Source organism: Bradyrhizobium nitroreducens, from assembly GCF_002776695.1.
In the GTDB taxonomy this organism is placed as follows: Bacteria; Pseudomonadota; Alphaproteobacteria; order Rhizobiales; family Xanthobacteraceae; genus Bradyrhizobium; species Bradyrhizobium nitroreducens.
Genome location: NZ_LFJC01000003.1, coordinates 3447181 through 3503525, shown reverse-complemented (window position 1 = coordinate 3503525; position 56345 = coordinate 3447181). Strand labels below are relative to the sequence as shown.

The following is a 56345-nucleotide window of genomic DNA, read 5'->3' as shown; positions in this document are numbered from 1 at the left end:
GTGGAGTGACGAAACGGTGCGGCTGGCCGCGACATCATGATTTCAGAAGATCATCTGAGGCGCGTCGCGGCCTGGTCGCGCGAGCTCACGCAAGCGGAGATCGAGGTCGCGCGCGCCGGCATCACGGAGCGGTCCTACGGCACCGGCGAGACCGTGTTCATGCGCGGCGACATCTTTGCCTATTGGGCCGGGATGGTGGGAGGCCTTGCCCGCATGGGCGGGGTCTCGCGGGACGGCAAGGAGACGAGTCTGGCCGGGCTGACGGCGGGGGCCTGGTTCGGCGAGGGCAGCGTGCTCAAGAACGAGCCGCGGCGCTATGACGTGGTCGCGCTGCGCGACAGCCGCGTCGCATTGATGGAACGCAGCGCCTTCATGTGGCTGTTCGAGAACAGCGTCGGCTTCAACCGCTTTCTGGTGCGCCAGCTCAACGAGCGACTTGGCCAGTTCATCGGTATGCTCGAGGTCAACCGCACGCTGGATGCCACCGCGCGCCTCGCCCGCAGCATCGCCTCGCTGTTCAACCCGATCCTCTATCCGGAATCGACCGCGCATCTGGAGATCACCCAGGAGGAGATCGGCGCGCTCTCCGGCATGTCCCGCCAGAACGCCAACCGCGCGCTGAACCGGCTGGAGAAGGAGGGATTGCTGCGGCTGGAGTACGGCGGCGTCACCATCCTCGATATCGAGCGGCTGCGCGGGTATGGGGATTAAAAGGTCAAGTCACCGCGCATTGGCGGGGGCATGGACCGGCCAGAGGTCGGCCCGCCAGCGGATCGCGATCGCCAGCATCGCGACGATGCCCGAGGCGGCATAGAGCGAGCCGGTCGCGGAATAGCCGATGACGTCGATCAGGCTGCCGGCGGCGAGCAATCCGAGCGGCAGGCCGTAGATCACCATCATGCGCACGCCCATGACGCGGCCGCGCAGATGCGCACTCGCGGTCCGCATCAGGATCACGGCCGCCGAGATCATCGACATGCTCTGCGCGATACCGGCGAGAACGAGACAGGACATCGCCACCGGCATGGTCCTGACCTCGACGAAGATCAGCAGCATGGCGTACCAGGCCAGCGTCGCGCCGATCAGAAGCCGTGCGATGCGCAGCCCGCCGACGAGGCTCAGCGTGATGGAGCCGATCAGCGAGCCGACGGCGAAGCTCGCCGAGAGATAGCCGAGGCCGGTCTGATCGGTCTGGAAGATCTCCCGCGCGATGTAAGGCAGAAGTCCGCCGGTGAAGGGAAATGCGGTGAGGTTGGCCAGGAACGCGACGCACAGCGCCGCGCGCATTCCCGGGCCGTTCCAGGCGTAGACGATGCCCTCCTTGAGGTCGCCGAACAGCCGGGAAACGGCGTGGCTGTTCGCGGGAAGATCGCTCGTGGTGACGGTTCTTTTCGGCCGGGTCAGGCAGAGCATGAGAAGCGCGGCCGTGAAGTAGAGGCAGGCGATCGCCACATAGACGAAGCCGATGCCGAGGACGGCGAACAGCCCGGCGCCGGTCAACGCTCCGGCGATGCGCGCGCTGTCCTGGGTCGTGCGCGCAACGCTGATGGCGCCCACCAGCTGTTCGGCCGGCATGATCTCGGCGAGCAGCGCGCCACGCACGCCGAGATCCGAGGGGCGGATCAGGCCCATGATCGCGACGATGATCATGACGCTCAGCGGCGACAGATGACCGCTCAGCGCCAGAACCATGATGGTCGACGACAGCACCGTATAGGCAAGTCGCATCACGACCAGGAGATCGCGGTGGCCAATCCGGTCGCCGATCATGCCGAACACCGGCGCGACCAATGTCCCGACGAACTGGAGCGAGGCAAGCACGGTCAGCAGCAGCACCGAGCCGGTCTCGACCATGATGTACCAGCCGAGCACCAGCGTCTCGACCTCGAACGCCCAGGAGGTGAGCAGATCGGAAGGCCATTGAAAGCGATAGTTGCGGATGCGGAACGGCGCGAGCGCAGAAGGTCGTAAGGCTGTGCTCAAGGCGCGATGGCTCGTGTCACGGCGATTCCCTGCCCCGTGTGGTTTCTTTTCATTTCCGGCAACCTAGGGCCGAGGACGCGCGTGTCAATCAGAACCGCTGCATGCCGCTCCCGCGCTCAGCTCCTATCTGGTCGTTGCCGGCTTCCGCTCTGCCAGAGCCGTGGCCATCGCCGAGATCAGCGGACGCATGAAATAGGCGTCATCCGCCGGCGATACGTCCGTGCGCAGGCCGTGCGCGGCGAGCTCGCCGGAGACCGCCGGGCCGACCGACGCAATCAGCGTCCGTTCGAGGCCGGCACGCAGCTTGGCCTCGCTGCCATGCGCTTTCGCGGCCTCGATCAGGCGGCGGACCTGGCCGAGATTGGTCAGCGCGAGGGCATCGATCCGGCCCGCAGCCATGTCGTCGATGGCGGCGACGATATTGGCATCCGCGGCCGCGGGGTCGTAGACATAAGGCAGCACGCTATCGACCGCGGCGCCTTGCGCGGCGAGTGCGCCGGTCAGCGCGCTGTGGTCCTTGTCCGGATAAAGCTGGAGGCCGAGGCGCCGTCCCTTCAGATCGAGCTTGCCCAGCATCTCGATCACGCCCTCGGTGGTCGGCTTCTCGGTCATCTGCTGCGCGTCCAGACCGATCTCGCGCAGCGCCTTGCCGGGCTTCGGGCCGCGGGTGAATTTCCGCGTCTTGGCGAGCGCTGCGACGAGGGCGGCATCGAGCCCGCGGGCGCGGGCAAGCTTCATGATCCGCCGCAGGCCCTCGCCGGTCATCAGCACGAGATCGTCGAGGGGCTCGTCAACGGCGCGGCGGATCCAGGCCTCGACCGGAGTGGGGTCGGGCGCATCCTGGATGGTGAACATCGGGCATTGCACGACCTCGGCACCTTGCTCGGCCAGAAGTTTGGAAAACTGCGCTTCCTCGCGTGTTTCCAGGATGAGGATGCGGGTGCCGTTCAAGCGGTCGGCCATGGGGATGCTCCGGTATAAATCGCAATCGTCCGTTCATCCTGACTCTTGGCCCGGGATTGGCGCAAGGGTCGCGTCGGTGCTAGAGCAGGTGCAAATCGCGGATCGTTCCGCTGCACAAGCTTCATCAAGAGCCAAGTCTGTTCATCAACATGCCCGATCATCAATATGTCCTGACCTTGTCCTGTCCGGATCGGCCCGGCATCGTCTCGGCGGTGTCGACGTTCCTCGCCCACAACGGACAGAACATTCTCGACGCCCAGCAGTTCGACGACATCGAGACCAAGAAATTCTTCATGCGGGTGGTGTTCACCGCGGCCGACCTTGCCGTGGAACTGTCGGCGCTGCAGACCGGCTTTGCGGCGATCGCCGAGCGTTTCGGCATGGAATGGCAGATGCGCGACCGCGCCGCGCACCGCAAGGTGATGCTGCTGGTGTCGAAGTCCGACCACTGCCTGGTCGACATCCTCTATCGCTGGCGCACCGGCGAATTGCCGATGACGCTGACTGGCATCGTCTCCAACCATCCGCGCGAGGTCTATGCCGGGCTCGATTTTGGCGACATCCCGTTCCACCATCTGCCGGTCACCAGGGAGACCAAGCGCGAGCAGGAGGCGCAGATCATGGACCTCGTCGGCAAGACGAAGACCGATCTCGTCGTGCTCGCCCGCTACATGCAGATTCTCTCGGATGATCTGTCGGCCAAGCTCTCGGGCCGCTGCATCAACATCCACCACTCGTTCCTGCCCGGTTTCAAGGGCGCGAAACCCTATCACCAGGCGCATGAGCGCGGCGTCAAGCTGATCGGCGCGACCGCGCATTATGTCACGCGCGACCTCGACGAAGGTCCGATCATCGACCAGGACGTCGAGCGCATCAGCCATCGCGACACGCCTGAGGATCTCGTCCGCAAGGGCCGCGACATCGAGCGTCGCGTGCTCGCCCGCGCGATCCGCTACCATCTCGACGACCGCGTCATTCTCAACGGCCGCAAGACCGTGGTGTTCGTGGATTAGCGAATAGGGAGTGGTGAAGTGGCGAATGGAGGCGGGAGAGCTTCCTCATTCGCTACTCCCTAGTCGCCATTTGCCTCCTACCGCACCGCGCCAGCCGACGTCGTTCCCGTCGCCCCCTTCTGCGCCTGCTCTTCCTTCTCGCGATCCGCCGCCGGCAGCAGCCGCTTGCGTTCGCGTTCCTTCATGTAGGCGTCGTATTGCGGCGTGCCCGGCCGCGGCGGGGCGTCGGCCGGCAGGCCGCCGGCCCACTGCGGGATGGAGTCGCCCATGCCGGCGGAGAGTTTTTCGTTGACCGTGCCGCAGCCTGCAAGGTTGGAAGCCAGCAGGGCGACGACGGCAGCGATCGAAAGCGAACGGAAACGCATGGGCATCTTCTAGATCGGACCCGATCGGGCGCGGGTGAGGTGCGCCCGGGATGGGCGCCAACGGCGGACTCTAATCCTCAATATGTAAAATTGGCCTATTCGAGGGTGGATTATCCTGTATACATTACGGTACCATAGTAGGGTACGTCAGCGCTTGAGCGACGTTGTTTTGTTGATACTGTATACATTACGTATTCAGTGGGCGGAGAATCGGCGGGCGCCGCGGTGCTGCTGACGGCGAAGCGTCCTGGAATGTTCAGATCCTGGAATGTTCAGATTCTGCAAATGAGAGGCGGAATTATCCATCCACGCCGCCGAGGGACTTCCTAAAGTGGCGCAGCGGAAAACCCCGCGGACTGGCCGCGCAGGGATTTTCGTTGACAAGACCAGTTTATTTGTACGATCGTACAAATATGTTCTTGCCGTTGTCGAGGTGGCCCGTGCGGCTTGCGCCGAATGGTCGCCCAACGTCCGATTGACAACGGGGTTGCAGAGGACGCCATGTGGCCGTGCGGCATGGCTTGTCCGTAGGTTAGAGCGCGGCAAGGACCGGGTACTCGGTCCGGCGCACAACAGGTCAGGAATGAAGGGGAGGGACATCTGATGTTCGAACACAAGATTATTTCGCGCGCCGCGGCAGCGGCCGCCATCGCGAGCCTCGCGGCTATCGCGCCCGCCAAGGCCGAGGACAGCGTCAAGGTCGGCCTGATCCTGCCGATGACCGGTGGCCAGGCCTCGACCGGCAAGCAGATCGAGAACGCGATCAAGCTCTACATGCAGCAGAAGGGCGACACTGTCGCCGGCAAGAAGATCGAGATCATCCTCAAGGACGACGCGGCAATCCCGGACAAGACCAAGACCGCTGCGCAGGAGCTGATCGTCAACGACAAGGTCAACTTCATCGCTGGCTTCGGCGTGACGCCGGCGGCACTCGCGGCCGCCCCGCTCGCAACGCAGGCCAAGATTCCGGAGGTCGTGATGGCGGCCGGCACCTCCATCATCACAGAGCGCTCGCCCTATATCGTGCGCACCAGCTTCACGCTGGCGCAGTCCTCGACCATCATCGGCGACTGGGCGGCCAAGAACGGCATCAAGAAGGTGGCGACCCTGACCTCCGACTATGCGCCGGGCAATGACGCGCTGAACTTCTTCAAGCAGACCTTCACCGCGGGCGGCGGCGAGGTGGTCGAAGAGGTCAAGACGCCGCTCGCCAATCCCGACTTCGCGCCGTTCCTGCAGCGCATGAAGGACGCCAAGCCGGACGCGATCTTCGTGTTCGTGCCGGCGGGCCAGGGCGGCAACTTCATGAAGCAATATGCCGAGCGCGGCCTCGACAAGGCCGGCATCAAGGTGATTGGGCCGGGCGACGTCACCGACGACGACCTGCTCAACAATATGGGCGATGCCGTGCTCGGCACGGTCACCGCGCATCTCTACTCGGCGGCGCATCCCTCGCAGATGAACAAGGACTTCGTCGCCGCCTACAAGAAGGCCTTCGGCAACCGTCCGGGCTTCATGGCGGTGAGCGGCTATGACGGCATCCACCTGATCTACGAGGCGCTGAAGAAGACCAACGGCGACACCAACGGCGACAAGCTGATCGAGGCGATGAAGGGCCAGAAGTGGGAGAGCCCGCGCGGTCCGATCTCGATCGATCCCGAGACCCGTGACATCGTGCAGAACATCTACATCCGCAAGGTCGAGAAGGTCGACGGCGAGCTCTACAATGTCGAGTTCGCCACCTTCGAAGCCGTCAAGGATCTCGGCAAGACCAAGAAGTGACGCGCGAAAGCGCGTCATCCCGGGGCTCTCGCGGCTTACCCCTCCCGCTTTCGGGAGAGGTCGGCGCAAAGCGCCGGGTGAGGGCTCTCTCCTCTGGAGGAGCCTTCGTTGTTGAGGCACCCTCTCCCCAACCCTCCCCCGCAAGCGGGGGAGGGAACGCAGAATGGCCCGTGGCTGCACTTGTGATGATTTCTAACGCCCGATGACCGCAATTCTCACCAACCTGTTCGATGGCGTTGCCTACGGCATGCTGCTGTTCGTGCTCGCCTGCGGGCTCGCGGTCACGCTCGGATTGATGAACTTCGTAAATCTCGCTCATGGCGCCTTCGCCATGGCCGGCGGCTATGTCTGCATGGTGCTGGTCAACCGGATGGGCTGGCCGTTCTTCGCAGCGCTGCCGCTCGCTTTCGTCTCGTCAGCGGCGATCGGCATCGCGCTCGAGCGCACGCTCTACCGCCACCTCTATGCGCGCAGCCATCTCGACCAGGTGCTGTTCACCATCGGCCTGACCTTCATGTCGGTCGCAGCCGTGGACTACATCCAGGGCTCCTCGCGGGTCTTCATCAACCTGCCGGCCGCGCTTCAGGGGCAGTTCGACCTGTTCGGCGTCGGCATCGGCCGCTACCGCCTGATGATCATCGTGATTTGCGGCCTGCTGACCGTCGGCCTGCAGATGGTGCTGGCCAAGACCCGTTTCGGCAGCCGCCTGCGCGCTGCGGTCGACGATCCCAGGGCCGCGAGCGGCCTCGGCATCAACGTGCCGCAGGTGTTCGCCTTCACCTTTGCCTTCGGTTGCGGGCTCGCCGGCCTCGGCGGCGCGCTCAGCGCCGAAATCCTCGGCCTCGATCCCTACTTCCCGCTGAAATTCATGATCTACTTCCTGATCGTGGTTACCGTCGGCGGCTCCTCCTCGATCACCGGGCCGTTCCTGGCCTCGCTCCTGCTCGGCATCGGCGACGTCGCCGGCAAATATTACGTGCCGAAGATGGGCCCGTTCGTGATCTACACCATGATGATCGTGATCCTGATCTGGCGCCCGAACGGCCTGTTCGGCCGCACGGCCGCGCGTTGAGTTCGCCGATGAACGCTGCTTCCGACGTCGGTTATTCCGCCCAGCGCCATGCGCGCTGGCACTATGGCGAAGTCGCCTTCTGGCTGGTCGTGCTGGCCTGCGGCTTCGCGTTTCCCTCGCGTTATCTGATCATGACCGACATCCTGCGGCTGGCGCTGTTTGCGATGTCGCTCGATCTGATCCTCGGCTATGCCGGCATCGTCTCGCTCGGCCATGCCGCCTTCTTCGGCGTCGGCGCCTATGCGGCGGGACTGCTCGCGCTTCATGGTATCGTCAACGAGCCTGTGCTGGCGCTGATCGCCGCAGGCCTTGCCGCGATGGTGCTCGGCTTTGCCACCAGCTTCCTGGTGATCCGAGGCGTCGACCTGACGCGCCTGATGGTGACCCTCGGCATCGCGCTGCTGCTGGAAGCGCTGGCCGAACGCTTCTCCAACATCACCGGCGGCACCGACGGCCTGCAGGGCATCGAGATGCAGCCGATCCTCGGCCAGATCCCGTTCGACATGTTCGGCAAGGCCGGCTTCTTCTACTCGCTTGCCGTGCTGTTCCTCCTCTTCCTGTTCGCTCGCCGCGTCGTACATTCGCCGTTCGGCCTGTCGCTGCGCGCCATCAAGAACAATCCGCTGCGCGCCGCCGCCATTGGCATTCCCGTCAACCGCCGTCTGATCGCGATCTATACGCTGGCAGCGTTTTATGCCGGCATTGCCGGCGCGCTGTTCACCCAGACCACCGCGATCGCCTCGCTCGACGTCTTCGCCTTCGAGCGCTCTGCCGACCTCATGCTGGTCCTCGTCATCGGCGGCACCGGCTATCTCTATGGCGGCCTGATCGGCGCGGTGATCTTCCGCATGCTCCAGGAATTGTTCTCCACCATCACTCCGCAATACTGGCAGTTCTGGATCGGCCTCGTGCTGGTCGTGATCGTGCTGGTCGGCCGCCAGCGCCTGCATCGCTGGGTGCTCTATGTGCCGAACCTGATCATCAAGCAGGTCGCGGGCCGTAAAGCGGTCGTCGCCGTGCCGGAGAGCGATTCATGACCATCGCGCTCGAAACCCAAAATCTCGAAAAGCAGTTTGGTGGCCTGCGCGTCACCCGCGATCTCTCGCTGAGGGTCGAGCAGGGCGCCCGCCACGCGCTGATCGGCCCGAACGGCGCCGGCAAGACCACGGTCATCAACCAGCTTACCGGCGTGCTGAAGCCGAATTCGGGCCGCATCCTGCTCGAAGGGCAGGACATCACCGATCTGCCTGTGCACAAGCGCGTGCTGCGGGGCCTGTCGCGCACCTTCCAGATCAACCAGCTCTATCCCGACCTGACCCCGCTCGAAACCATCGGTCTTGCCGTCTCCGAGCGCCTCGGCCATGGCGGCGACTGGTGGCGGCGGATGGGGACGCGCGGCAACGTCAATGGCGAGATCGCCGAGCTGCTGACGCGTTTCCATCTGCTCGACGTCATGAACGAGCAGACCGTGACGCTGCCCTACGGCAAGCAGCGCCTGCTCGAGATCGCGGTCGCGATCGCCGCCAAGCCGCGCGTGCTGCTGCTCGACGAGCCTGCCGCCGGTGTGCCCGAGAGCGAGCGCCATGACATTCTCGCCGTGGTCGGCGCGCTGCCGCGCGACGTCACGGTGCTCTTGATCGAGCACGACATGGACCTCGTCTTTTCCTTTGCCGACCGCATCTCGGTGCTGGTCTCCGGCGCGCTGCTGACCGAGGGTCCGCCCGAGCAGGTCGCGCGTGATCCGCAGGTCAAGGCGGTCTATCTCGGCGAGGAGGCGGTCAATGTCTGACCTGCTCGCGATCGAATCCCTGCGCGCCGGCTATGGCGAGGCCGTGGTGTTGCCGAAGATGAGCTTGCGGCTCGCCGAGGGGCAGGTGCTGGCGCTGCTCGGCCGTAACGGCACCGGCAAGACCACGCTGATCAACTCCATCGTCGGCGTCACTCGCCGCTTCTCCGGCACCGTCGCGCTCGCCGGCACGGATGTCACTTCGCTCCGGCCCGACCAGCGGGCGCGCGCCGGCATCGGCTGGGTGCCGCAGGAGCGCAATATCTTCCGCTCGCTCACCGTCGAGGAGAACATGACCGCAGTGGCCCAGCCGGGCCCCTGGACGGTCGAGAAGGTCTACGAGATGTTCCCGCGGCTGAAGGAGCGACGCAGCAACTTCGGCAACCAGCTCTCCGGCGGCGAGCAGCAGATGCTGGCGATCGGCCGCGCACTGACCCTGAACCCGAAAGTGCTGCTGCTGGACGAGCCGACCGAGGGCCTTGCCCCCATCATCGTCGAGGAGCTCTTGAAGGCGATCGGCGCCATCACCCGCGCGGGCGGCATCTGCTCGATCATCGTCGAGCAGAATGCGCAAAAGATTCTGGGGCTCGCCGACCGCGTTGTGATATTGGAGCGCGGAACGATCGTCCACGACGCCCCGAGCGCCGCACTGAAGGCCGACCCATCGCTTCTGGAACGCCATCTCGGCGTCGCCGGGGCGGCGGCCCACTAGACCAAATTTTCAGGGAGTAAGACATGCAGCGAACCAAAGCCCCCTTCCGCGCCGACGAGGTCGGCAGCCTTCTGCGCCCGGCCAAGATCAAGGAGGCCCGCACCAAGCTCGAGAAGGGCGAGATCTCGGCCGACGATCTGCGCAAGATCGAGGACATGGAGATCGAGAAAGTCGTGCACAAGCAGGCCTCGATCGGCCTGAAGCTCGCGACCGACGGCGAATTCCGCCGCTCCTGGTGGCACTTCGACTTCCTGGCCAAGCTCACCGGCTGCGAGCTGTTCCATCCTGATGCCGGCATCCAGTTCGCCGGCGTGCAAACCCGTCACGACGCTGTGCGGGTGATCGACAAGCTCGACTTCCCCGCCGACCACCCGATGCTCGACCATTTCCGCTTCCTGAAGAAGTACGCCGACCAGGCTCACGTCACCGCCAAGATGACGATCCCTTCGCCGGCGGTGCTGCACTTCCGCGGCGGTCGCAAGTCGATCTCCAAGGATGTCTATCCCGATCTCGACGCGTTCTACGAGGACCTCGGCAAGACCTATCGCAAGGCGGTGAAGGCGTTCTACGACGCCGGCTGCCGCTATCTCCAGTTCGACGACACCGTGTGGGCCTATCTCTGCTCGCAGGACGAATTGCAGAAGGCGCGCGAGCGCGGCGACAATCCGGACGGCCTCCAGCAAATTTATGCGCGCATCATCAACTACGCGCTGGCCGAGAAGCCTGCCGACATGGTGGTGACGACCCATGTCTGCCGCGGCAATTTCCGCTCGACCTGGATCTCCTCGGGCGGCTACGAGCCCGTGGCCGAGACCATGCTCGCCGGCACCAATTACGACGGTTACTTCCTCGAATACGACTCTGACCGCGCCGGCGGTTTCGAGCCCCTGCGTTTCCTGCCCAAGGGCAACAAGGTCGTCGTGGTCGGCGTCATCACCTCGAAGTTCGGCGAGCTCGAGAAGAAGGACGACATCAAGCGCCGTCTGGAAGAAGCCTCCAAGTTCGCGCCGCTGGAGCAGCTCGCGCTCTCCCCGCAATGCGGCTTTGCCTCGACGGAAGAGGGCAACATCCTCTCCGAGGAAGAACAATGGGCCAAGCTCAGCCTTGCGGTCGAAATCGCGAAGGAAGTGTGGGGCAACTGATTTACCGCGCGGCTGCTGTCATTCCCCGCGAAGGCGGGGAATCCAGTACGCCGCAGCCTCTCCGTATCACGTCGGCGTCTCTGGAATACCGGATCGCCCGGTCAAGCCGGGCGATGACTGCTACGGGTTTTGCGGATAGCGGTGCTCATACACAAACCCGCCCTCACTTCTCCGCCAGATAGACCTCGCCCAGCAGCGACGAGTTCGACCACGGCACCTGCTTGTTCCGGGTGCTCGACACCACTTCCGCCCGCACTCGGGTCAGCATCTGCTGCACTTCCAGCCCGGGTGTCCCGAGGTGGCGCGACAGCGCGGCGGAGAATGGCGAATTGGCGCCTTCACCGTCGAGCGCGACCTGGCCCGGTGCGGTGGCGAACGCGATCAATGTGCCGGCGCCCAGCGTTGCGCCCGTGCCGAGGCTTGTCGGCGCCGCGAGGCCCGAGGCGCCCTCGATGGCACGGCTGCTGCCGGCGGATGCGACCTGCTGCGCCATCGGATTGTTGCGGCAGGCATCGAAGATCAGAATGTTGGTGCGGACCTGGTCGTCGAGGCCGGCCATGATCGTGTCCATGTCGATCATCGCTTCCGTCATGCCCGCGCCCGGCTTGAGCGCGACGTCGACGGGAATGAGGTAGTTGCGGCCGTCGACCTGCACGCCGTGGCCGGCATAATAGACCACCGCGACCTGGGCACGGGCCGCCTCGCGCAGGAAGTCGCGCGTCATCTTCTGCATCGCGGCGCGGTCGAGATCGACGCCCTCGGACACGGTGAAGCCGATGTCGCGCAGGCTCTTGGCAACGGCGCGCGCGTCGTTGGCCGGGTTGGGCAGGGGCTTCACATGCACGTAGGCGCCGTTGCCGATGATCAGCGCCATCCGTGCGCCGCGAGCGGCCGGACCGGGCGAGGGCGCCGGTGCCGCGTCGGTCCGCTGCGGAGCAGGCGTGGTCGTCGGCTGCGTTGCGGGTGAGGGCGCATCGCGCGGGATCGGCGCGGCGGCGTCGGTCACCAGCGACAGCCGAACCTTTGCGGTGGCCTGGTTGGCCTTGCTGCCGGCGTCGGACGCCACAATCGCCAGCGTCGCATTGTAGTCTTCGCGCGCGCGGCCGTAATCGCCCTTCGCTTCATAGGCCAGCGCGCGATGGGTGTAGCCGGAGATCAGCACGCTGTTCGGCGGCGTCATGATGTTGACGGGCGGCTTCTCCTTCGCCAGCCGGATCGCCTCGCTGCCGTCGGCGATGGCGCGATCGAGATCGCCCTTGGCGCGCCAGATCGCGGTGCGGTTGATCAAGGGCTGCGGCAGTGTCGGATCGAGCCGGATCGCCTGGTTGATGTCGGCGAGCGCACCGTCGAGATCGCCGAGCGCCTGTTTCGAGATACCGCGGTTCTGGAACGAGAATGCCGATTTCGGATCGGCCTTGATCGCCAAGTCGTAGTCGGCGATGGCCTTGGCATAGTCGTGCTTGCCGCGCCATGCGTTGGCCCGATTGTGGAAGATGGTGCCGCTGGGCGGTCCGAGCTTCAGCGCGTCGTCGAAATCGCTGATCGCGATCTCGTAGTCGCCCTTGTCGTAATAGGCCGATCCTCTGAGATTGTAGGCGGCCTGGCTCGGCTGCAGCCGGATCGCCTCGGTGGCGTCCGTAATGACTTTCGAATAGTCGCCCTTCTTGTTCCAGCCCACCGCGCGCCAGAAATGGATCGTCGCGAGCTGCTCGCCGCGAAACACCTTCAACGCGATGATCTTGTTGCAGGCATCGATCATCTTGTCGGCCGGTGTCGTGTCGGTGGTGCAGAGCGGCCCAAGCTGATTGCGCGCCTGGGCGGCCGCGGGCGCGGACCACAGGGTTGCGGCGAGCAGGCTGAGCGCGACGAGCAGGCGGCGCATGGCGGTGACCCCATCAGAACAGTGAAGCGCGTGTTTGTTGCCCGGCGGGGCGCAGGGGTTCATCAGGGCGCATGGCACAAGCGGCGGGGCACGCAGCCTTAATCGCTATTCCCTGAGTGGGCAGATTTTGCTACGAGGTGGGTCCCAACTCTCCTGCCCACCGCGTCCCACCCATGAAGAACGACGAAATCCTGAGCCAGATCACGGAGTTCTGCCGCAAGGCGGACATGGCGGAATCGACGTTCGGCCGGCGTGCGGTGAACGATGGGAAGCTGGTGCACCGCCTGCGCGAGGGCAAGCGCATCACCATCGACACGCTGGAGCGGATCCAGGCCTATATGGCGGCCTCGATGGCTGGCGGCGTGCCGCCGCCGCGCGGACTTCAGGTGCCGCCCGAGAAGCGCGATCCGCGCGGCAATTTCCGCTTCTTCGAGAACCGCCAGAAGTACCTGCTGTTCGTCCACACCTGCAGCGAAAAGCGGGTGGTTGCGGATCGGGTGGCGCTGGAGCTCGCCTCGATCCATCCGCGCCCACCGGCCCTGCGCCTGTTCGACGCCGGCGTTGGCGACGGCACGGTGCTGGCGCGGGTGCTGCGCGCGACACATCAGCGCTACCCGCATATGCCATTCTATGTGGCTGGCAAGGAGCTCAGCCTCGAGGACCTGCGCCTGACGCTGGAGAAGGTACCGGACCGCATTTTCGAGCATCCGGCGTCGGTGTTCGTCTTCACCAACATGTTCTACTCCGAGGCGCCCTGGCTGACGCCGGCATCGCCCGCGGCGGCGGCTGCGACGGTCTGGCACGAGGTCCCGCTGCGGGGCGCCTCGTCGGGCGAGTTCGAGCAGCAGATCGCCGAGCTCCGGCCATTCCTGGAGCAGAACTGGCGTGCCGCGATCAGCCCGCGCACCGCCATGCCGCTGTATGAGCGGCCCGTGGTTCTGGTGCTGTATCGCGAGGACCACAGGTTCCTGCTCGATTCGACCATTCCGCGCCCGGGCCAGACCGAGGCCAATTTCGACCTCGTCATCGCGTCCCAGCCCTACCGCGCCCTGTCCTCGGTCAACTTCCGCGCCAAGCGGATCATCGCACCTCTGGCAAAAGCGCTCCGGCCGGGAGGGCGGCTGATCGGAATCCACTCCCATGGCCAGGATCCGGGTATGGAAATGATCCAGGCGATCTGGCCCGGAGAAAATCCTTTCGCAGTGAGCCGTCATGAGCTATTGCGCGCCGTTAAGTATGAACTCGGATCGTTGGGCCGCGACTTAAATTTTAATGCTTATGCGGATAACCGCTCGATCTTCAGGTATGATATGGAAGCGCTGCCCAACGAGGTAACCGGGACGATCGGAACCTCGACGGCCTTTGCAGCGTGGAATGCGGCGGTGTATGTCGCTCAGATTGAGGACGACCGGTTGACAGAAATGACTCAAAACGGCCGCACTCTGGATGCCGCCAGGGACGTGCTGCGGAAGTACAATGGGCTCTGGTTTCTCGACGAATCCTACGTCATCTCGCGCCGGCGTGATTGACTTCATTCACAGGTAAATATCGCAAACGCCCGCCGGCTTAGCGGCGGAACAAGGGGTTACTGATGCGCGCGTCCTATCTCTTCACCAGCGAGTCCGTGTCCGAGGGTCATCCGGACAAGGTGTGCGACCGGATTTCCGACGAGATCGTCGATCTGTTCTACCGCGAAGGGCCGAAGGCCGGCATCGACCCCTGGCAGATCCGCGCCGCCTGCGAGACGCTCGCGACCACCAACAAGGTGGTGATTGCCGGCGAGACCCGCGGTCCGAAGTCGGTGACCAACGAGCAGATCGAAGGCGTCGTCCGCGGCGCGATCAAGGACATCGGCTACGAGCAGGAAGGCTTCCACTGGAAGACCTGCGACATCGAGATCCTCCTGCATCCGCAGTCGGCCGACATCGCCCAGGGCGTCGACGCGCTGCAGCCGGGCGAGGTCAAGGAAGAGGGCGCTGGCGACCAGGGCATCATGTTCGGTTACGCCACCAACGAGACGCCCGATCTGATGCCGGCGCCGATCTTCTACGCCCACAAGATCCTGCGCCTGATCTCCGAAGCCCGCCACTCCGGCAAGGAGAAGGTGCTCGGTCCGGACTCCAAGAGCCAGGTCACCGTCCAGTACGAGAACGGCAAGCCGGTCGGCGTGCGCGAGATCGTGGTGTCGCACCAGCATCTGGTCGAGGACATCTCGTCCAAGCAGATCCGCGACATCGTCGAGCCCTATGTGCGCGAGGCGCTGCCGAAGGACTGGATCACGCCGAAGACGATCTGGCACATCAACCCGACCGGCAAGTTCTTCATCGGCGGTCCAGACGGCGATTCCGGCCTGACCGGCCGCAAGATCATCGTCGACACCTATGGTGGCGCGGCTCCGCATGGCGGCGGCGCGTTCTCCGGCAAGGATCCGACCAAGGTCGACCGCTCCGCGGCCTATGCCGCGCGCTACGTCGCCAAGAACATCGTTGCCGCCGGTCTTGCCGACCGTTGCACGCTGCAGCTCGCCTACGCCATCGGCGTGGCGCGTCCGCTGTCGATCTACATCGACACCCACGGCACCGGTAAGGTTCCGGAGGAGCAGCTCGAGAAGGCGGCGGCGGAGGCGATGGATCTGACGCCCCGCGGCATCCGCACCCATCTCGATCTCAACCGTCCGATCTACGCGCGCACCTCGGCCTACGGCCATTTCGGCCGCACGCCCGACAACGAGGGCGGCTTCTCCTGGGAGAAGACCGACCTCGTCGAGCAGCTCAAGCGCGCGCTCTGAGTCACTTGCGTCATTCCGGGGGGCCGCAACAGCGGCGTCCCCGGAATCTCGAACTGCTGGGTTCCGGGTTCGCTCGTTTCACGCGCGGATCCGGAACGACGAGCCAAACAAACAGGAACCTCCCATGAACGCGAAGCCCGGCTTCACCGATTACATCGTCAAGGACATTTCGCTCGCCGACTTCGGCCGCAAGGAGCTCTCGCTCGCCGAGACCGAGATGCCCGGCCTGATGGCCACCCGCGAGGAGTACGGCCCCAAGCAGCCGCTCAAGGGCGCGCGCATCGCCGGCTCGCTGCACATGACGATCCAGACCGGCGTGCTGATCGAGACGCTGGCCGCGCTCGGCGCCGACATTCGCTGGGTCTCCTGCAACATCTATTCGACCCAGGATCACGCTGCCGCCGCGATCGCGGCCGCCGGCATTCCCGTCTTCGCCGTCAAGGGTGAGAGCCTGACCGAATATTGGGACTACACCGCCAAGCTGTTCGACTGGCACGGCGGCGGTTACCCGAACATGATCCTCGACGACGGCGGCGACGCCACGATGTACGTTCATCTCGGTCTGCGCGCCGAGAAGGGTGACACCGCCTTCCTCGACAAGCCCGGCTCTGAAGAAGAGGAAGTCTTCTTCGCACTGCTGAAGAAGCAGCTCAAGGAGAAGCCGAAGGGCTACTTCGCCGCGATCGCCGAGAGCATCAAGGGCGTTTCGGAAGAGACCACTACGGGCGTGCATCGTCTCTACGACATGCAGAAGGCCGGCACGCTGCTGTGGCCCGCCATCAACGTCAACGACAGCGTCACCAAGTCGAAGTTCGACAACCTCTATGGCTGCCGTGAATCGCTGGTCGACGGCATCCGTCGCGGCACCGACGTGATGATGTCGGGCAAGGTCGCGATGGTCGCCGGCTTCGGCGACGTCGGCAAGGGTTCGGCCGCCTCGCTGCGCCAGGCCGGCTGCCGCGTCATGGTGTCGGAAGTCGATCCGATCTGCGCGCTGCAGGCCGCGATGGAAGGCTACGAGGTCGTGACCATGGAAGACGCGGCGCCCCGTGCCGACATCTTCGTCACCGCGACCGGCAACAAGGACATCATCACCATCGAGCACATGCGCGCGATGAAGGATCGCGCCATCGTCTGCAACATCGGTCACTTCGACAACGAGATCCAGATCGCGGGTCTGCGTAACCTGAAGTGGACCAACATCAAGCCGCAGGTCGACGAGATCGAATTCCCCGACAAGCACCGCATCATCCTGCTGTCGGAGGGGCGCTTGGTGAACCTCGGCAACGCGATGGGTCATCCGTCCTTCGTGATGTCGGCGTCCTTCACCAACCAGACGCTGGCGCAGATCGAGCTGTTCGCCAACAACAAGGACGGCAAGTACAAGAAGGAAGTCTACGTGCTGCCGAAGTCGCTGGACGAGAAGGTGGCCCGCCTCCACCTCGCCAAGATCGGCGTCAAGCTCACCGAGCTGCGCAAGGACCAGGCCGACTATATCGGCGTGAAGCAGGAAGGCCCGTACAAGTCGGATCATTACCGGTACTGAGCGACGCAGTTGCGACACAAAGGCCCCGGAGCGATCCGGGGCTTTTTTTTTGGGGGCTCGCCTGTGGTACGCTTTCAGGTAGAGCCAAAACGAGCCTGCGACTTCCAGAGCGGGCGGCCGCTTTTTCCTACGTTCATTGTCACAATGCATATGGAGGAAATGCGATGTCCAGCGAAGCCAATGTTCAGCTGTTGAAGGAAGCCTATCGCGAGTGGAGCGATAGCAAGGGCCAAAACGTGGACTACTGGTTCGACAACGTCATCGGCCCGCAGATCAAGTTCGACTCGATCCCTCAGGGGGACGCAGCGGTGCCGTTTGCGAGGAGTTATGACGATCGCACCGCACTGCGCGGCTATTTCAACGGTCTGCTGGCTGACTGGAGCATGCAGTACTACACGATGAGCGAATTCGTCGCGCAGGGCGACACCGTGATCGCGCGCGGCGAATGTGCGTGGACCAACAAGAAGACCAACAAGGTCGCGAAGACACCGAAGATCGACTACTGGCGCTTCGAGGACGGCAAGGCGGTCGAATTCCACGAGTATTTCGACACCGCCAAGGTCTACGGCGCCACCGTTCCATGATGGTTGCAATTCGGCGCGGCGCTGCCCATGCTGCGGCGAGGGAGAACGCCATGACCGAAGCCAAAGAACATTTCGACGTCCTTATCGTCGGTGCCGGCCTGTCCGGCATCGGCGCGGGCTATCATTTGCAGACGAGGTGTCCGACCAAGAGGTACGTCATCCTGGAGGGGCGCGACTGCATCGGCGGCACCTGGGACCTGTTCCGCTATCCCGGCATCCGCTCCGACAGCGACATGTTCACGCTCGGCTATTCCTTCAAGCCGTGGACCGATCCGAAGGCGATCGCGGACGGGCCGCAGATTCTGAACTACGTGCGCGAGACCGCGGCCGAGAACGGCATCGAGAAGCACATCCGCTTCCGCCATCGCGTTAAACGCGCCTCGTGGTCGACGCCGGACGCGCGCTGGACCATCGAGGCCGAGCGCATCACGGGCGAGGGCGCGAGCGAGCTGGTGCGTTTCACCTGCAACTTCCTGTTCATGTGCTCGGGCTATTACAAATACGAGGGGGGCTACACGCCGGAGTTCAAGGGCGTTGCGGATTATGCCGGCCGCATCGTGCATCCGCAGAAATGGACCGAGGACATCGACTATGCGGGCAAGCGCGTGGTCGTGATCGGCTCAGGCGCCACCGCGGTGACGCTGGTGCCGGAGCTCGCCAAGAAGGCAGCGCAGGTCACCATGCTGCAGCGCTCGCCGACCTACGTGGTGTCGCGTCCGGCGCAGGACCCAGTCGCCAACAAGATCCGCCGCAATCTGCCGACGCGGCTTGCCTATCATGTGATCCGCTGGCGCAACGTGATGTGGGGGATGTTCTTCTTCCAGCTCAGCCGGCGCAAGCCTGCGAAAGTGAAGGACCTCATCCTCAAGGGCGTGCGGATGGCGCTCGGTCCCGACTACGACGTCGCGACCCATTTCACGCCGCGCTACAATCCCTGGGATCAGCGGCTCTGCCTGGTGCCCGACGGTGATTTGTTCAAGGCGATCCGCGAGCAGCGCGCCAGCGTCGTCACCAGCGAGATCGACACGTTCACGCATGACGGTATCCGCCTGAAGGACGGCCGCGAGCTTGCCGCCGACATCATCGTGACGGCGACCGGGCTGGTGCTTCAGGTCGTCGGCGGTCTCGACGTCAGCGTCGACGGCCGCGCGGTCGATTTCGCGAGCACGCTGACCTACAAGGGCATGATGTATGCCGACGTGCCGAACATGGCCTCGGCCTTCGGCTACACCAACGCGTCCTGGACGCTGAAATGCGATCTCACCTGCGAATATGTCTGCCGGCTCATCAACTACATGGACCGGCACAATTTCCGTCAGTGCATGCCGCACAATGACGACCCCGAGATCACGGCGCAGCCATCGTTGGACTTCACCTCGGGCTATGTGCAGCGCTCGGTGGCCAAGATGCCGAAGCAGGGCTCGAAGCAGCCGTGGCGGCTGTACCAGAACTACGCGCTCGACATCGTCTCCTTGCGCTTCGGCCGGATCGACGACGGCGTGATGCGCTATTCCTGAATTACGCCGCCGTCCGCGGTTACGCCTTGCGCGTGGTCAGCGCGAGGCCAAGGTCGATCGCCAGCGCAAGGACGACCGCGCCGCCACCAAGGCCGAACAGGACCAGATAGTCGCCGCCGGTCTGCGCATAGATCCAGGAGAAGCCATAGGCGGCAGCGGCCTGGAACAGCGCGAAGCTGGTGGTGGCGTGGCTCCAGGTCGCGCGCTGCTGTTCGGTCGAATGAGGCACGAGCTCATGGATGCGTCCAAGCACCAGCGGCACGATGCCCGGCGTGAAGCCGCCGGCCACGACGCTCGACATGATCAGCGAGACAGGCGCGGTGCTGACGGTTGGCAGCAGCACGGCGGCCGCCTCGATCAGGAACGCCGCGCGCAGGGCCGGGCCGAACCCTGTGCGATCGCCGAGATGGCCGGTGACGAGCGGGCCGACGATCGCACCGAGGCCGTACAGCACCCAATAGTTCGATCCCGCGCCAATGCCTTGGCCGAGGCCGCGCGCCACGAAATCGACGATGAAGACCATGTGCGGCACCAGCGCCACGGCGTTGAGGCCGTACTGGATCAGCAGCGCGCGGGCGGCCGGTGAAGCTTGATGACGCTTTGCCTGATGTGAAGGTGCTGTATCGGACTTCGCTTCGGCAGGCCAGTTCCACCAGCTCGCAAGCGTCAGCAGGGCTGAGAGCACGCCGAGCCCATACCAGCTCTGCTGCAAGCCCTGTTGCAGCAGTAGCGGTACCAGCGTGCCCGATGCCGCGACGCCGAGGCCGACGCCAGCAAAGATGATGCCGCCGACGATGCCGCGTCTGGCGGCTGACGTGTGCGGCAGAATCACGGAGGCTGTCAGCACCATGATGATGCCGCCGGTGAATCCAGACAGAAAGCGCCAGGCGAAGAACCAGGTGAATGACACCGGGGCTGAGCTTGCGAAGAAGGAAAGGGTGGCGAGCAGCATCATGGCCCGCAGCGCGCGGACCGCGCCGATCCGGGTGGCCGCAGCGCGCGCCGCGAGCGCGCCGGCGAGATAGCCGGCGAGGTTCGCCGCGCCGAGAAAGACGACGTCGGAGGCGCTGAACCATCTTGCCGCGATCAGAGCCGGGATCAGCGGCGTGTAGGAGAAGCGGGCGAGGCCGAGCCCTACCAGTGACGCGGACAGGCCCGCCATCGCACATCGCCAGCCTTGCTTCGGAGAAGCCTGGTGCGACGTCGACCCCGGCCGCGGGTGCGGCCGGGTTTCAACGCGTTGCTTCGTGTCTGTCTTGGTCATGTCATCCTCCTGCGCGCGAGCGCGCGCGGACGCTTTCAATGGCCGGCGCTCTGGCCGCCATCGACATGCAGGATCTCGCCGGTGACGAAGGAGGCGCCCTCGAGATAGAGCACGGCATCGACGATGTCGGACATCTCGCCCATGCGGCCCAGCGGATGCATCGCGCCGTACTGCGCGTGCGTCGCGACGGCGTGCATCGGCGACTTGATGATGCCGGGCGCCACGGCATTCACCCGGATGCCTCGCCTGGCGTATTCGATCGCGAGCGACCTGGTCGCGGCGTTCAGCCCGCCCTTGCTCAGCGAAGCCAGCACCGAGGGTACGTTCGAATTGGCCTGGTCGACCAGCGTGGTCGTGATCTGGACGACGTGGCCGGACCCCTGCTTCTCCATCTCGGCAATCGCGAGCTGCGTGACGTTGAAGAAGCCGGCGACGTTGGTGCCCATCACGGCGGCATAGTCTTCTGCCGTATACTGCGTGAAGGGCTTGGCGACGAAGATGCCGGCATTGTTGACCAGCGTGTCAACGCGGCCGAAGCGGGCGACGGCCTGCGCGACCACGCGCTCGGCGGTGGCCCGGTCGGCGATGTCGCCGGGAACGGCGAGGACGTCGTCGTCGCCCGATGGCTTGACAGACCGCGCCGTGGCGACCACGCGATAATTGCGATCGCGAAAACCCTGGACCAGGGCAGCGCCGATGCCCTGCGATGCACCGGTGATGATGGCGACTTTCTGCTCGATACCCATGACGGGCTCCTGTTGTTGATATCTGCACCAGCACTGGCTGGCTTGGCCGTTCAGGTACGCCGCGGCGGCGCGTTCGCGAAGACGCGCTCTCCGGCAGACACTCTTTCGCGGCGCGAACGAATGCCGGACCTGCCATTGGCAACGGTTGTCGCCCCGGAGGGGACCGCCTAGCTTGCGAGTGGAATCTCAGGGGGCGGCGCGAGGCGTATGGATCGTCTGGATGCGATGAAGGTGTTCGTCCTTGCCGTGGACGAGGGCAGCCTCGCGGCCGCCGGGCGCCAGCTCGGCCGCTCGCCGGCTGCAGTGAGCCGCGCCATCGCCTTTCTGGAGCAACACGTCGGCGCCGAGCTGCTGCACCGGACGACGCGCGCGATCAAGCTGAGCGAGGAGGGCGAGCGCTATGTCGCGGTCTGGCGCCGCGTGCTCACCGAGCTGGAGGAGGCCGACGACATCGCGGCCGGTCCGCGCACCGCGCCGCGCGGCCTGCTCACGATCACGGCTCCCGTGGTGTCGGGCGAGATGGTGCTGCGGCCGATCCTCGATGCGTTTCTCGATGCCTATCCGACGGTGTCGGCCAAGCTGCTGCTGTTCGATCGCGCGGTCAATTTGATCGAGGAGGGCATCGATATCGCCCTTCGGATCGGCCCACTGGCGGATTCGGCGATGGTGGCGATGCGGGTCGGGGAGATCAGCCGCGTCGTCGTTGCAGCGCCGCGCTATCTGAAGCAGCACCCGCGCATTACCGAGCCCGGTGATCTCGCCAAGCACCAGATCGTGGCGATGGCCCATCTTCCCCATTTCTGGACTTTTGCGCCGCGGGCCGGGTCGTCGGCTGCCCGGACAGTCCAGTTCACTCCGAGGCTGGTCGTCAACAGCACCTATGCGGCGGTGGCCTCCGCGGTCGCCGGACGCGGCGTGGCGCGGATGTATTCGTATCAGGTGGCCGAGCAGGTCGCGCGCGGCGAGCTCGAGATCGTGCTGGCTGGCGATGCGGATCCCGAAATGCCCGCCCACCTGATCTGCCCGCAGGGCCGGCTCTCGGTGCCGAAGGTGCGCGCCTTCACCGACTTTGCCGTGCCCCGGCTGAAGAAGCAGTTTGCGCTATTGAAGAAAAGCATCAATGCGCGCTGATCCGCTGCGTCTCCCGCAATGCGTTGTTTTGCGTATACGGGACCTGGGCGGAATCGGCCATGCTGCCCAAACGGTTAACGCCGGATTAACCGGTGAGTCCTAGCCTGTCTCGGCCGGGTTACTCGCAAGGCCGAGGTGAGCCCAATGGAAGCCCAGAAGATCGCGGTCGACGCCGTCGTCGCGCTGACCGATTGCGACCGCGACGCCGTCATCGCCTTTATCCGCCAGCTCTATCTCGCTGGCGTCAGAGATCCCAAGCGCCTGACCTTCAAGGGCTTGCAGGCCCTGTCCCGGGCGTAATTCGGGCGGTTTCGGCCCTTTCGGCCCCAAGTTCCGCCCAGAAGCTCTCCCCAGCGTGATTGCAACCCATCGGTGAATAACTTGTCGCTCGGGCCCGGCCGGAGTAGATGACGTCCCGGCTGGGTTACTCGGGATTTGGGGAAATGCTGAAACAGCTTTTTGCGCCGCAACTTGTCATTCTCTATGTGCTCGCGGCTTCGACGATTTACGTTCACTTCCGCGGCAAGCAGCGACTGCGCTTCGCGCGCCAGCTTGGCGATCACTCGACCTATCTCGCCCCCTACAATGTGCTGATGTATGCGGGCTCGGCCGTGCCGAACAAGCCGGTGATCTCGGTCGAGCAGTTTCCCGAGCTCAAGCCGCTCAGCGAGAATTGGGAAACGATCCGCGACGAGGCCGTCCGTCTGTTCGACGAAGGCTTCATTCGCGCTGCCGCGAAGAACAACGACTGGGGCTTCTACTCGTTCTTCAAGAGCGGCTGGAAGCGGTTTTACCTGAAATGGTACGACGACTTCCTGCCGTCGGCGAACACGCTGTGCCCGAAGACGGTGGAGCTGCTCAAGTCGATCCCGAGCGTGCATGGCGCGATGTTCGCGATGCTGCCGCCGGGCGGCAAGCTCGGCGCGCACCGCGATCCCTTCGCCGGCTCGCTGCGCTATCACCTCGGCCTCGTCACGCCGAACTCGAACAAGTGCCGCATCCTCGTCGACGGCGTCGAATGCGTCTGGCGCGACGGCGAAGCCTTCATGTTCGACGAGACCTTCATCCACAGCGCGGAGAATGCGACCGACGTCAACCGCATCATCCTGTTCTGCGACGTCGAGCGGCCGATGAAATACGGCTTCATGACCGCGATCAACCGCTGGGTCAGCCATCACATCGTCAAGGCGTCGGCCACCCAGAACGTCGACGGCGAGCATGTCGGTGCGTTGAACAAGGTGTTCGGCAAGCTCTACGAGATTCATCTCGGCAGCCGTAAGGTCAAGGAGTGGAACCGCAACGTCTACTACACGCTGAAATATTCGCTGACGGCGCTGATCCTCGGCTTGATCGTGTATTCGGCGCTGAGGTGACGGGTAGCGGAATGGCATCACTGCCGGCGGCGAACGCGGAGATCGCAGGGTTCTTCCGGCAATGGCTGGAGACCTTCGCGGGCTATGTCCGCGAGGTCGACTACGCCTCGGCCCGGCCGCTCTTCCATCCGGATGTGCTGGCCTTCGGCACGCATAACGACGTCATTCCCGGTCTCGATCAGTGGGTCTCGACGCAGTGGGACAATGTCTGGCCGAAGACGGCCGACTTTCGCTTCGTGCTCGAGCAGACCTCGATCCTGGCATCCCCCGATGGCGCGATGGCGACCGTGATCGCGCCCTGGACGAGCACGGGCTATCACCCCGACGGCAGCACGTTTGCCCGTCCCGGCCGGGCTACGATGGTGTTTTCGAGAGAGGACGATGGCTGGCTGTGCGTGCACTCGCACATGTCGCTCAACCGGGGTGTGCCGCAGGCAAGCCACGCCAATCGGCCGGTGAAGGCCTGGTAGATGCGATCGGAATAGAAAAGGCCCCGGACACGTCGGGGCCTTTCGATTTGAGTTCGCCCCTGCGGCTTATTCCGGCTGGCCGATCGAGACCTTCAGCGTGCCGACGCCGTCGACGCCGCATTCGAGCTTGTCGCCGGGCTGGAGCTGCGACACGCCGGCGGGCGTGCCGGTCATGATGATGTCGCCGGCGGCGAGCTTCACCTGCTGCGAGAGCTGCCAGATGATCTCGGGCACGTTCCAGATCAGCTCGGTGAGGTCGCCCTTCTGAGCTTCCTTGCCGTTGACCGTCAGCCAGATCTTGCCCTTGGCGGGATGGCCGATCTTGGCGGCCGGCTGCACCGCGGAGCAGGGCGCCGAGCCGTCGAACGACTTGCCGATCTCCCAGGGACGCTCCTTCTTGCGCGAAGCGATCTGGAGGTCGCGGCGGGTCAGGTCGATGCCGACGGCGTAGCCGTAGACATGGTCGAGCGCCTTGTCGGCGGGGATGTTGAGGCCGCCGCTCTTCATCGCGACGACCAGCTCGACCTCGTGATGCAGATCCTTGGTCAGCGGCGGATAGGGGATGGTGGCGCCGTCGGGCACCAGCATGTCGGCGTGCTTGGCGAAGAAGAACGGCGGGGCGCGCTCGTCATTGCCCATCTCGCGGATGTGTTCGAGATAGTTGCGGCCGACGCACCAGATGCGGCGGACCGGATAGCGGCCGCTCTCGCCGACGACGGGAAGCGAAGCCTGGGGCGGAAGCGGGATGACGTAGGAGGCGGCGTTCATGCGGGTCTCGCGGCTCTTGAGGTTGACTGGGAATTCTAGGCGGTTGCGCTGATCGGCGCCAGAGCGCCGGAATCGTGATGTTGCAGGCGGAAGAACGAGGCATAGCGCCCGCTGCGGCTGAGCAGCTCGTCGTGCCGGCCCTGCTCGACGATCTCGCCGCCCTCGACCACCAGGATGCTGTCTGCGTGCATGATGGTGTGCAGCCGGTGCGCGATCACGATGGTGGTGCGGTTCCGGCAGAGATGCTCGATCGCCTCCTGCACCTGCTTCTCGGACTCGGAATCGAGCGCGGCGGTGGCTTCGTCCAGCAGGATGATCGGCGCGTTCCTGATCAGCGCGCGCGCCACCGCGATGCGCTGGCGCTGCCCGCCGGACAGTTGCGTGCCGTGCTCGCCGACCGGCGTGTCATAGCCGAGCGGGAAGCTCATGATGAAATCATGCGCGCAGGCCGCTTTCGCCGCCTCGATGATCTCGTCCTCGCTCGCGCCCGGCTTGCCGAAGGCGATGTTGCTGCGGATGGTGTCGCGAAACAGGTAGACGTCCTGGCCGACATAAGCGGTCTGCGCCCGCAGCGATCTGCGCGAGACGGCACCGATCGACTGGCCGTCGATCACGATGTCGCCTTGCGTCACCTCGTAGAAGCGCAATAGCAGTGCCAGCACGGTCGATTTGCCGCCGCCGGACGGGCCGACCAAAGCGGTGACCGTGCCGGGCTCGGCCGTGAAGCTCATGCGGTTGAGGATGGTCTCGTTGGCGCGATAGGAGAAGCTGACGTCGCGCAGTTCGATGCGGGCATCGGAGAGCTTCAGCGCCGGCTTGTCGTCGTCGGCATGTTCGCTGGCCGGACTGTCGATGATCTCGAGCAGCATGCGCGCGCCGACGAGCTGGCTGTTGAGATCGATGTTGAGCCGCGCCAGCCGCTTGGCCGGCTCGGTTGCCATCAGGAAGGCGGTCATGAAGGAGAAGAACGCGCCGGGCGTGGCGTTGAGCGCGACCACGGCATAGCCGCCGTACATCAGGCACCCCGCAACCGCGAAGCCGCCGAGCATTTCCATCAGCGGGTTGGAGCGGTTGGCGACGCGCGCCATCTTGTTGGCATTGCGCTCGACGATCGCGATGTTCTCGTCGATGCGCTTCTGCATGGTGTCTTCGAGCGTGAACGCCTTGACCGTGCGGATGCCCTGCAGCGATTCCTGCATCGTCTCCATGATGTCGGCGGTGCCGGTGAACTGGTTGAAGGCGAGGCCCTTGATGCGCTTGACCAGCTTGCGCAGCACCAGCATCGCCGGCGGCACCGCGACGAGGCCGATGAACGACATCAGCGGATCCTGCCACACCATCACGCCGATCATGGCGAGCAGCATCAGGAGGTCGCGGCCGACGGCGTTGACCAGCATGTTGAGCACGTCGGTGATGGATTTTGCGCCGGCCGTCAGCCGCGCCAGGAACTCTGACGAGTGCCGCTCGGAGAAGAAGCCGACGCTCTCGCGCATCAGCTTGGCGAACAGCTGGCGCTGATTGGTGGCGAGGATCGCGTTCGAGATCTTGGTCAGGATCACCATGTGGCCGTAGGTGGCCACGCCCTTGATGAAGAGCAGCAGCACCGTGATGCCGGAGAACATCGCGATGCCCGGGATGTTCTTGTCGACATAGGCCTGATTGATGACCTGGCCGAGCACGTAGGTCGCGCATGCGGTCGCACCCGCGGCCACCGCCATCAGCGTGAAGGCGACGAGGTAGCGCCGCCAGTACACGACTCCCTGCTCCATGACGAGGCGGCGAATCAGGGTCGCTGCCGCATAGGGATCGTCGGTGATTTTCTTTGGAAACTGAGCCATCCGGTGTCCATTGACGGCGCAGGACAAAGCCTGCCCGCGCGTCAGGGATCGATGGGCCTCTGTGCCCGCTCGAGCGGGGCTTTTCAAGCCCAATTAAGGGCTTGCGCTTGGGGCGATTCTAGGCCGAGGCGGCGTGGCGGAGCTCGCCATGGCGCTCGTGGAACAGCTTGTCCTCCCACGCCAGAGCGTGGGCGGCGATGGTCTCGAGGTCCTCGTATTGCGGCTTCCAGTCGAGCAGGCCGCGGATGCGGCTGGTGTCGGCGACCATGGTCATGATGTCGCCCGGCCGGCGCGGCGCGTATTGCACGGCGAAGCTGCGGCCCGACACCCGGCGCACGGCGTCGATGGTCTCCAGCACCGAATAGCCGCGGCCATAGCCGCAATTCAGCGTCGTCGAGGCGCCGCCATTGCGCAGATAAGCGAGCGCCGAACGATGCGCCTGCGACAGGTCGGTGACGTGGATGAAGTCGCGGATGCAGCTGCCGTCGGGGGTCGGATAGTCGGTGCCGAACACGTCGATCTTGGCGCGCTGGCCGGTCGCGGCCTCGACCGCGATCTTGAGCAGATGCGTGGCGCCGGCGGTGGCGAGCCCGATGCGCGCCTGCGGATCTGCGCCGGCAACGTTGAAATAGCGCAGCGTGACGTACTGCATGCCGTAGGCGGCGGCGACGTCGTGCAGCATGATCTCGGTCATCAGCTTCGAGGAGCCGTACGGCGACAGCGGCCGCGTCGGCGCGTGCTCGGGCACCGGCACCTGGTCCGGATTGCCGTAGACGGCCGCGGTCGAGGAGAAGATGAAGCGATTGATGCCGCGCTTGACCGCGACGTTGAGCAGGTTGCGCGCGGTCATGAAGTTGTTGCGGTAGTAGCCGAGCGGATCGCGCATCGAATCCGGCACGACGACGGAGCCGGCGAAATGGATGATGCTCTCGATGTTGTGCTGGGCGATCACGCCTTCGAGCAGGTTCTCGTCGCCGGCATCGCCGATGAACAGCGGCACGCCCTCGGGCAGATAAGCGGAAAAGCCCGTGGAGAGATCGTCGATCACGACGACGTCCTCGCCGGCTTCCGCCAGCGCGAGGACCGTGTGACTTCCGATATAGCCGGCGCCGCCGGTGACTAGCACAGTCATGATCTCACCCGTCTTCGATCAACGCGGCACGTTAACGTTTGCGCGGTGAAGAGGGGGTTTCGGCGTAGCTGAACTGGTCACTATGCTTAATGTTGCGTATAGGGGGCCGGTCAAACGGAGCATGACGTGGCCAATTCCCCCGGCGATCTCGAATTGATCGTGCCAAATCTGCACAGGCGCTATTCCGGGGTCACCGCGACCAACCGGATGGTGGCGCCGCGGCTGGCGAAACTGTATCGCGCCGCCTGGTTCGGCTCGGACGCGCCGGAGGGCATCGCGCGGCTCGGGGGTGCGGGTTTCCTGAAGCTATGGCGCCGCAAGGCGCCGCTGATCTGGCACGCGCGGCGCAACAACGAGATGATCGCGGGCGTCGTGCTGCGCGCGCTCGGCTGGCCGCTGAAGCTCGTGTTCACCTCGGCGGCGCAGCGGCATCACAGCTGGATCACGCGCTGGCTGATCTGGCGCATGGACGCGATCATCGCGACGAGCGATATCTCGGCCTCGTTCCTGAAGGTGAAGGCGACCGTGATCCCGCATGGCGTCGACACCGACGTCTACGCGCCGCCGGTCGATCGCGCTGCGGCCTTCGCCGAAAGCGGTCTGCCGGGCCGCTACGCCATCGGCTGCTTCGGTCGCGTGCGCGCGCAGAAGGGCACTGATGTGTTCGTCGACGCGATGTGCCGCCTGTTGCCGCTCTATCCGGATTTCACCGCCGTCGTCGTGGGGCAAGTTACGGCCGAGCAGACGCCCTTTGCCAACGCTCTGAAGAAGCGGATCGAGGCCGCGGGCCTGCAATCGCGCATCGTCATCACCGGCGAGCTGCCGATCGAAGACGTGCAGCGCTGGTATCAGCGGCTGACGATCTACGCCTTCACCTCGCGCAATGAAGGTTTTGGCCTGACGCTGATCGAGGCGATGGCGGCGGGCAGCGCCCTCGTTGCCGCGCGCGCCGGCGCGGCCGAGCTCGTGGTCGAGGATGGCGTCAGCGGCGTGCTGGTCCCGACCGGTGACGCGGATGCGCTGGCGGCGGCGCTGGAGCCGTTGATGCGCGATGTGGCTGCCGCCACGGCGATGGGGCAACGCGGGCGGGCGCGGGTGCTCGAAAAATTCAGCCTCGATGCGGAAGCAGCGCGGATCGGCGAGGTCTATCGGCCGCTGCTTTGAGCCCGCCATCTCGCCGGCCAACAAAAATCGCGAAAACAACCCCATGCACAGTAGGCGGGGCCAGCAAAATCAACGGCTTGGAGTCCCCTGGGGCAGAGTGCAGATTTACGAATCTGGTTCGATCCATGGGGCAGGCGAGGTAGCGTTCCCGTGTTGGGAATTTGAATTGATCCCATAGTGGGAACATGCTATGGCTATGAACGTAATTGCGAGGAAGGCGCTCAAGGTCTTTTGGGGCCGATACCCCCAAGCGGAGACCCCCTTGGGCGTTTGGTACGAAATCGTTTCGAAGGGTGACTGGAGCGGTCCGGCAGACCTCAAGAGGGCGTTTGGAAACAACGTGGACTTCGTTGGTGACAACAGAGCCATCTTCGACATAGGCGGCAACAAGTATCGCCTTGTGGTTCACTTCTCCTACAAGTTCAAGACAGCCCTCATCAAGTTTGTCGGCACGCACGCAGAGTACGACGGAATAGACGCGGAGATCGTGTGATGATGGACGTAAGGCCTCTCCACAACGAACAGGATTACGACTGGGCCATCCGCGAAGTATCTCGCTATTTCGAGGCCGAGCCGCTTCCTGGCACGCCTGACGGTGATCGCTTCGAAGTCTTGTCGTCGCTCATCAAGGAATACGAAGACAATCACTTCGCGATCACTCACCGCGATCCGATCGATGTCCTCCATTTCGCAATCGAGTCCATGGGGCGATCGCAGGCAGAATTGGCGGCGTTGATTGGACGCAATCGTGCGTCCGAGATTTTGAATCGCGTCCGCCCGCTGACGCTGGACATGATCCGGACCATCAGCAAGGAATGGAATATTCCGATTGGTGCTCTGACGGCTCAATATGAGCTGGGGCGTGCATCTGCGTAGTCCGTTGGCGAATTCTGACGCTCACGTCCCCAAGATAACGAGCCGTCCTCGCATATGACGGCTAAACCGGCGCCCCCACCTCGCTCAGCACCCGCTCCGCAATCCCCACCACCTCGCTGGCCGCAATGTTCCGCATGCAGCGGTGGTCGTTCATCCTGCAGATCGTGCTCTGGCAGGGCTGGCAGGACAGCTTTTCCTTGTCCTGCACCACGGTTGCGGCAAGGCCGTTCAGTGGCGCCCAGAGATAGGGGCTGGTCGGGCCGAAGATGCCCATGGTGGGCGTGCCGAGCGCGGCTGCGATGTGCATCAGGCCGGAATCGTTGGAGATGGCAACGCCCGCCGCGGCCATGGCCAGCACGCCGTTGCGCAAGTCGTTGCCGGTGAGGTCCCGCACCCCCGGGCCGCCAGCGGTCCCAGCACCGCCGGCCGCGACGATCTCCTGGGCGAGGCCCTTTTCGGCGGGGCCGCCGACGACCCAGACCTCCAGCCCGCGCTCGGCCAGCAGGCGGGCGGCTTCCGGATAATAGGTCCAGCGTTTTGACACGCCGACCGAGCCTGGGGCGAGCGCCACCGCCGCCCCCGCGCTGAGGCCGTTGGCCTGGCGCCAGCGCGTGACGTCCTCTGCCGGGACCCGCAATTGCGGCACCGGCCATTCCGGGGGCAGGGGGGCGCCGTCGGGCTGGGCCAGGGCGGCGTTCTTGTCGATGAAGCGGGGCAGCTTCCTCTCGCCCCAGCGCCAGCGATTGAGCAGGCCGAACCGGAACTCGCCGACGAAGCCGACCCTTTCAGGGATACCGGCCAAAGCGGGCGCAATGGCCGCCTTCCAGGTCCGGGGCAGCACCAGGGCGGTGCCGTAGTCCCGCTCGCGCAGGAGCTTGGCCAGGCCCAGCTGGCGGCCCACCGCGAGCCGGCCGCGCGGCAGGTCCCAGACGATGCCCTGACGCACGCCGGGCATGTAATCGACCAGTGGGGCGCACAGGGGTGTGGTCAGGAGATCGACCGGACGGTTCGGCCAGCGCTCCTTCAGGACCCGGACCACGGTGTGATTCCGGACGAAATCGCCGATCCACATGTAGGGAATGATCAGAATCGGGCGAGTGTCGTCCCGATCTGCGTTCCCGCTAAATTGCGAATCTTGGTTCATTCGTTGATGGGGTCGGGCGATCTGATTTGTGGCGGTTCGGTAGCTGTTCCGGGCCGGCAGGTAAAGCCGCCAGACCGCTCCATCCCAAAACCGCTTACACTTTGCCGGCTCATGCGCTACGGCAGGGCCGGGCCGCACAAAATCGGGCAGGGATTTCGGAATGTTGCTGGTGACCGGCGGGGCCGGTTTTATCGGGTCGAATGTCGTGGCCGCGCTCAATGAGTCGGGCCGAAGCGACGTCGTGGTTTGCGATGTCCTCGGCAGCGAGGGTAAGTGGCGCAACCTCGCCAAGCGGCAGCTTGTGGATATCGTCCCCCCGGCCGAGCTGATGGACTGGCTGAAGGGCCGCAAGCTCGATGCCGTGATCCATCTCGGGGCGATTTCGGCGACCACCGCCACCGACGGCGACCTCGTGTTCGAGACCAATTTCCGCCTGTCGACGCGCCTTCTGGACTGGTGCACGGCGAACGCGGTGCCGTTCATCTACGCCTCCTCGGCGGCGACTTATGGCGATGGCGAGACCGGTTTCGACGACGATGCCTCGATCCCCGCGTTGAAGAAGCTCCGGCCGATGAATCTCTACGGCTGGAGCAAGCACATGTTCGATCTCGCGGTGGTCGAGCGCCGCACGAACGGCGATCCGTTGCCGCCGCAATGCGTGGGCCTGAAGTTCTTCAACGTGTTCGGTCCCAACGAATACCACAAGGGCTCGATGATGAGCGTGCTGGCGCGCCGCTTCGACGACGTCAAGGCCGGCCGGGTCGTGCAATTGTTCAAGTCGCATCGCGAGGGCATTGCCGACGGCGATCAGCGCCGCGATTTCATCTATGTCGACGATGTCGTGCGCGTCGTCATGTGGCTCCTGGCAACGCCGTCGGTGTCCGGGCTCTTCAACGTCGGAACCGGCAAGGCGCGCAGCTTCAAGGATCTCATGTTGGCTGCCTATGCGGCGCTCGGCACCAGGCCCAACATCGAATATATCGACATGCCCGAGCAGATCCGCGCGGCCTACCAATACTTCACCCAGAGCGAGGTCGATCGCCTGCACCGCGCCGGCTATAATTGCGGCTTCACGACGCTCGAGGACGCGGTGAAGGCCTATGTAGGGGACTACCTCGACCGGCCCGATCGCTTCCGCTGAGGCTTTTTGACCATGCCGACGCCCATTCTCGATTTCGACGCCATCGCGCAAGCCATCTCAGGCCGCACGGTGCTGTGCATTGGCGACATCATGCTGGACGAGTTCGTCTATGGCGAGGTGTCGCGGATCTCGCCGGAAGCGCCGACGCCCGTCATCGCGGCCCAGCGCAGCGAGATTCATATCGGCGGCGCCGGCAATGTCGCGCGCAACGTCGCCTCGCTCGGCGCGCGCTGCATCTTCGTCGGCCTCGTCGGCGAGGACGATGCGGGCAAGCGGCTCGCTTCGGCGCTTGGCGAGCAGGCCGGAATAGAATGCATCCTGGTGTGCGACCCGTCGCGGCCGACCACGCGAAAGGTCCGTTTCGTCTCCGAGCACTTCTCCACGCACATGCTGCGCGCGGATTGGGAGCAGGCGGCGCCTGCCTCCGATGACATCGAGACGAAGCTGATCGAGGCGATCCTGCCGCAGATCGCGCGCGCCGACATCGTGCTCCTCTCGGACTACGCCAAGGGCGTGCTGACGGCACGCGTCATCCGCCACACCATCGACGCCGCGCGGAAACTCGGCAAGCCCGTGATCGTCGATCCCAAGAGCCTGAACTGGGCGATCTATCGCGGCGCCACGCTGCTCACGCCCAACCGCAAGGAATTTTCGGAGGCGACACGCAGCCGCGCCGACACGCCGCAGAGCATCGTCGATGCCAGCGAGGACGTGATGCGGCTTGCCGATTGCGAGGCGATCCTGGTCACCCAAGGCGAGCACGGCATGACGCTGGTGCCGCGGGCAGGCGAGGCCGTTCACGTTCCGGCGTTCCCGGTGAAGGTGCGCGACGTCTCCGGCGCCGGTGACACCGTCGCCGCTGCGCTTGCGGTCTCGCTTGCGGCCGGCGCCGACTGGGACGCTGCGCTGCGCATCGCCAACGCCGCTGCTGCCGTCGCCGTCGGCAAGCAAGGCACCGCCAGCGTGAGCGCGGCCGAGCTACGCCGAAAAATCCTGCCACATGCCACCCTCGCGGCCGAGGAGAAGATCGTGCTCGATCCGGCCGCGCTCGATCCGCAGCTCGCCGAGTGGAAGCGGCAGGGCCAGCGCGTCGGCTTCACCAATGGCTGTTTCGACATCCTCCACCCCGGCCACGTCAAGGTACTGACCGCGGCACGCGCCGCCTGCGACCGCCTCATCGTGGGGCTCAACAGCGACGCCTCGGTGCGGCGGCTCAAGGGCACGGATCGTCCCGTCCAGGACGAACGCGCGCGCGCGGAAGTGCTCGCCGCGCTCGAGGCCGTCGATCTCGTCGTCATCTTCGAAGAGGACACGCCGATCGACCTGATCAGGCGCATCAAGCCCGGCGTGCTGGTGAAGGGCGGCGACTACACCCGCGAGCAGGTGGTCGGCCACGAGGTCGTCGAGGCAGCGGGCGGGGTGGTCGTGCTGGTCGACATCCTCCAGGGCTTCAGCACGACGGCCCTGGTCCATCGCGCCCGGGGAGGCGGCAAGTGACGGCGCTTGCCCGCGAGACGACCGGCGAAATGCTGCTTCGCCGTCTGCGCAGCCCGGCTGCCTGGCGCGAGACCGTCGATATATTGGCGGTGCTGACCGCGGCCTCGCTGCCCTGGTCGACCTCGCTTGCCGGGATCTTCAATGCACTGATGCTGCTTTGCATGGTGCCGTTCCTCGACGTCCGCGCGTTCCTGCAATCGCTGAAGCGTCCGATCTGCATTGCGCCGATCGCGCTGGTCCTGCTCGCGCTGGTGGGGACACTCTGGTCGGACGCGAGCTGGGGCGCGCGCTTCTATGCGGTCAACCCGACCATGAAGCTGCTCGTGCTGCCGGTTCTGCTCTATCATTTCGAGCGATCCAGCCGCGGCCACTGGATCTTCGTCGCCTTTCTGGTGTCCTGCGCCTTGCTGTCGGTGATGTCCTGGCTGGTCGCCTTCTACCCGAACCTCGCACTCAAGACCGATCCGCCCGAGCGCGGCATCTTCGTCAAGAATTACATCGACCAGAGCCAGGAATTCGCGTTGTGCGCGGTCGCGCTCGCCTTTCCGATCGTGATGCTGTTGCGTGAGAAGCGATATTGGTTCGCCGGGCTGCTGACGGCGCTGGCACTGGGCTTCTTCGTCAACATGACCTTCGTCGTGGTGTCGCGCACCGCGCTCGTCACCGTGCCGATCATGCTCGGCGTGTTCGCGCTGCTTCACCTCAAAGGGCGCAGCATCGCACTCATCTCCGCCGGCTTGCTCGCCGTCGCCATTGTCGCCTGGCAGGCTTCGCCCTATCTGCGCCATACGGCCGAGAGGTTTTCCGACGATTACACGCGTTATGTCGAAAAGGGCGAGCCGACCTCGCTCGGCCTGCGGCTCGAATTCTGGCGGAAGTCGCTCGGCTTCTTCGTGGAGGCCCCGATCATAGGGCACGGCACCGGTTCGACGCGCGGATTGTTCGAGCGCGTCGCGACGCCAGCCGGTCGGTACCAGGCGTCTGCAGAGGTGATCGGCAACCCGCATAACCAGACGCTCAACGTTGCCGTGCAATGGGGCGTGATCGGTATCGCCATTCTCTATGCGATCTGGATATTGCATCTGCGGTTGTTTCGCGGCGACGGGCTTGCCAACTGGATCGGGCTCCTGGTGGTGGTGCAGAATGTCTTCACCTCGCTGTTCAATTCCCATCTGTTCGATTTCCACGAGGGCTGGATGTACGTCATCGGCGTCGGTGTCGCCGGCGGCATGGTGCTCCGGACACAACAGGCCGAGGCGAAGATGGGGGAAGCCGGTTCCTGAGCGGCTGCGCGGCTGGCAAGTCTGGTCCAGATGGGCTATCAGCGCGGTCAGGTTGCATCTAACTGGGTTTTCATCGGTCGGCGGATGACGCGTCTTTCGCATCTCACCTTGCGCAATTTCCTGATCGCACTCCACGACCTGCTGGCGACCACGGCGGCGCTTTTTGCCGCCTTCTATCTGCGATTCGAGGGCGGCGAGGGCTTCTTCGACCGCCTGCCGCTGCTGTTCCAGCTTCTGCCCTACTTCCTCGCCTTCAGCGTGGTCGTGTTCTTCATCTTCAACCTGACCACGACGAAATGGCGCTTCATCTCGCTGCCTGACGCGCTGAACATTATCCGCGTCGCGACCGTGCTGACGGTCGCCCTGCTGGTGCTCGACTACATCTTCGTCGCCCCCAACGTCCGCGGTGCCTTCTTTCTCGGCAAGGTGACGATCGTCCTCTACTGGTTCCTCGAGATCTCCTTTCTCAGCGCGCTGCGCATGGCCTACCGCTACTTCCGCTATACGCGGGTGCGGCGTCACGCCCGAGGCGAGGATGCCGCGCCGACGCTGCTGATCGGCCGCGCCGCGGATGCCGAGGTGCTGCTGCGCGGCATCGAGAGCGGGGCGATCAAGCGCATCTGGCCGGTCGGCGTGCTGTCGCCATCGAGCTCGGATCGCGGCCAGTTCATCCGCAACGTGCCGGTGCTGGGCGGCATCGACGACGTCGAGGACGTCATCGCCGACTTCGCCAAGCGCAACAAGGCGATCGCGCGCCTCGTCATGACGCCGTCGGCGTTCGAGCCGGAGGCGCACCCGGAATCGATCCTGATGCGGGCGCGCAAGTTGGGCGTGATCGTCAACCGGATGCCCTCGCTGGAGAGCGGCGATACGCCACGCCTCACGGCCGTCGCGGTCGAAGACCTCCTGCTGCGGCCGAGCGAGACGATCGACTATGACCGCCTGGAGGCGCTGATCAACGGCAAGGCGGTGATCGTCACCGGCGGCGGCGGCTCGATCGGTTCCGAGATCTGCGAGCGCGTCGTCGCCTTCGGCGCTGCGCGGCTCCTGATCGTGGAGAACTCGGAGCCGGCGCTCTACGCGATCACCGAAGCGCTCGCCGCGAGGGGCGCGTCCGCCGAGATCGAAGGGCGGATTGCCGACATTCGCGACCGCGAGCGCATCACGCGCCTGATGATGGAATTCAGGCCGGACATCGTGTTCCACGCCGCAGCGCTCAAGCACGTGCCGATCCTCGAACGAGACTGGAGCGAGGGCGTCAAGACCAACATCTTCGGCTCCATCAACGTGGCGGACGCCGCCGTGGCCGCCGGCGCCGAGGCCATGGTGATGATCTCGACCGACAAGGCGATCGAGCCGGTGTCGATGCTCGGCCTGACCAAGCGCTTTGCCGAGATGTACTGCCAGGCGCTGGATCACGATCTCGCTGCCGGCGCGCACGGTGCCAAGCCGCCAATGCGCCTGATCTCGGTCCGGTTCGGCAACGTGCTGGCCTCGAACGGCTCGGTGGTCCCGAAATTCAAGGCGCAGATCGAGGCCGGCGGCCCGGTCACGGTGACGCATCCCGACATGGTCCGCTACTTCATGACCATTCGCGAGGCCTGCGATCTCGTCATCACCGCGGCCACCCACGCACTCGGAACGCAGCGTCCCGACGTCTCGGTCTACGTGCTCAACATGGGCCAGCCGGTGAAGATCGTCGATCTCGCCGAGCGCATGATCCGCCTCTCCGGACTGCAGCCCGGCCACGACATCGAGATCGTGTTCACCGGCATGCGGCCGGGCGAACGACTGCACGAGATCCTGTTCGCCTCCGAGGAGCCGACCCGCGAGATCGGCGTCGCCGGCATCATGGCGGCGCAGCCGAACGAGCCGCCAATGCAGACGCTGCGCAAATGGATCGGGGCGCTGGAGCAGGCGATCGCGCGCGACGATCGCGCCACCATCAGGACCATCCTGAAGGATGCGGTGCCCGAATTCGGGTCGACCGCGGCCTGACCATGCAGCCTTTGGGCAAGATCGTCGTTGCGAGCCAGCATTACCCGCCGGATACCAGCACGACGGCGGCGATCATGGCCGAGATCGCCTGCCGTCTCGCCAGCGAGCACGAGGTCGTCGTGCTCTCGGGCTGGCCGGGCGCATTGCCGCCCTCGCAGACCGGTCCGGGCAAGCCGCGCGTGGTTGCGATCAGGAACCGCATTTCGGGCAAGGCGGCGCTGGTGCGGCGCGCTGTGTCGGAGCTCCTGTTCGTGGCACGCACGTTCTTCGCATTGGCGCGGGAGCTGAGGCGAGGCGACGTTGTGCTCACGGTCACCGCGCCGTTCACGCTGCCTTATGCGGTGGCGGCGGCCGCGAGGCTGAAGGGCGCGCGCTCGGCGCTGATCATGCACGACCTCTTTCCCGACGTGCTGGTAATGGCGGGCCTGCTGAAGCCCGGCTCGCTGGTGACGCGGACGATGCGGGCGGTCAACGGCCTGATGTTCCGCGGACTCGATGCCGTCATCACCATCGGCCGCGACGCGGAGCGGCCGCTCCTGAGCTATTCCGGAATGACGCGAAACAAGATCCGCTTCATCCCGAACTGGGCGACGCTGGTGCCCGCGCCGCGGCCGGTCACGCCGGACAATCCGTTCCGCAAGGCGATTGCCGCGCGCTTCATCGTCGGTCTGTCGGGCAATCTCGGCTTCACCCATGATCCGGAGATCGTGTTCGAGGCGGCGCGCCTGCTGCAGGACGAGACGGACATCCACTTCATGCTGTCGGGCTGGGGCATCGGTTTCGAACGGCTGAAGCAATTGCAGGCGGCGGCGAACGTGCCGCCGAGCGTGCTCGGCACGCTGCTCGGCGCTATGGGCCGGCAGGATACGTATGACGGCCTGATCGGCTCGCTCGAGCTCGACATCTCCAAGGCGATCGCGACCGGCTGGCAGCCGCAGGTCTCGCTCGACGAGGGGTTGCGGCTGGCGCTGGCGGCTCAGGACGCCTGAGCGCGGGAGAAGCGCCGCAGCACCAAAGCGACCGCGACGGCACCTGCGAGCAAGGACAGGATCGTGATCGCCGTCGAGCCGGCGCGAACGGTGACGAAGGCAAGCAAAGCCAGCACGAGATTGAGCGTGAAGACCTCGCCGCTCACGCGTCGGACCGTGAACCCGTTGTCGGTGGCGCGCTGATAGAAGTGCGTGCGGTGGGCCGCCCAGAACGGCTCGCGCCTGACGATGCGCCGGAACAGCGTGATGGTGGAATCCGCAAGGTAATAGGCCGGCAGCAGCAGCGCCGCGGCGGGATGTCCGTGCCAGGCGAGCTCGAGCAGGCACCAGCCGAGCAGAAGACCGATCGGCAGGCTGCCGACGTCGCCCAGGAAGACTCTCGCGGCCGGACGGTTGAACGGCGCAAAGCCGAGCATGGCCCCGCACAGCGCCGTGGCCAGCAGTCCGGCAGACGACGAGAGCTCGCCAAACCAGCCGAGCAGTCCGAGCGCGGCCGTCACGGGCACCACCTCGGCCACTGTCATCAGGTCGAGCCCGTCCATGAAGTTGACGAGGTTCACGAACCAGATTCCGGCAAGCAAAATGAGACCGCGCTCCAGCGCGAGCGGCAGCGCCGGCACGATGCGTGCGCTCTCCGGTGCCGAGAAGACGACGGCGGCCACGGCTGCTGCCTGCAACACCAGGCGGGCCAGGACGGGCAGGGGCCTGATGTCATCGACAAGTCCGACCAGAGCGATCACGAGCGCGGAGCCGATCAAGGGCAGGGGAATTGCGCCGGTGGCCCACGCCGACCACGGCGCAGCGACCAGCAGGGTGGCGGCGATGACGGCGATGCCCGCACCTTGCGGGGTCGGGATTTTGTGCGACGAGCGCGCGTTCGGGCGCGCCAGCGCATAGCGCTGCAGCAACGGCATGCTCAGCCAGGTGATGCAGGCGGATATCAGTCCAGCCAGCACGGCCGGCAGAAGCGCGAGCGGCACCAGTCCGGCCGCAAGGTCCGGACCCGAGACGAACGTCGTCACTCCGGCACCCCGATCGGAGCCGTTCCTTGCGCGGCCTTTTCCGCGCTGAGGATCCAGACCAGGCCGCCGAACGCACCGACGATGAAGAACACGGCGCCGTACAGCAGCGAGACGTTGACCCCCTCATTGGCGGCAAGTCCGGCGAAGCCGAACGCCAGGCCCATCGTGGCCTCACGCACGCCCCAGCCGGCGATCGAGATCGGCATCATCGTAATCAGCATCACCGGCGGTACGAGCAGGAAGACGTCGCTGAAGCGAACAGGGGCCGCGATCGACTGCACCACGCACCAGGCGATGACGACGGCGAGCACGTGGACGAGGATGGAGAGGATGGCGATGGCCGGCCCGCGGCTGCGGCTGAAGATCACGCGGTTTGCGATCACCGCGCAGGCGTGAAGGTGATGGGTCGCCCACCATGTCTTCAGCCACCGCCAATTCAGCGCGCCGAAGATCAAGAAGCCGACGCCGCCGGCAAGCGCCAGGAGGTCGACCAGCAGCAGCGCCGAGCGGCCGTGCGCGTCGGTGATGAGGGTGTAGCTCCAGGGCAGGCTCGCGACGATGAGAACCGCGAGCGCGATCAGGCCGATCGCGCGGTCGACGAAGATCGAGTAGGTGGCCGCACGCCAGCCGGCCCCGGCGCGCGCGACGAGCCACAGCCGGACCGCGTCGCCGCCGATTGCCGAGGGCAGGGTCTGGTTGAAGAAGGAGCCGATCACGTTGTAGCGCATGGCCCGGCCGAGCTCGAGCGGTGCGCCACAGACGGCGCTGATCTCGCGCCAGCGCAGCACGCCGACGAAGATCTGCAGGAACGTGATCGCGATCGCGAGCCCAATCCAGAACAGGCTGGTCACGGTGAAGCGCGACAGCAGCTCGGTCAGGTCGACCTTGCGCAGTGCCAGGTAGAGCAGCGCTACGGAAATCAGGATTTTGGCCGTCGACAGCAGAATTCGGCGCATCTCGCCCGCTTGAGCTCGGTTTGCGATGATTTGAGGCAACCCGACGCGAGGCGCCGAATTCGGCCGCTTTGGTATGGTTTTGGCGCCGATCATGCAATAGCCGTCGTTAAGGACGCCATGAGGAAGCCTCATGGGGAGCGGTGCGCCTATTGCGACCCCATCAAAGTGGCGGCTAAACAGGTTGGGGCAAGCGAGCCCCAGGGAACAGGATGACAGATCAGGCGATTTTGGTCACGGGGGCGGCCGGCTTCATCGGCTTTCACGTCGCCCGGCAGTTCCTGGGCGAGGGCCGCACCGTCGTCGGGCTCGACAATGTCAACAGCTATTATGATCCGGCGCTGAAGCGGGCACGCCTGGCGCTGTTGCAGAGCGACTCCCGTTTCTCCTTCGTCGAGGCCGATCTGGCCGACCGCGAGACGATGACGGCGCTGTTTGCGCGGCATCGTTTCACCGAGGTCGTGCATCTGGCGGCGCAGGCCGGCGTGCGCTACTCGATCGAGCAGCCGCACGCCTATGTCGATTCCAATCTCGTCGGATTCCTCAACGTGCTCGAAGGCTGCCGCAACAACGGCTGCCGCCATCTCGTCTACGCTTCGTCATCTTCCGTTTATGGCGCCAACACAAAAATGCCATTTGCGGTTGCGGACCGGACCGACCATCCCGTCAGCTTCTACGCCGCGACCAAGAAGGCGAACGAGGTGATGGCGCAGTCCTACAGCCATCTCTATCGCCTGCCGGTCACGGGCCTGCGCTTCTTTACCATCTACGGGCCATGGGGACGGCCCGATATGGCCATGTTCCTGTTCGTGAACGCCATCATGGCGGGCAAGCCGATCCGGCTCTTTAACCATGGCAAGATGCGCCGCGACTTCACCTATATTGATGACGTCACGCGTGTCGTGTCCAAGCTGGTCGATCTCGTGCCCGCGGACGATCCGGCTGCCGCAAATGCGCCGTTTAAGCTCTACAATGTCGGCAATCACCGCCCCGAGGAACTGATGCACGTTGTCGGTCTTCTGGAGCGGGAGCTGGGCCGGACGGCGATCAAAGAATTGCTGCCGATGCAGCCGGGAGATGTGCTGGAAACGTTCGCGGATGTCGAGGATTTGATGCGCGACACCGGCTTTGCACCGTCAACGCCGATCGAGCATGGGGTCCATAATTTTGTCACCTGGTATCGGGACTACTTCAAGGTTTGAGATGACGATGGACAAACGCATAATCCCCCTGATCATGTGCGGCGGCGCCGGCACGCGGCTGTGGCCGGCTTCGCGCGAGGTGCGGCCCAAGCAGTTCCTGCCGCTGTTCGGTACGCGCTCGACCTTCCAGGACACGCTGCTGCGCGTCTCCGACCCCTCCCTGTTCGATCGCCCGATCGTCATCACCAACGCCTCCTATCGCTTCATGGTGCTGGAGCAGCTCGCCGAGATCGGCATCGAGGCCGACGTGATCCTCGAGCCGATGCGGCGCGATTCCGGACCAGCGATTGCCGCGGGCGCGGTGTTCGCGCAGAACCGCGCCAGTGAAGCCATCGTGCTCGCGCTCGCCGCCGATCACGTGGTGCAGGACAATGCCGCTTTCGTCGCCGCCTGCCGCGAGGGTCTCACTGCTGCGAGCACCGGGCGTATCGTCACCTTCGGCGTCAAGCCGGAGCGGCCGGCGACGGAATACGGCTACATCAATCCGGGCGAGGTGATCTCCGGCGAGGTGCATGCGGTCGCGCGCTTCGTCGAGAAGCCGGACGCGGTGAAGGCCTCCGACTACGTCAATTCGGGCTATCTCTGGAACAGCGGCAACTTCATGTTCCCGGCGAGCGTGCTGCTCGACGAATACCGCAAGGTCGACGCGGCAAGCGTCGAGGCCGTCACCCATGCGGTCAACAATGCCAGCCGCGATCTCGGCTTCGTGACGCTGGAGCCGGAGGCGTTCGGCGCGGCGAAGGCGATCTCGATCGACTATGCCGTTATGGAGAAGACATCGCGTGCGGCGGTCGTGCCGGTGTCCTGCGGCTGGTCCGACGTCGGCTCCTGGCACGCGGTGTGGGAGTTGTCCGAGAAGGACGCACAAGGTAACGCCTCGCACGGCAGCGCCGTGTTCGAGGATTCCCGCAATTGCAACGTCACCACCGATTCCGCGCTGGTCGCGCTCGAAGGCGTCGACGATCTCATCGTGGTCGCAACCGCGGATGCGGTGCTGGTCTCGCGCCAGAAGGATGCCAACGGCCTAAAGCGGCTCGTCACCAAGCTGAAAGCGGTCGCGCCGAAGGTCACCGAGGAGCATCTCAAGGTGCACCGGCCCTGGGGCAGCTACCAGTCGGTCGACAATGGCGAGCGCCACCAGGTCAAGCGCATCGTGGTGAAGCCGGGCGGGCGGCTGTCGCTGCAGAAGCACCACCATCGCGCCGAGCACTGGATCGTGGTCCGCGGCACCGCGCAGGTGACCGTGAACGAGACCGTGAAGACGGTGCACGAGAACGAGTCCATCTACATCCCGATGGGCGCGGTCCACCGGATGGAGAATCCCGGCAAGATCCAGCTGGAACTGATCGAGGTCCAGACCGGCTCCTATCTCGGGGAAGACGACATCATCCGGATTGAAGACGACTATCAAAGGTCGTAACCAGCAAGCTCCGAATCACGCGACCCGGGTCCCACAGGCGATATTTTTCGGCTAAGGCCCGGGGAACGTGTAACTTTTTGAATCAAATCGTGTCCGGGCCGCGAGGGCGGCATTCGCCACAAATGTGGCGTCCGTGCTAGAAGCGCGCCGGGGATTTGCGTTGAATCGGGGTTTACTCAGATGAGTTCCAAAGGATCTGCACCGGCAAAGGCCGGCTTGCGCGTCGGTGTCATTGGCGCCGGCGTGATGGGCAGCAACCATGCGCGCGTGCTCAGCGGCCTGCCCGGGGTCAACCTCGTCGGCGTCGTCGATCCTTCACACGCACATCGCACCCGCGCGACCGAGCTCGCCAACTGTCCGAGCTTCGAGACGCTCGACGCGCTGTTCGCCGCCGGCGTCGACGCCGTCACCATCGCGGCTCCCACCCATCTGCATCACGAGGTCGCGCTCGCCTGCATCGCCAAGAACATCCATGTCCTGGTCGAGAAGCCGATCGCCTCCACGGTGGCGGAGGGCCGCGAGATCGTCGCCGCCGCGCACAAGGCGGGCGTGACGCTGATGGTCGGCCATGTCGAGCGCTTCAATCCGGCGGTCGCCGCCGTCAAGCAGGCGATTGCGGGCGAGGACATTCTCTCCATCGCGATCACCCGCGTCGGCCCGTTCCCGCCGCGTATGTCCAATGTCGGCGTCGTCATCGACCTCGCCGTGCACGACATCGACCTGATCCGCTGGTTCACCGAATCGGACATCGTCGAGGTGCAGCCGCAGCTGTCGAGCGCGGTCGCCGAGCGCGAGGACATCGCGCTGTTGCAGTTCCGCACCGCCAACGGCGTGCTCGCGCACATCAACACCAACTGGCTGACGCCGTTCAAGGCGCGCAGCGTCACGGTCGCGACCCGCGGCAAATACGTGATGGGCGATCTCTTGACGCGCCAGGTCACCGAATGTTTCGGCTTCAAGCCGGATGGCAGCTACTCGATGCGGCATCTGCCGGTCGGACATGACGAGCCGCTGCGCGCCGAGCTGATCGCGTTCCTCAAGGCGGTGCGCAACGGCGAGACGCCGGCGGTCACCGGCGACGAGGGCGTCGCCAGCCTCGAGATCGCGACCCAGTGCCTCGAGACGCCGTCGCGGCCCGCGGCCAAATCGCCCGCCCTCAAGGGCCCGCGCCGCGTTGCCGGCTGATCCCTTTCCATGTCGACCGCTCAAAACCAGCAAGGCGTCATGAACCAGCATCTGCGTTCCGAACCCATTCCCTTCATCGACGTCGCCTCGCAGCGCCGCCGGCTCGGAGCCTCGCTCGATGAAGCCGTCAAGCGCGTGATGGACCATTGCCAGTTCGTCAATGGCCCCGAGGTGTTCGAACTCGAGAAGCAGCTCGCGGCCTACAGCGGCGCCAGGCACGTCGTCGCCTGCGCCAGCGGCACCGACGCGATCCTGATGGTGATGATGGCGAAGAACGTCGGGCCCGGCGATGCCGTGCTGTGTCCGTCCTTCACCTTCATCGCGACGGCATCGCCGGTGGCGCGAACCGGCGCGACGCCGGTTTACGTCGACGTGGACGAGACCACCTTCAACATGAGCCCGGATTCGCTCAAGCGCGGCATCGCGACCGCGCGCAAGGCCGGCCTCAAGCCGGTTGCGGTGATTCCGGTCGACCTGTTCGGTCAGCCCGCCGATCACGACGCCATCGCCGAGATCGCCAAGGCCGAGGGCCTGTTCGTGCTCGACGACGCCGCTCAAGGCTTTGGCGCCAGCTACAAGGGCCGCAAGCTCGGCACCTTCGGGCTCGCCACCGCGACCAGCTTCTTCCCGGCTAAACCGCTCGGCTGCTTCGGCGACGGCGGCGCGATCTTCACCGATGACGACGAGCTCGCGGCGACCTTGCGCAGCATCCGCGTGCACGGGCAGGGCGTCGACAAATACGACAACGTCCGCCTCGGCCTGACCGGCCGGCTCGACACCATGCAGGCCGCGGTACTGATCGAGAAGCTGAAGATCTTTGACGACGAGATCGCGGCCCGCAACAGGGTGGCGGAGCGCTACGCGCGTGGGCTGTCCAATGTCGTGACCGTGCCGCGCCTGGCGCCCGGCAATACCTCGGTCTGGGCGCAGTACACGATCCGTCTTCCCAAAGGCACCGATCGCGACGGCTTTGCCGCTGCGCTGAAGGCCCAGGGCGTGCCGACCGCGATCTATTACGGCAAGTCGATGCATCAGCAGACCGCCTACAAGCACTATCCGGTCGCCGACGGCGGCCTGCCGGGTTGCGAGAGCCTGTCGCAGGACGTCATCAGCCTGCCGATGCATGCCTATCTGACCGAAGCCGACCAGGAGCGGGTGATCGCCGCCGTGCAAGGCGCGCTGGCGGGCTGAGCTTGCTTTTCTTCCCCTCTCCCCTTGTGGGAGAGGGGGGCTCGCCGCGAAGCGGCGAGACGGGTGAGGGGTCTCTCTCCGCACGGAATGCTGCGAGGGAGACCCCTCACCCGAGTGAGTTTGTGTCTACCTCCGGCGCCGCCCTCTCCCACAAGGGGAGAGGGCTCAGTAATGCGCATCGCAAGATGCATTCGACCTCTGTTCGCTAAGTCTCTAAAACAGACGCATGCTCGGACGCATTTTCACGGTCGGTGGTTACACGCTGCTCTCGCGGGTGACGGGGTTTGCCCGCGACATCATGCTCGCGGCGATCCTCGGCGCCGGCCCCGTGGCCGACGCCTTTTTCGTGGCGCTGCGGCTGCCCAATCATTTTCGTGCGATCTTCGCCGAGGGCGCCTTCAACGCCGCCTGGGTGCCGGCCTATGCGCATGTCCATGGCGAGAAGGGGGAGGCGGCTGCACATTTGTTCGCCGACCGCATCTTCACGCTGCTCCTGGCCTCGCAGGTGGTGCTGCTGATCGTTGCCTGGCTGTTCATGCCGCAAGCCATGAGCATTCTGGCGCCGGGCTTTTCCGAAGACGCCGAGCAGCGCAAGCTCGCGATCGAACTGACCCGGATCACCTTTCCCTACCTTCTGCTGATCACCCTGGTGACGCTCTACGGCGGCATGCTCAACGTGATGCAGCGCTTTGCCAGCGCCGCGGCCGCCTCGATCTTCCTCAACGTCGCGATGATGATGACGCTGGCGGTCGCCGTCTGGTTTCCGACCGCGGGCCATGCCGCCGCCTGGGGCGTTCTCATTTCCGGTTTCCTGCAATATTTCCTGCTGGCCGGCGATCTCGCGCGCCATGGCGGCCTGCCGCGCTTTGCGCCTTTGAAGCTCGACGAGGACGTGCGCGGTTTCTTCAAGGCACTGGGCCCCGCGACGCTCGGCTCGATGGGCACGCAGGTCGCGCTGTTCGCGGACACCATCATCGCGACCTTCCTGCCCGCCGGCGCGCTGTCGGCGCTCTATTATGCCGACCGGCTCAACCAGCTCCCGATCGGCGTCATCGGCATCGCCATCGGCACGGTGCTGCTGCCGGAGATGTCGAAACGGATCACGGCCAACGACCATGACGGCGCGATGAAGGCGCAGCGCCGCGCCTTCGATTTCACGCTGCTGTTCTCGATCCCGTTCGTCGCGGCCTTCCTCACCGTGCCCGACGAGATCATGCGCGCGCTGTTCGCCCGCGGCGCATTCTCCAAGGCCGATGCGGTGGCCGCAGGCGGCACGCTCGCGGCCTATGCCATCGGCCTGATCCCCTTCGTGCTGATCCGCAGCGCGGTCGCGACCTTCTACGCGCGCAAGGACACAGCGACGCCGGTGCGGGCGTCGCTGACCGGTATCGCGGTCAATGTCGCGCTGAAGGTCGCCCTGATGGGGTCGCTCGCGCAGATCGGCCTCGCGCTCGCCACCGCCGTCGGCGTCTGGACCAATCTGCTGCTGGTGCTGTTCTTCGCCGTCCGGCGCGGCTTTCTCGTGCTCGACCGCGCCTGGCTGCTTTCGCTCGCCAAGTTCGTGCTGACCGGCCTCATCCTCGCTGCCGCGTTTTGGTTGATTGCGCGCTTCAGCTGGTCCTGGCTGGGCGCGATGCACTTCCGGGATGAATTGATGCTGGTCCTGCTCGCCGTCGGCGGCACGATCGTCTACGCGCTCGCGATCCTCGTGCTGTTCGGCCGCAAGTGGCTGGTCGCGCTGGTGCGCGGCTAGGCGCGTATCGATTAGGTTCGTCAGATCCGCTTCACCTGCGAAGTGCGGACCTGCTCCAGTTGGCCATAGAGAAGGACGACGATACCTGAGAGTCCGAGACCGATCGCGCGCGCAACCCAAAAAAAGCGATCGATGAAAAAGAGCCCGACCCGGTGGCTCGGTTGCCAGGATTGGTAAGCCCAGACGCAGCCAACCAAGGCGATGCTCAACGCCGCCATGCGGAGCGCGGCCTCGCGATGGGGATGACCTCTGCACCAGCGCACGAGAATATCGTAGGCCTGCCACTGGGGCCAGAGAAGCAAAAGCCAAAGCGCATACTGAATGGCAAACTGCCATTCGTGCTCCGCCAGCACCCGCATTTGCCGATGGAGATGGAAGCTATCGATGGCGAGCCAGGCCGCGTAGTCAGCGAGGAAGCCGGACGGTCCGTTAAGCGCCAGCGCCAGCCAGAAAAAATAGTCGTAGAGCCATGGGGCATGTCCTACGGCTCGCCAGTACGGCTCGTCTGTCAGCACGCCCAATACGCCAACGCTCGAAACGAGCAGGGCGTTCAGCAAAATGATCTTTCGGATCGACATCAGGACCTGCGAAGTTTGCCCGCAGCAGAACGCGCTTGGAACGTGGTCAGCATGAGGGGCTCGCCTCCAGGATGCAACAAGCCTCCGCGCATCTCTTGATTTTGTGCGATCGCCGTGGTACTGACGCCTCATGATCAAATCCGTGCGCAACGTCAACCTCTCGAACATGACCCGCTTCGGCTGGGCCGTGGGAGGAGTCGTGCGCTAGCAATTCGACGACGACATCTTTTCCACCAGGCCCCGCCGGCATCGGACGGGGCCTTTTTCGTGGCCACTCTCCCTGCCGGCTCAACAGCAGGAGCATCCGATGCCACCACAACTGACGAACATTCTGCTGCTGGTGCTGTTCTTCGCCGTGCGGCGCGGCTTTCTCGTGCTGGACCGCGCCTGGCTGATGTCGCTCGGCAAATTTTTGCTGACCGGGATCGTCCTCGCCGCCGCCTTCTGGCTGATTGCGCACTTCAGCGGTGCCTCGCTGGGCTCGATGCACTTCCGGGATGAATTGACGTTGTTCTGTTGGCCGTCGGGAGCACTATTGTCTACGCGCTCGCGATCCTCGTGCTGTTCGGCCGCAACTGGCTGGTCTCGCTGGTGCGCGGTTAGGCGCGGACCGATCGTACGCGACAGGTTTTCGCAACCTTTAGGCTGGAAGCCAGTCTTGATGTGAGTCAAACTCCCGGCGGGCGAAGCGGCTAGTTTTGCCGGCCAGGCGGGGGGAGCAGGACATGGTGAAATCTGCTGTGAAATGTCTGATCATTGCCGGTCTTGCCGCTGGTTTCGCCGCGGCGGCTCAGGCTGAAGATCCCGACGTCGGCAAGTTGGAATTTCAGTCCTCGTGCGCGAGTTGCCATGGTGCGGATGCCAGGGGCAAAGGACCGGTCAGTGATCAGCTCAAGACACCGCCGCCCGATTTGACGATCCTGGCCAAAAAGAACAACGGCGTGTTTCCAACGAACACTGTCTATGAAGTCATTGATGGTATGAAGACGATTCCCGCCCACGGCACGCGTGAAATGCCGATCTGGGGAGAACGATTCAACCCCATCGTCAATTTGCCTCACTATGTCGATCCGTCCTATTGGCAGAAAGCCGGCCCCGAGCAAAGTCCGGAAGTCGTCGTGCGAAAGCGCATCCTCTCTGTCGTCGATTATCTCGGTCGTATTCAGCAAAAGTAGCAGCCGGCAAGCATCGAGATCGCTCGCCCATTCCGCTGGAGCGCCTGCCTACGGAAGGCGATCCGAGGCCTTGGACGATGCATCCGCCGAAACGAGGTGTTCGCCTCAAGGATGCATGCAACCTCTCCACATCTCTTGATTTTGTGCGATTGCCGTGATATCAGCGCTGCATGACTAAACGCTCGCGCATCGTCAACCGCAACCACATGACCCGCTTCGGCTGGGCCGTGGGAGGAGTCGTGCGCTAGCAATTCGACGACGACATCTTTTCCACCAGGCCCCGCCGGCATCGGACGGGGCCTTTTCATTGGCCACGCTCCTTGCCGGCACAACAGCAGGAGCATACGATGCCACCACAACTAACGGACATCTCACCCGGGATCGAGGGCGAGGTCGCAAGGCGCGGCCCTAGTCTCTCCATCGTGCAAGCGAAGGATGCGATCGATCAGGCCTTGGCCGCGCGCCTCAAGGCGTCGGCCAAGGCGCTGGACAACGACGCTGGCAGACCAACGGCGGCATCAACGGCAGGCCTTCTCGGTTTGCTCAAGCGAGCCTGGCTTGCGTTTCTGAAGCGGCGCCAGAACGCGCAGCCCACCTTGCACGACCTGAGCGACAGGGAGCTGACCGATATCGGCTTGACGCGTGGCGAGATTGACGCCATCGCGCCGGAACGTGCTATCGGCAGGCTGCGAGACCGCATGGCGGGTCTCTACAGCCGGGGCGCGATATAGGTGATCAACCCTAGAGTTCTTCAGGCATGATTCCGTTCCTTGAACGACTCGAGCACTCAAGCAAGGTGCTTGTTGCAGGCTGTGGCGGTGGCTTCGACGTTTTCGCCGGGGTCCCGCTCGCCCAGCATCTGACGGCGCGAGGTAAGGAGGTGGTGTTCGCCAGCTTCTCCTTCACGAACTTATGGCTATGCGGCGGCGAGCGTGTCGGGGAGACGATTTGGCGCGTCGATCAGCGCGCAGCCGAAATTCCCTGCTTCCCGGAGAAGTGGCTGGCTGAATGGCTCGGTCGCCGCGAGCAGCTCGTGCCGATCTACGCTTTCGCGAAAAGCGGTGTTCGACCGCTCGCGGCGGCGTATCGCCAGATCATCGATTCCCATGAGATCGATGCCGTGATCCTGGTTGACGGCGGGACCGACAGTCTCGTCTTCGGCGATGAGCCCGGCGTCGGAAGCGTCGTCGAAGACGCTGTCTCGCTCGTGGCTGCCGATCAGGCCGCGGGCGAAAAGGTGCTGCTCGCCGCAATCGGTTTCGGCGTAGACCATTATCACGGCGTCTCGCATCACGCGTTCCTGGAGAACACAGCCCAGCTGATTCGCGATGGTGGATTTCTCGGCATGTTCTCGCTGCCGCAGGGCAGCAGGGAGGCCGAGGCCTTCCTCGATCTGGTGGATTATGCCAACCAGCGCCAGCCGCAGCATCCGAGCATCGTGTGCAATTCGATCGCGAGTGCACTGCGAGGCGAGTTCGGCAACTATCATGCCACCAACCGGACCAGCGGAAACGAGCTGTTCATCAATCCGCTGATGTCACAATACTGGACGTTTCGATCCTCAGCGGTGGTGCGTCGCGTCGCCTATGCGGGACAGCTGGCCGAGACCGAGCGAGCTGAGGACGCCCGCAGGATCATCGATCTTCACAGGGAAATGACCGCGCTGCGGCCGTTCCGCCCCATCCCGCTCTGACAGGCGAAGCGCGGTGCTTTCCCGGCCTGCGACCCATGTGCTTGCCTAAACCCGTTTGCCTTGCCAGTTTTTCCACGGCAATATGCCGGCAAAACAACCATGAGAACGGGAATTTCAAATGGCGGCTCCCATCAAGTTCGGCGTTGGCCAAAGCGTGCTGCGCAAGGAGGATGACGCGCTCATCCGCGGCAAGGGCCGCTATACCGACGATTACGCGCCGCAGGCCGCGCTCCGCTGCCTGATGCTGCGCTCGCCGCATGCGCACGCCAAATACACCATCGATGCGAGCCGCGCCCGCGGCCTGCCGGGCGTCGCGCTGATTCTGACCGCTGATGATGTGAAGAATCTCGGCAACCTGCCGTGCCTGTTCAATCTCGAGACCGATCCCTTCACCGGCCCGCCTTACCCGATCCTCGCCAAGGACGAGGTGCGCCATGTCGGCGATTCCATCGCCTTCGTCGTTGCCGAGACCATCGACCAGGCCCGCGACGCGATCGAGGCGATCGAGGTCAAATGGTCGCCGTTGCCGGCGGTGACCGGCGTCGTCAACGCCGTGAAGAAGGGCGCGCCGCAGGTCTGGCCTGACAAGGCCGGCAACGTGCTGTTCGACGTCTCGATCGGCGACAAGAAGGCGACCGAAGCGGCCTTCGCCAAGGCGCATGCGGTGGCCGAAATCGCCATCGTCAATCCGCGCGTGGTCGCGAGCTTCATGGAGACGCGCGCGGCGGTCTGCGAATACGATGCCAAGCGCGACCATCTGACGCTCACGATCGGCAGCCAGGGCAGCCACCGCCTGCGCGACATCCTCTGCCAGAACGTGCTCAACATCCCCACCGACAAGATGCGGGTGATCTGCCCCGACGTCGGCGGCGGCTTCGGCACGAAGCTGTTCCCGTACCGCGAATACGCCCTGATGGCGGTTGCGGCCAAGAAGCTCAAGAAGACGGTGAAATGGGCGGCCGACCGCACCGAGCATTTCATGGGCGATGCGCAGGGCCGCGACAACGTCACCACCGCCAAGATGGCGCTGACTGAAGACGGCAAGTTCCTCGCGATGGACTGCGACCTGATGGGCGACATGGGCGCGTATCTGTCGACCTTCGGGCCCTATATTCCCCATGGCGGCGCCGGCATGCTGCCGGGCCTCTACGACATCCAGGCCTTCCACTGCCGGGTGCGCACCATCTTCACCCACAGCGTGCCGGTCGATGCCTATCGCGGTGCAGGCCGTCCCGAAGCGGCATATGTCATCGAGCGCCTCGTCGATGCCTGCGCGCGAAAACTCGACATGACGCCGGATGCGATCCGCCGCAAGAATTTCATCCCGCCGAAGGCGCTGCCCTACAAGACCGCGACCGGCAAGGTCTACGATTCCGGCGACTTCGCCGCGCATCTCAAGCGCGCGATGGAGATCGCCGAGTGGAAGGAGTTTCCCAAGCGCGCCAAGGCGGCCAAGAAGGGCGGCCTGATCCGCGGCATCGGGCTCGCGAGCTATGTCGAGGTCTGTGGCGTGATGGGCGAGGAGACGGCCAACGTTCGCCTCGATCCCAATGGCGACGTCACCGTGCTGATCGGCACGCAATCGAGCGGGCAGGGCCACCAGACCGCCTATGCGCAGATCGTCGCCGAGCAGTTCGGCGTCGCGCCCGAGCGCGTCCACGTCCGACAGGGCGATACCGACGAGATCGCAACGGGCCTCGGCACCGGCGGGTCGGCCTCGATTCCCTCGGGCGGCGTCAGCGTCGAGCGGGCCACGCGCGAGCTCGGCTCGAAGCTGAAGGAGATCGCGGCGCAGGCGCTGGAAGCCAGCGCCGGCGACCTCGAGATCACCGACGGCATCGTGCGCATCGCCGGCACCGACCGCTCGATCTCGTTCGCCGATCTCGCCAAGCGGCCCGGCGTCGATCCGTCGAAGCTCAACGGCAGCGCGACCTTTGCCAGCGCCGACGGCACCTATCCCAACGGCACCCACGTCGCGGAGGTCGAGATCGATCCGGCCACCGGCATCATCAAAATCGTCAACTACGTGATCGTCGACGATTTCGGCAAGACGCTCAATCCGCTGCTGCTGGCCGGCCAGGTGCATGGCGGCGCCATGCAGGGCATCGGCCAGGCGCTGATGGAGCAGGTGGTCTACGGGCCGACCGACGGCCAGCTCATCACCGCGACCTTCATGGACTATGCGCTGCCGCGGGCGGCGGACGGGCCGGCCTTCGTGTTCGAGACCGCCAACGTCCCCTGCAAGACCAATCCGATGGGCGTGAAGGGGGCGGGCGAGGCCGGCGCGATCGGCTCCTGTCCGGCCGTCGTCAACGCCATCGTCGATGCGCTCTGGCGCGAATACAAGATCGACCACATCGACATGCCGGCGACCCCTGAGCGGGTGTGGATCGCGATCAGCGAGCACCATCGCCGTCACAGCCTATAGTATCCGGCAAACGCGGCACCCGTTTTGCGGAGCGGACGCGTTTGCACACCCATCAGCCGGCGTGCGACGATTTTTCGTCGCGCTCCGGCGGGAATGAAATCTGCCAATCGGTGTTGGCCCATGGAGGGGTCGGCACGATCCTGAGATCGAGGAAAGGGATTTTGCGAATGAAGCGAGTGTTGATCGTTGGGGGCGCGCTGCTGCTCGGGATGGGCGCGGTTTGGGCGCAACAGGACTCCGTCAAGGAGGTCCAGACGCTCATGAAAGGCAACGGCAAGAACGCGGGCGCGATGTCGGCGATGGTGAAGGGCGAGAAGCCCTACGACCAGGCCACGGTGGACAGCGCGCTGGCGCAATTCGAAGATACCGCCAAGAAGCTGCCGAACCTGTTTCCGGCCAGCGCCAAGGGCGTGAAGCTCGACGGCGACTATTCGACCTCGCCGAAGGTCTGGGAGGACAAAGCCGGCTTCGACGCCAAGATCGCTGGCTTTGCCAAGATCGTCAGCGAGGCCAAGGGCAAGATCAAGGATCTCGACTCGCTCAAAGCGAACATGCCTGCCATCGGCAAGGAATGCGGCGGCTGCCACGAGACCTACCGCGTCAAGAACGGCTGAGGCTCGTAGCTCGGATAAAGCTTCGTAGCCCGGATGCAGCGAAGCGCAATCCGGGGTTCTATCCGAGTTGAAAGTCCATCCCGGATTACGCTTACGCTCCATCCGGGCTACAGGAATCATGAGGGGCGGTCGCGAAAGCAGCCGCCCTTTTTCTGTCCGCAAGGTCTGACGGATGATGCTCGGAGGGGTTATCTTCGCAGCAACGCCGCGACGTTGATGCGATAAGGCGTATCTCGTTCCTGACTGTCTTATGACAGCGGGAGTTCCAGCGCGCGGCGAGGATCTCAATCAACAGCGAGACAGGCCATGGTCAAACCGTTCCCGTCGAAGACGCATATCGGCAATCACATGCTGCATCCTGAGACGCTGATGCTGACCTATGGCTATGATCCGCAACTGTCGGAAGGCGCAATCAAGCCGCCGGTGTTCCTGACCTCGACCTTCGTGTTCAAGACCGCCGAAGACGGGCAGGACTTCTTCGATTACGTCGCCGGCCGGCGTGAGCCGCCGGAAGGCATGGGCGCGGGCCTGGTCTATTCGCGCTTCAACCACCCCAACAGCGAGATCGTCGAGGACAGGCTCGCGGTCTACGAACGTACCGAGAGCTGCGCGCTGTTCTCGTCCGGCATGGCGGCGATCGCGACCACGATCCTCGCTTTCGTCCGCCCTGGCGACGTCATCCTGCACTCGCAGCCGCTCTATGGCGGCACGGAGACGCTGCTGACCAACACGCTTGCGCGCCTGTCGATCGGCGCGGTCGGCTTTGCCGACGGGATCGACGAAGCGGGCGTCAGGCAGGCCTCGGAAGAGGCGATGGCCAAGGGCCGCGTCTCGATGATCCTGATCGAGACGCCCGCCAACCCGACCAACGGCCTGGTCGACGTCGCCATGATCCGCCGCATCGCCGAGTCCATCGGCAAGGCCCAGGGCCACACGCCGATCATCGCCTGCGACAATACGCTGCTCGGGCCGGTGTTTCAGCGGCCGATCGAGCACGGCGCGGATTTGTCGCTGTACTCGCTGACGAAATATGTCGGCGGCCATTCCGACCTGATCGCTGGCGCCGCACTCGGCTCGAAGGCGATCATGAAGGGCATCAAGGCGCTGCGCGGCGCCATCGGCACCCAGCTCGATCCGCATTCCTGCTGGATGATCAGCCGCTCGCTCGAGACGCTGAGCCTGCGCATGGAGAGGGCCGATGCGAATGCGCGCCTCGTGGCGGATTTCTTGCGCGATCACCCCAAGGTGGCCAAGGTGCACTATCTCGGTCATCACGAGGAGGCTTCACCGGCCGGACGTGTATTTGCGCGGCAGTGTCTCGGTGCTGGATCCACATTCTCGTTCGACATCGTCGGCGGCAAGGACGCAGCAGTGAAATTCCTCAACGCGCTGCAGATCCTCAAGCTGGCGGTGAGCCTCGGCGGCACCGAGTCGCTCGCGAGCCTTCCGGCAACCATGACTCATTCCGGCGTGCCCGCCGACATCCGCCGGAAGATCGGCGTGCTCGATTCCACGATCCGGCTGTCGATCGGCATCGAGAACCCGTCCGACCTGATCGCCGATCTCACGCAGGCGCTGAACGCGGCTTGAACCGCGGAGCGGAATCGAAAAGGCCGGACGCCCCTCCTGCGCCCGGCCTTCGCGCAACGAAGCAGCGTTGCGGCTTACTTCGCCACCTGACCGCGGATCTCGCCGCCAGGGTTGGCCGCGGTGTGGATGTTGATGTAGAGCTTGCCGCCGAGCAGATCGGCGGCCTGCGCGTCGGTCAGCGTCGCTTCGCCCTTGACCGGGCTGGCGGCCGCATTCGGGATCGCGACCGCCACGCCGGCGTTCTTGCCGGCTTCGGCAGGCCCGTGGAAATGGGCGGCGGTGGCGGGGCCTGAGAGCCCGGAATAGGTGACCGTCCAGGACAGCTTCTTGCTGGCGGCATCATAATTCAGATCGGCGGTTCCGGTGGCGCTGCTGGTCGTCGCCGGCACCTCGGACTTGCCGTCGAGCGTTGCTTTCAGCTTTTCGGCGCTGGCCGGAGCTGCAAAGGCGATGGCACCGAGCGCTAAGGCGGCAATGACGGTCTTGTTCATGACGTTCTCCCTGCTGAACCCGTTCGGGCTGCCAACCTTCCAACAGCCGGCATTTCAGTTTATTCCCGTTTCCGGGCGGGGCGGGCTAAATTCTTCGTGGCTGGAGCCGCGACGACATCGGCCCTAGGTTCGCCGCGACGAGTGAATGGATCCGCATGCTGCAACGAACAATTCTCGCAGGACTGCTCGCACTGGTCGCGGCCCTCGGCGTCTATTGGTGGCTCAGCGCGCCCATGGTGGCCGCCGCGGGCAATGCGCCGGCCCATGTGGCCAACCTTGCCAATGGCGAGACCATGTTCAACGCGGGAGGCTGCGCGTCCTGCCATGCCACGCCCGACCAGCCCGATCGCGTCAAGCTCGGCGGCGGCGTCGCGATCAAGTCGCCGTTCGGGACGTTCTACGCGCCGAACATCTCGCCCGATCCGAACGACGGTATCGGCAAATGGACGGAGGCGGACTTCGTCAACGCGGTGATGCACGGCGTTTCGCCGGGCGGGCAGCATTATTTTCCCGCCTTCCCCTACACCTCCTACCAGCACGCCAGGCGCGAGGACGTGCTCGATCTCTTCGCTTACCTGAAGACGCTGCCGCCCGTGGCCGGCAAGGTGCGCGATCACGACATGCGTTTCCCCTTCAACATCCGGCGCAATGTCGGCATCTGGAAATTCCTGTTTCTGGACGACAAGCCGCTCGTTGCCGACGGCACCAGGTCGCCGCAATTCAATCGCGGCGCCTATCTCGTCAACAGCTTTGGCCATTGCGCCGAATGTCACAGCCCGCGCAACGCGCTCGGCGGTATCATCGCCAGCCAGCGCTTCGCCGGCGGGCCCAATCCGGAAGGCGAGGGCTGGGTGCCCAACATCACCCAGAAACGCCTCGGCGAATGGAGCACGAAGGATATCGCCTATTTCCTCAAGAACGGCGAGTTGCCCGACGGCGACAGCGTCGGCGGCGCGATGACCCGCGTGATCAAGAACACCTCGCAATTGTCCGAGGCGGATATTGCGGCGATGGCGGAGTACCTCAAATCGCTGCCGCCCGTGGAAGGGCCGCCGCGGCCGAAGCGCAAGGAAACCGGCAAGGAAGCCGGTTAGAGCGTTC

Annotated in this window: 52 protein-coding genes; 38 read left to right on the top strand and 14 right to left on the bottom strand. The window is 64.8% G+C overall.

The window, feature by feature from the left end:
* Positions 1–36 precede the first annotated feature (36 nt).
* Positions 37–711 carry a Crp/Fnr family transcriptional regulator gene (locus tag TSA1_RS17075; protein ID WP_100177379.1) on the top strand — a complete coding sequence of 225 codons (675 nt, stop codon included), beginning with the start codon at positions 37–39 and terminating at the stop codon, positions 709–711.
* 9 nt (positions 712–720) lie between these two features.
* Here the strand turns inward: TSA1_RS17075 and TSA1_RS17070 are convergent, their stop codons facing one another.
* Positions 721–1983: an MFS transporter gene (locus TSA1_RS17070; RefSeq protein WP_100177378.1), complete on the bottom strand. Its 1263-nt coding sequence runs from the start codon at positions 1981–1983 to the stop codon at positions 721–723.
* A 123-nt stretch (positions 1984–2106) separates the two neighbouring features.
* Positions 2107–2946 carry a uroporphyrinogen-III synthase gene (locus TSA1_RS17065; RefSeq protein WP_100177377.1) on the bottom strand — a complete coding sequence of 280 codons (840 nt, stop codon included), beginning with the start codon at positions 2944–2946 and terminating at the stop codon, positions 2107–2109.
* 149 nt (positions 2947–3095) lie between these two features.
* On the opposite strand from TSA1_RS17065, the gene purU reads away from it, so the two are divergent.
* The gene (gene purU, locus TSA1_RS17060) at positions 3096–3959 is read left to right on the top strand and encodes a formyltetrahydrofolate deformylase (protein WP_100177376.1); all 864 of its coding nucleotides are present in this window, start codon (positions 3096–3098) and stop codon (positions 3957–3959) included.
* A 77-nt stretch (positions 3960–4036) separates the two neighbouring features.
* Here the strand turns inward: purU and TSA1_RS17055 are convergent, their stop codons facing one another.
* Positions 4037–4330: a hypothetical protein gene (locus TSA1_RS17055; protein WP_100177375.1), complete on the bottom strand. Its 294-nt coding sequence runs from the start codon at positions 4328–4330 to the stop codon at positions 4037–4039.
* Between the two features lie 597 nt (positions 4331–4927).
* On the opposite strand from TSA1_RS17055, the gene TSA1_RS17050 reads away from it, so the two are divergent.
* The 6 genes from TSA1_RS17050 to TSA1_RS17025 all read left to right on the top strand — a co-directional run bounded on the left by TSA1_RS17050 (position 4928) and on the right by TSA1_RS17025 (position 10818).
* On the top strand, positions 4928–6106 hold the full coding sequence (locus tag TSA1_RS17050) for an ABC transporter substrate-binding protein (protein ID WP_100177374.1): 1179 nt from the start codon (positions 4928–4930) through the stop codon (positions 6104–6106).
* Between the two features lie 202 nt (positions 6107–6308).
* The gene (locus TSA1_RS17045) at positions 6309–7178 is read left to right on the top strand and encodes a branched-chain amino acid ABC transporter permease (RefSeq protein WP_100177373.1); all 870 of its coding nucleotides are present in this window, start codon (positions 6309–6311) and stop codon (positions 7176–7178) included.
* Between the two features lie 8 nt (positions 7179–7186).
* Positions 7187–8215, top strand: a complete 1029-nt coding sequence (locus TSA1_RS17040) for a branched-chain amino acid ABC transporter permease (RefSeq protein WP_100177372.1) — start codon at positions 7187–7189, stop codon at positions 8213–8215.
* A complete protein-coding gene (locus TSA1_RS17035) occupies positions 8212–8967 on the top strand; it encodes an ABC transporter ATP-binding protein (RefSeq protein WP_100177371.1) in 756 nt (251 codons plus the stop codon). The genes TSA1_RS17040 and TSA1_RS17035 overlap by 4 nt, the downstream gene beginning before the upstream one ends.
* A complete protein-coding gene (locus TSA1_RS17030; protein ID WP_100177370.1) occupies positions 8960–9676 on the top strand; it encodes an ABC transporter ATP-binding protein in 717 nt (238 codons plus the stop codon). The genes TSA1_RS17035 and TSA1_RS17030 overlap by 8 nt, the downstream gene beginning before the upstream one ends.
* A gap of 23 nt (positions 9677–9699) precedes the next feature.
* On the top strand, positions 9700–10818 hold the full coding sequence (locus TSA1_RS17025; RefSeq protein ID WP_100177369.1) for a cobalamin-independent methionine synthase II family protein: 1119 nt from the start codon (positions 9700–9702) through the stop codon (positions 10816–10818).
* A 163-nt stretch (positions 10819–10981) separates the two neighbouring features.
* Here the strand turns inward: TSA1_RS17025 and TSA1_RS17015 are convergent, their stop codons facing one another.
* Positions 10982–12700 carry a caspase family protein gene (locus TSA1_RS17015; RefSeq protein ID WP_100177367.1) on the bottom strand — a complete coding sequence of 573 codons (1719 nt, stop codon included), beginning with the start codon at positions 12698–12700 and terminating at the stop codon, positions 10982–10984.
* A 173-nt stretch (positions 12701–12873) separates the two neighbouring features.
* On the opposite strand from TSA1_RS17015, the gene TSA1_RS17010 reads away from it, so the two are divergent.
* From TSA1_RS17010 to TSA1_RS16990, 5 genes are all read left to right on the top strand, one after another.
* Positions 12874–14229, top strand: coding sequence for a hypothetical protein (locus tag TSA1_RS17010; RefSeq protein WP_100177366.1), 1356 nt, complete (start codon positions 12874–12876; stop codon positions 14227–14229).
* 62 nt (positions 14230–14291) lie between these two features.
* On the top strand, positions 14292–15488 hold the full coding sequence (metK, locus tag TSA1_RS17005; RefSeq protein ID WP_100177365.1) for a methionine adenosyltransferase: 1197 nt from the start codon (positions 14292–14294) through the stop codon (positions 15486–15488).
* A gap of 124 nt (positions 15489–15612) precedes the next feature.
* Complete coding sequence (gene ahcY, locus TSA1_RS17000) at positions 15613–17034, top strand: adenosylhomocysteinase (protein WP_100177364.1); 1422 nt, start codon at positions 15613–15615, stop codon at positions 17032–17034.
* Between the two features lie 164 nt (positions 17035–17198).
* Positions 17199–17618 (top strand): nuclear transport factor 2 family protein, encoded by a 420-nt coding sequence (locus TSA1_RS16995; RefSeq protein ID WP_100177363.1) that lies wholly within the window; start codon positions 17199–17201, stop codon positions 17616–17618.
* Positions 17619–17668: 50 nt separating this feature from the next.
* Complete coding sequence (locus TSA1_RS16990) at positions 17669–19135, top strand: flavin-containing monooxygenase (protein WP_100181174.1); 1467 nt, start codon at positions 17669–17671, stop codon at positions 19133–19135.
* Between the two features lie 19 nt (positions 19136–19154).
* On the opposite strand, the gene TSA1_RS16985 is transcribed toward TSA1_RS16990, so the two are convergent.
* Both TSA1_RS16985 and TSA1_RS16980 read right to left on the bottom strand, forming a co-directional pair.
* Positions 19155–20399 carry a YbfB/YjiJ family MFS transporter gene (locus TSA1_RS16985; RefSeq protein ID WP_100181173.1) on the bottom strand — a complete coding sequence of 415 codons (1245 nt, stop codon included), beginning with the start codon at positions 20397–20399 and terminating at the stop codon, positions 19155–19157.
* 35 nt (positions 20400–20434) lie between these two features.
* Positions 20435–21145: an SDR family NAD(P)-dependent oxidoreductase gene (locus TSA1_RS16980; RefSeq protein WP_100177362.1), complete on the bottom strand. Its 711-nt coding sequence runs from the start codon at positions 21143–21145 to the stop codon at positions 20435–20437.
* A gap of 207 nt (positions 21146–21352) precedes the next feature.
* On the opposite strand from TSA1_RS16980, the gene TSA1_RS16975 reads away from it, so the two are divergent.
* The 4 genes from TSA1_RS16975 (at position 21353) to TSA1_RS16965 (ending at position 24119) form a co-directional block, all read left to right on the top strand.
* The gene (locus tag TSA1_RS16975; RefSeq protein ID WP_100177361.1) at positions 21353–22276 is read left to right on the top strand and encodes a LysR family transcriptional regulator; all 924 of its coding nucleotides are present in this window, start codon (positions 21353–21355) and stop codon (positions 22274–22276) included.
* A gap of 144 nt (positions 22277–22420) precedes the next feature.
* The gene (locus TSA1_RS39715; protein ID WP_174718935.1) at positions 22421–22576 is read left to right on the top strand and encodes a hypothetical protein; all 156 of its coding nucleotides are present in this window, start codon (positions 22421–22423) and stop codon (positions 22574–22576) included.
* A 143-nt stretch (positions 22577–22719) separates the two neighbouring features.
* Positions 22720–23649, top strand: a complete 930-nt coding sequence (locus TSA1_RS16970; protein WP_100177360.1) for an aspartyl/asparaginyl beta-hydroxylase domain-containing protein — start codon at positions 22720–22722, stop codon at positions 23647–23649.
* A gap of 11 nt (positions 23650–23660) precedes the next feature.
* The gene (locus TSA1_RS16965; protein ID WP_100177359.1) at positions 23661–24119 is read left to right on the top strand and encodes a YybH family protein; all 459 of its coding nucleotides are present in this window, start codon (positions 23661–23663) and stop codon (positions 24117–24119) included.
* Positions 24120–24185: 66 nt separating this feature from the next.
* On the opposite strand, the gene TSA1_RS16960 is transcribed toward TSA1_RS16965, so the two are convergent.
* From TSA1_RS16960 to galE, 3 genes are all read right to left on the bottom strand, one after another.
* On the bottom strand, positions 24186–24887 hold the full coding sequence (locus TSA1_RS16960) for a fumarylacetoacetate hydrolase family protein (RefSeq protein ID WP_100177358.1): 702 nt from the start codon (positions 24885–24887) through the stop codon (positions 24186–24188).
* A gap of 35 nt (positions 24888–24922) precedes the next feature.
* On the bottom strand, positions 24923–26725 hold the full coding sequence (locus TSA1_RS16955) for an ABC transporter ATP-binding protein (RefSeq protein ID WP_100177357.1): 1803 nt from the start codon (positions 26723–26725) through the stop codon (positions 24923–24925).
* A gap of 118 nt (positions 26726–26843) precedes the next feature.
* A complete protein-coding gene (gene galE, locus TSA1_RS16950; RefSeq protein WP_100177356.1) occupies positions 26844–27857 on the bottom strand; it encodes a UDP-glucose 4-epimerase GalE in 1014 nt (337 codons plus the stop codon).
* Positions 27858–27983: 126 nt separating this feature from the next.
* Between galE and TSA1_RS16945 the strand changes: the two genes are divergently transcribed.
* From TSA1_RS16945 to TSA1_RS16935, 3 genes are all read left to right on the top strand, one after another.
* Positions 27984–29021 (top strand): glycosyltransferase family 4 protein, encoded by a 1038-nt coding sequence (locus tag TSA1_RS16945; protein ID WP_100177355.1) that lies wholly within the window; start codon positions 27984–27986, stop codon positions 29019–29021.
* 196 nt (positions 29022–29217) lie between these two features.
* The gene (locus tag TSA1_RS16940; protein ID WP_174719310.1) at positions 29218–29514 is read left to right on the top strand and encodes a type II toxin-antitoxin system HigB family toxin; all 297 of its coding nucleotides are present in this window, start codon (positions 29218–29220) and stop codon (positions 29512–29514) included.
* Positions 29514–29897 (top strand): helix-turn-helix domain-containing protein, encoded by a 384-nt coding sequence (locus TSA1_RS16935; RefSeq protein ID WP_347338549.1) that lies wholly within the window; start codon positions 29514–29516, stop codon positions 29895–29897. The genes TSA1_RS16940 and TSA1_RS16935 overlap by 1 nt, the downstream gene beginning before the upstream one ends.
* Before the next feature lie 61 nt (positions 29898–29958).
* Here the strand turns inward: TSA1_RS16935 and waaF are convergent, their stop codons facing one another.
* The gene (waaF, locus tag TSA1_RS16930; protein ID WP_100177353.1) at positions 29959–31041 is read right to left on the bottom strand and encodes a lipopolysaccharide heptosyltransferase II; all 1083 of its coding nucleotides are present in this window, start codon (positions 31039–31041) and stop codon (positions 29959–29961) included.
* 160 nt (positions 31042–31201) lie between these two features.
* Here waaF and rfaD point away from each other — a divergent pair, with 160 nt between their 5' ends.
* The 5 genes from rfaD (at position 31202) to TSA1_RS16905 (ending at position 37949) form a co-directional block, all read left to right on the top strand.
* Positions 31202–32182 (top strand): ADP-glyceromanno-heptose 6-epimerase, encoded by a 981-nt coding sequence (gene rfaD / locus TSA1_RS16925; RefSeq protein WP_100177352.1) that lies wholly within the window; start codon positions 31202–31204, stop codon positions 32180–32182.
* Between the two features lie 24 nt (positions 32183–32206).
* On the top strand, positions 32207–33679 hold the full coding sequence (gene rfaE1, locus TSA1_RS16920; RefSeq protein WP_174719309.1) for a D-glycero-beta-D-manno-heptose-7-phosphate kinase: 1473 nt from the start codon (positions 32207–32209) through the stop codon (positions 33677–33679).
* The gene (locus tag TSA1_RS16915) at positions 33676–34962 is read left to right on the top strand and encodes an O-antigen ligase family protein (protein ID WP_100177350.1); all 1287 of its coding nucleotides are present in this window, start codon (positions 33676–33678) and stop codon (positions 34960–34962) included. The genes rfaE1 and TSA1_RS16915 overlap by 4 nt, the downstream gene beginning before the upstream one ends.
* An 84-nt stretch (positions 34963–35046) precedes the next feature.
* A complete protein-coding gene (locus tag TSA1_RS16910; RefSeq protein WP_174718934.1) occupies positions 35047–36960 on the top strand; it encodes an SDR family NAD(P)-dependent oxidoreductase in 1914 nt (637 codons plus the stop codon).
* A gap of 2 nt (positions 36961–36962) precedes the next feature.
* On the top strand, positions 36963–37949 hold the full coding sequence (locus TSA1_RS16905) for a glycosyltransferase family 4 protein (protein ID WP_245448313.1): 987 nt from the start codon (positions 36963–36965) through the stop codon (positions 37947–37949).
* Here the strand turns inward: TSA1_RS16905 and TSA1_RS16900 are convergent.
* Positions 37937–38932, bottom strand: a complete 996-nt coding sequence (locus tag TSA1_RS16900) for an MraY family glycosyltransferase (protein ID WP_430649798.1) — start codon at positions 38930–38932, stop codon at positions 37937–37939. The two genes, TSA1_RS16905 and TSA1_RS16900, sit on opposite strands and share 13 nt — an antisense overlap.
* Before the next feature lie 35 nt (positions 38933–38967).
* On the bottom strand, positions 38968–39927 hold the full coding sequence (locus TSA1_RS16895) for a lysylphosphatidylglycerol synthase transmembrane domain-containing protein (RefSeq protein WP_100177346.1): 960 nt from the start codon (positions 39925–39927) through the stop codon (positions 38968–38970).
* A 209-nt stretch (positions 39928–40136) separates the two neighbouring features.
* Between TSA1_RS16895 and TSA1_RS16890 the strand changes: the two genes are divergently transcribed.
* The 5 genes from TSA1_RS16890 to murJ all read left to right on the top strand — a co-directional run bounded on the left by TSA1_RS16890 (position 40137) and on the right by murJ (position 46675).
* The gene (locus TSA1_RS16890) at positions 40137–41126 is read left to right on the top strand and encodes an NAD-dependent epimerase (RefSeq protein WP_100177345.1); all 990 of its coding nucleotides are present in this window, start codon (positions 40137–40139) and stop codon (positions 41124–41126) included.
* Between the two features lie 7 nt (positions 41127–41133).
* Complete coding sequence (locus TSA1_RS16885) at positions 41134–42546, top strand: mannose-1-phosphate guanylyltransferase/mannose-6-phosphate isomerase (protein ID WP_174718933.1); 1413 nt, start codon at positions 41134–41136, stop codon at positions 42544–42546.
* 180 nt (positions 42547–42726) lie between these two features.
* On the top strand, positions 42727–43731 hold the full coding sequence (locus tag TSA1_RS16880; RefSeq protein ID WP_100177343.1) for a Gfo/Idh/MocA family protein: 1005 nt from the start codon (positions 42727–42729) through the stop codon (positions 43729–43731).
* 39 nt (positions 43732–43770) lie between these two features.
* Positions 43771–44922: a DegT/DnrJ/EryC1/StrS family aminotransferase gene (locus TSA1_RS16875; RefSeq protein WP_174719308.1), complete on the top strand. Its 1152-nt coding sequence runs from the start codon at positions 43771–43773 to the stop codon at positions 44920–44922.
* A gap of 226 nt (positions 44923–45148) precedes the next feature.
* Positions 45149–46675: a murein biosynthesis integral membrane protein MurJ gene (gene murJ, locus TSA1_RS16865; protein ID WP_100177340.1), complete on the top strand. Its 1527-nt coding sequence runs from the start codon at positions 45149–45151 to the stop codon at positions 46673–46675.
* 20 nt (positions 46676–46695) lie between these two features.
* Here murJ and TSA1_RS16860 read toward each other — a convergent pair whose 3' ends face one another.
* Positions 46696–47253, bottom strand: coding sequence for a hypothetical protein (locus TSA1_RS16860; RefSeq protein WP_100177339.1), 558 nt, complete (start codon positions 47251–47253; stop codon positions 46696–46698).
* 307 nt (positions 47254–47560) lie between these two features.
* Here TSA1_RS16860 and TSA1_RS16855 point away from each other — a divergent pair, with 307 nt between their 5' ends.
* From TSA1_RS16855 to TSA1_RS16825, 7 genes are all read left to right on the top strand, one after another.
* Positions 47561–47920 (top strand): hypothetical protein, encoded by a 360-nt coding sequence (locus tag TSA1_RS16855; protein WP_245448311.1) that lies wholly within the window; start codon positions 47561–47563, stop codon positions 47918–47920.
* A 58-nt stretch (positions 47921–47978) separates the two neighbouring features.
* Complete coding sequence (locus TSA1_RS16850) at positions 47979–48428, top strand: c-type cytochrome (protein ID WP_100177338.1); 450 nt, start codon at positions 47979–47981, stop codon at positions 48426–48428.
* Positions 48429–48880: 452 nt separating this feature from the next.
* Positions 48881–49159, top strand: coding sequence for a DUF1127 domain-containing protein (locus TSA1_RS16845; RefSeq protein ID WP_245448309.1), 279 nt, complete (start codon positions 48881–48883; stop codon positions 49157–49159).
* A 26-nt stretch (positions 49160–49185) separates the two neighbouring features.
* Positions 49186–50121, top strand: a complete 936-nt coding sequence (locus TSA1_RS16840; RefSeq protein ID WP_100177337.1) for a DUF1152 domain-containing protein — start codon at positions 49186–49188, stop codon at positions 50119–50121.
* A 118-nt stretch (positions 50122–50239) separates the two neighbouring features.
* Complete coding sequence (locus TSA1_RS16835) at positions 50240–52549, top strand: xanthine dehydrogenase family protein molybdopterin-binding subunit (protein WP_100177336.1); 2310 nt, start codon at positions 50240–50242, stop codon at positions 52547–52549.
* A 167-nt stretch (positions 52550–52716) separates the two neighbouring features.
* Complete coding sequence (locus TSA1_RS16830; protein WP_100177335.1) at positions 52717–53163, top strand: c-type cytochrome; 447 nt, start codon at positions 52717–52719, stop codon at positions 53161–53163.
* A gap of 306 nt (positions 53164–53469) precedes the next feature.
* Positions 53470–54753 (top strand): cystathionine gamma-synthase family protein, encoded by a 1284-nt coding sequence (locus TSA1_RS16825; protein WP_100177334.1) that lies wholly within the window; start codon positions 53470–53472, stop codon positions 54751–54753.
* Positions 54754–54827: 74 nt separating this feature from the next.
* Here the strand turns inward: TSA1_RS16825 and TSA1_RS16820 are convergent, their stop codons facing one another.
* A complete protein-coding gene (locus TSA1_RS16820; RefSeq protein WP_100177333.1) occupies positions 54828–55244 on the bottom strand; it encodes a CHRD domain-containing protein in 417 nt (138 codons plus the stop codon).
* A 155-nt stretch (positions 55245–55399) separates the two neighbouring features.
* On the opposite strand from TSA1_RS16820, the gene TSA1_RS16815 reads away from it, so the two are divergent.
* Positions 55400–56338: a c-type cytochrome gene (locus tag TSA1_RS16815; protein ID WP_100177332.1), complete on the top strand. Its 939-nt coding sequence runs from the start codon at positions 55400–55402 to the stop codon at positions 56336–56338.
* Positions 56339–56345 lie beyond the last annotated feature (7 nt).

Coding starts and splice junctions, on each gene's coding strand:
- TSA1_RS17075 (WP_100177379.1), top strand. CDS start 37: ATGATTTCAGAAGATCATCTGAGGCGCGTCGCGGCCTGGTCGCGCGAG.
- TSA1_RS17065 (WP_100177377.1), bottom strand. CDS start 2,946: ATGGCCGACCGCTTGAACGGCACCCGCATCCTCATCCTGGAAACACGC.
- purU (WP_100177376.1), top strand. CDS start 3,096: ATGCCCGATCATCAATATGTCCTGACCTTGTCCTGTCCGGATCGGCCC.
- TSA1_RS17055 (WP_100177375.1), bottom strand. CDS start 4,330: ATGCCCATGCGTTTCCGTTCGCTTTCGATCGCTGCCGTCGTCGCCCTG.
- TSA1_RS17050 (WP_100177374.1), top strand. CDS start 4,928: ATGTTCGAACACAAGATTATTTCGCGCGCCGCGGCAGCGGCCGCCATC.
- TSA1_RS17045 (WP_100177373.1), top strand. CDS start 6,309: ATGACCGCAATTCTCACCAACCTGTTCGATGGCGTTGCCTACGGCATG.
- TSA1_RS17040 (WP_100177372.1), top strand. CDS start 7,187: ATGAACGCTGCTTCCGACGTCGGTTATTCCGCCCAGCGCCATGCGCGC.
- TSA1_RS17035 (WP_100177371.1), top strand. CDS start 8,212: ATGACCATCGCGCTCGAAACCCAAAATCTCGAAAAGCAGTTTGGTGGC.
- TSA1_RS17030 (WP_100177370.1), top strand. CDS start 8,960: ATGTCTGACCTGCTCGCGATCGAATCCCTGCGCGCCGGCTATGGCGAG.
- TSA1_RS17025 (WP_100177369.1), top strand. CDS start 9,700: ATGCAGCGAACCAAAGCCCCCTTCCGCGCCGACGAGGTCGGCAGCCTT.
- TSA1_RS17015 (WP_100177367.1), bottom strand. CDS start 12,700: ATGCGCCGCCTGCTCGTCGCGCTCAGCCTGCTCGCCGCAACCCTGTGG.
- TSA1_RS17010 (WP_100177366.1), top strand. CDS start 12,874: ATGAAGAACGACGAAATCCTGAGCCAGATCACGGAGTTCTGCCGCAAG.
- metK (WP_100177365.1), top strand. CDS start 14,292: ATGCGCGCGTCCTATCTCTTCACCAGCGAGTCCGTGTCCGAGGGTCAT.
- ahcY (WP_100177364.1), top strand. CDS start 15,613: ATGAACGCGAAGCCCGGCTTCACCGATTACATCGTCAAGGACATTTCG.
- TSA1_RS16995 (WP_100177363.1), top strand. CDS start 17,199: ATGTCCAGCGAAGCCAATGTTCAGCTGTTGAAGGAAGCCTATCGCGAG.
- TSA1_RS16990 (WP_100181174.1), top strand. CDS start 17,669: ATGACCGAAGCCAAAGAACATTTCGACGTCCTTATCGTCGGTGCCGGC.
- TSA1_RS16985 (WP_100181173.1), bottom strand. CDS start 20,399: ATGACCAAGACAGACACGAAGCAACGCGTTGAAACCCGGCCGCACCCG.
- TSA1_RS16980 (WP_100177362.1), bottom strand. CDS start 21,145: ATGGGTATCGAGCAGAAAGTCGCCATCATCACCGGTGCATCGCAGGGC.
- TSA1_RS16975 (WP_100177361.1), top strand. CDS start 21,353: ATGGATCGTCTGGATGCGATGAAGGTGTTCGTCCTTGCCGTGGACGAG.
- TSA1_RS39715 (WP_174718935.1), top strand. CDS start 22,421: ATGGAAGCCCAGAAGATCGCGGTCGACGCCGTCGTCGCGCTGACCGAT.
- TSA1_RS16970 (WP_100177360.1), top strand. CDS start 22,720: ATGCTGAAACAGCTTTTTGCGCCGCAACTTGTCATTCTCTATGTGCTC.
- TSA1_RS16965 (WP_100177359.1), top strand. CDS start 23,661: ATGGCATCACTGCCGGCGGCGAACGCGGAGATCGCAGGGTTCTTCCGG.
- TSA1_RS16960 (WP_100177358.1), bottom strand. CDS start 24,887: ATGAACGCCGCCTCCTACGTCATCCCGCTTCCGCCCCAGGCTTCGCTT.
- TSA1_RS16955 (WP_100177357.1), bottom strand. CDS start 26,725: ATGGCTCAGTTTCCAAAGAAAATCACCGACGATCCCTATGCGGCAGCG.
- galE (WP_100177356.1), bottom strand. CDS start 27,857: ATGACTGTGCTAGTCACCGGCGGCGCCGGCTATATCGGAAGTCACACG.
- TSA1_RS16940 (WP_174719310.1), top strand. CDS start 29,218: ATGAACGTAATTGCGAGGAAGGCGCTCAAGGTCTTTTGGGGCCGATAC.
- TSA1_RS16935 (WP_347338549.1), top strand. CDS start 29,514: ATGATGGACGTAAGGCCTCTCCACAACGAACAGGATTACGACTGGGCC.
- waaF (WP_100177353.1), bottom strand. CDS start 31,041: ATGAACCAAGATTCGCAATTTAGCGGGAACGCAGATCGGGACGACACT.
- rfaD (WP_100177352.1), top strand. CDS start 31,202: ATGTTGCTGGTGACCGGCGGGGCCGGTTTTATCGGGTCGAATGTCGTG.
- TSA1_RS16910 (WP_174718934.1), top strand. CDS start 35,047: ATGACGCGTCTTTCGCATCTCACCTTGCGCAATTTCCTGATCGCACTC.
- TSA1_RS16905 (WP_245448313.1), top strand. CDS start 36,963: ATGCAGCCTTTGGGCAAGATCGTCGTTGCGAGCCAGCATTACCCGCCG.
- TSA1_RS16895 (WP_100177346.1), bottom strand. CDS start 39,927: ATGCGCCGAATTCTGCTGTCGACGGCCAAAATCCTGATTTCCGTAGCG.
- TSA1_RS16890 (WP_100177345.1), top strand. CDS start 40,137: ATGACAGATCAGGCGATTTTGGTCACGGGGGCGGCCGGCTTCATCGGC.
- TSA1_RS16885 (WP_174718933.1), top strand. CDS start 41,134: ATGGACAAACGCATAATCCCCCTGATCATGTGCGGCGGCGCCGGCACG.
- TSA1_RS16880 (WP_100177343.1), top strand. CDS start 42,727: ATGAGTTCCAAAGGATCTGCACCGGCAAAGGCCGGCTTGCGCGTCGGT.
- TSA1_RS16875 (WP_174719308.1), top strand. CDS start 43,771: ATGAACCAGCATCTGCGTTCCGAACCCATTCCCTTCATCGACGTCGCC.
- murJ (WP_100177340.1), top strand. CDS start 45,149: ATGCTCGGACGCATTTTCACGGTCGGTGGTTACACGCTGCTCTCGCGG.
- TSA1_RS16860 (WP_100177339.1), bottom strand. CDS start 47,253: ATGTCGATCCGAAAGATCATTTTGCTGAACGCCCTGCTCGTTTCGAGC.
- TSA1_RS16855 (WP_245448311.1), top strand. CDS start 47,561: ATGCCACCACAACTGACGAACATTCTGCTGCTGGTGCTGTTCTTCGCC.
- TSA1_RS16850 (WP_100177338.1), top strand. CDS start 47,979: ATGGTGAAATCTGCTGTGAAATGTCTGATCATTGCCGGTCTTGCCGCT.
- TSA1_RS16840 (WP_100177337.1), top strand. CDS start 49,186: ATGATTCCGTTCCTTGAACGACTCGAGCACTCAAGCAAGGTGCTTGTT.
- TSA1_RS16835 (WP_100177336.1), top strand. CDS start 50,240: ATGGCGGCTCCCATCAAGTTCGGCGTTGGCCAAAGCGTGCTGCGCAAG.
- TSA1_RS16830 (WP_100177335.1), top strand. CDS start 52,717: ATGAAGCGAGTGTTGATCGTTGGGGGCGCGCTGCTGCTCGGGATGGGC.
- TSA1_RS16825 (WP_100177334.1), top strand. CDS start 53,470: ATGGTCAAACCGTTCCCGTCGAAGACGCATATCGGCAATCACATGCTG.
- TSA1_RS16820 (WP_100177333.1), bottom strand. CDS start 55,244: ATGAACAAGACCGTCATTGCCGCCTTAGCGCTCGGTGCCATCGCCTTT.
- TSA1_RS16815 (WP_100177332.1), top strand. CDS start 55,400: ATGCTGCAACGAACAATTCTCGCAGGACTGCTCGCACTGGTCGCGGCC.